Raw genomic sequence first — 44006 nt, 5'->3', positions numbered from 1 at the left:
CCATACCGGCGAGGCAGGGGCGGGCGTTTCAGATGACCTCGTGCATCCGAGCAATGTCTGCGCGGCAGCATGGCTTCCGCACTCCATATTCGGATGGGCGGGCGTTTCAAGTGACCGCGTGCCTCTGAGCGATGTCTGCGCAGCAGCATGGCTGCCGCACTCCATATTCGGATGGGCTGGCGTTTCAAGTGACCGCGTGCCTCTGAGCGATGTCTGCGCGGCAGCATGGCTGCCGCACTCCATGCCGGCGAGCCAGGCGCCGGCGCTACAGGTACCTTCACGGCAGCAGGCTAGCCGCACTTCACACCAGAGCATGTTTGTAGATTTACGAAACCAGCCCGCTGTAGCTCCTTTATCGGACACGTATGGCTTACAAATATCCCCTTGTCAGATGGCCCGGCATCTCGTACAATTACATCAATTCAGAATGATATAAATCAGGAGCATATCATGGCAGTGCGCGTAGGGATCAACGGGTTCGGGCGAATTGGACGGCTCGCGCTACGGGCGGCATGGGCATGGCCCGAACTTGATATCGTCCATATTAACGAGATTGGCGGTGATGCCGCTACCGCAGCGCATCTCCTCAGCTTTGATTCGACGCAGGGGCGGTGGTCGGTCGAGGTGCACGGTGAAGGCAGTCAGTTGCTGATCGATGGCAAAACGATTGGTTACAGTCAGATTCGCGATCCCGGTGCTGTGCCATGGGCAGATGCCGGCGTTGACATCGTGCTTGAAGCAACCGGTAAGTTCCGCACTGTGGAGCAATTGGCAGCCTATTTCGGCGCTGGGGTGAAGAAGGTGATTGTGGCGGCGCCGGTAAAGGGTGAGGCGCTGAATGTGGTCATGGGGGTGAACGATCACTGGTATGAGCCAGATCGCCATCACCTGCTGACGGCCGCCTCGTGTACGACCAACTGTCTGGCACCGATTGTGAAAGTAATCCACGAAGGGATTGGCATTCGTCATGGCATGATCACAACCATTCACAGCTCGACTAACACCCAAACCGTACACGACCGTCCACACAAAGATTTGCGGCGGGCACGAGCGGCTAGTCTGTCACTCATCCCCACTACAACCGGCTCGGCAACCGCTATCGGTCTGATCTTTCCTGAATTGCAGGGCAAACTCGACGGGCAGGCGGTACGGGTGCCGTTGCTGAACGCATCGCTCACCGATTGCGTCTTCGAGGTACGCCGTCCGACAACTGTTGCCGAGGTGAACGGATTGTTACAGGCAGCGGCAGAGGGTGCGCTAAAGGGGATTCTCGCGTATGAGACGCGCCCGCTGGTGTCGATTGACTTCCTCGGCAATCCACATTCGGCGATTGTCGACTCGCTGTGCACGATAGTTACTAACGAGACGCAGGTGAAGATTTACGCCTGGTACGACAATGAATGGGGATACGCCAATCGGCATGTGGAATTAGCGCGAAAGGTTGCCCTGCTCTTATGAAAACAACGCCTTCCACTGAGGCATCGGCGACCCTGACCCAACAGCGCGCCGACCGCCGTAACTATGTGCTGGTAACAATCGCCTACTGGGCCGATACGCTCACCGATGGCGCGATTCGGATGCTAGTCTTGTTTTACTTTGCTCAGCTCGGCTATTCGCCGTTTGCAGTGGCCTCGCTTTTTCTGTTCTACGAAATTTTTGGCGTGATCACCAATCTCTTTGGCGGCTACCTCGGTGCACGCTTTGGTCTCAAGCTGACGCTGTTTCTCGGCCTGGCAACCCAACTAGTTGCACTGAGTATGCTGGCTTTTGCCCCACCTTCACTGCTGGTTGTGCCATACGTGATGGCGGCACAGGCATTGTCGGGGATCGCCAAAGACCTGACCAAGATGTCGTCGAAGAGTGCGGTAAAGCTGGTGGCCGGCACCGGTGAAGGTCAGCTTTACCGCTGGGTCAGTGTGTTGACCGGCTCGAAGAATGCGATCAAGGGACTGGGCTTCTTCGTCGGTGCACTGTTGCTCAGTCTATTCGGCTTCCAGACTGCTCTGATCATGCTGGTAGTGCTGGTGCTGACGGCCCTGGTTGGTGCGGTGAGCACAATCAGTGGCGACCTGGGTATTGCCAACAAGAAAGCCAAATTCAAGCAGATCTTCTCGCCGAACCGGGCGGTCAATCTGCTGGCGGCAGCTCGCATTTTTCTCTTCGGGGCGCGCGATGTCTGGTTTGTGGTCGGATTGCCGGTCTTCTTCATCACCGTTTTAGGCTGGGATTTCTGGCTGGCGGGTGGCTTTATGGCTGCCTGGACTATCGGCTACGGCTTTGTGCAGGCTTCCACACCGACCCTCATTCGGCGGCGTATCGCCAATGCCCAGGCCCCGGACGGACGTACCGCTATGTGGCTGGCCTTCGTGCTGGCAGCCTTCCCGGCAGGGATTGCCATCGCACTGCATGCGGGTCTGGCCCCAACGCTGAGTGTAGTTGGTGGTTTGCTCGCCTTTGGAGTCATCTTTGCCCTGAATTCGGCTGTACACAGCTACCTGATCCTGGCTTACGCCGACGATGCCAAAGTAGCAATGAACGTTGGCTTCTACTATATGGCAAATGCCCTAGGGCGCCTCACCGGCACAGTTCTCTCTGGCGCACTCTATCAGTGGGGAATGCAGAGCAATCCATTTGGTGGCCTGATCGCATGCCTGTGGGCATCGGCTGGTTTCATTTTAATCGCCGGTTTGTTGTCGATCCGCTTACCAACGCCAACACGCACGGTCGTCGGCACGTGGAAGGTAGAGGAATAGACGCGGGATCGCTCATACCTGGCGATCCCGCACCAGCGCACAGATGCAATCGGTCCAGGGTGTCGCGGCCTGATTGCCGCACTGACGAAGAGCGATCAGCGCAGCACGCAGTTCCTGAAGATCGGCAATACGCTGATTGATAGCTGCAATTTGCCGATCCAGGGATGCAAGCATCTCACCGCACGGGGGTTCGCCGCGATCACTTAGCGCGAGAATAGCAGTGATCTCGCGTAATGAAAGGCCCAGGCTGCGCGCATGAATAATGAAGCGTAAGCGATCAACCGTATCTGGTGAATAGAGCCGATAATTGTTCTCCATCCGCGACGGGGGTGGCAATACCCCAACCTGCTCGTAAAAACGAATGGTTTTAACCGATACACCGGTTTGGCGGGCAAGTTCACCAATACGCATCATCACGCACCTCAAAAGAGCATTGACTTGTCAGGAGAGGTCATCGCTAAGCCGGATGATCGTGACGAGAACACACATGACACCGTCACACCTGCGCCTGGTATCAAGCACGTGGAGCGTGGAAGCATGACTTCCGCACTTCACATCACGCTATCCACGCTGTGCCGACCGGTGAGCATCTCTGTTCGCCACATGTGCGGTTCAGGAGACGGTGGCGTTAGCCTGTCATCTCGTTACCTGTGCGCAAGGGAGCAACGATACGCACACTATAGCACATCTTACTGGATCGGAATAGGAAACCGAATGACAGAAGTTATCTCATTAACCCAAGTTGCTACCTTTTTCACCACAGAGGCACGGAGAACACAGAGGATGGGTATGATCTGAGATGCTGCCGTGAGACGTAACGTAGCGCGTCGATGGGAACTGGATGCTCGCCACATCGTTTATGCAAGTACGCCCACGGCGTTACGCGCAATGTCGTGCTGTTCATCCCGGCAGTCAGTCTCCATGGCCTGCTCACAGCATTGGTGGCAACCTGGGTTATCTCATTAACGACTGACCGACTCCGTGATCGTGACGAACACACACCGCATCCTCATGACCAGCAGGGTCAACGGCATAACACTCGCCTGATCGTGAGTACGGCTGATGCGGCAGCATGGCTGCCGCACTCCAAACTCCGCGACACGCGCATGACGAGCGGGAAAGGTAACTAATCCCAATCCAGCGCGTGATGGCTCTGGAGATGGTCGTCAGCCATCTTCGCTGCCATACCGGCAGACTGAGAACAGGATATACTGTCTCTCGTGATAGGCAAGCATTTATAAGCCTGCGCGATGGTAGCACGACCGCAGCGCTTTTATGAAATAAGTTCAAAGACACCGAACACAGCCAACACCGAGGCACACTGACTGTTACGAAGCGTGTCTGAACGCACGTATGCTACTATAGTTGTTTGAAGCGTGGATAAGATGAAGGTTTTGCAACTCAAACATTCAAGAAATTGAGTATAATAAGAGCTATGAAAACAACAACGACCGTCAAACAGGCACACCTGTTCAAGGCTCTCATGCATCCGGTTCGTATTCAGATCCTCGACATTCTGCGCGAGGGCGAGGCATGTGTCTGCCACATTGAAGCCGTGCTTGGGCTACGGCAGGCGTATGTGTCGCAGCAACTGGCTGTGTTGCGTAAAGCGGGTCTGATCCGAGATCGGCGCGAAGGGCCGAACATCTACTACCGCATCGGGCATCGCGGTGTATTCACCATTCTCGATGTGGCCCGCACCCTGGTAGGTGAGACTGAATTGGTAACGCCGACGACGGTACGTTGTTCATGTCCGCGTTGCACGGCACCAACCGCATAGAACTGTTACAGGAGCACAATCTATGGTCAACGTTAAAGTTTTAGGACCGGGATGCGCCAATTGTCGTAAGCTGGAAGAGCGTGTACGGAATGTCATTCGCCAGCATCAACTGGAAGCCGAGATCGAAAAGGTCACCGATTACGCGCAGATTATGCGCTGGAACGTGATGCGCACGCCGGGACTGGTGGTAAACGATGTCCTGGTGGCCGCCGGACGCGTTCCCTCGGAAGAGGAGATTGCCGGCTGGTTGAGATAAACGTTCATCAAGCACGAGCGGGTGATGCCACGACCCGCCTTTTCTCAACCTGGGATATGCAAAAACTTGCATATCTTATGGAGAATAGCATCATGGCACAAACCATTTCACCAACCGCTGATCGTCGTCCGGCCTGGCGGATATGGCTACTGGTAATTGGCGGAGCCGCAGCCTGGCTGGTCGCGTATAATCTGATACAACCGCTGGCAAACTGGCTCACCTTCCAGGTCATTGGCTTGCAAGAGGGTTCCCATCTGGGTGAGGCAGTTGCCTTCTTCCTATACGATGTGCCGAAAATCCTTTTACTCTTGAGCGGTATGATCTTTCTGATCAGCACGATCCGCTCGTTCTTCAGCCCGGAACGCACCCGCGAGTTACTGGGAGGCAAACGGGAAGGGGTTGGTAATATCCTGGCAGCCGGTTTGGGTGTACTGACTCCATTTTGTTCATGCTCGGCGGTACCGCTCTTCATCGGTTTTGTTGAGGCCGGCATTCCGCTTGGGGTCACCTTTTCCTTTCTGATTGCCGCACCAATGGTTAACGAGGTGGCGCTGGTCATGCTCTTCGGCTTGTTTGGCTGGCAGGTCGCTCTCCTCTATCTGGTCGCCGGGATGAGTATCGCTATTCTGGCCGGGATTGTGATCGGACGCCTGCATCTCGAACGGTATGTCGAAGACTTTGTCTGGCAGATTAAAGGGGGCAACGGTACGGTTGCGCTGGCGACGCCAACGTGGTCAGACCGGTTTGCCATGGCCTGGGAGAACACACGTGAGATTGTCGGGAAGGTCTGGCTCTTCGTCGTACTTGGGATTGCGGTTGGAGCCGGCATTCACGGCTACGTTCCCGAAGATGCGCTGGCCGGCATCCTGGGTCGTGAAGCGTGGTGGTCGGTGCCGATGGGAGTTTTGCTTGGCGTTCCGCTATACTCGAACGCCGCCGGTGTCATTCCGGTCGTCCAGGCTCTGATGGCGAAAGGGGCCGCTCTCGGCACGGTGCTGGCCTTTATGATGGCCGTAGTAGCGCTAAGCCTGCCAGAGCTGATCATTTTGCGACGTGTGCTCAGGCTACCGCTGATCGCGACATTTGTCGGTGTCGTGGCCAGCGGGATCATCCTGGTCGGCTATCTGTTTAATCTACTAATGTAATCGCGATATAGCAGTAGAGAGGCGTGGCCATCACACCTCTCTGTTCAATCCTGAAGACCTCGCACAAACCAGAATATTCCTACCGACAGGGCAATACCGAGCAGTGAAATCGGCCAGAGATCGCCAAGCGAAATCATGCTCACGGCTATCGCAAGATGGATAACGGCCAACACCATCAGCAAAATCCGTGCCCAGGGTCGGTTGTTCCACAAGCCGATAGCCGCAACGATCAACACAACCGCAAACAGGATGATCGGCACGCTAAAGATGATCGCCAGAAATGCCGCCAATCCACCTAATCCAACTGCCGAATAGTTGACTAACCCAAAAAAGATGAGCAGTGCACCAAACGCGCAAAGCAGACCACCGTAACCACCGGCAATAATTGACAGTATCTGCCGTCGGCCAAACTGGCTACCCGACATACGCCCTCCTGGTATGGTTTGATTACGAGCATTTGGTTGTTATTATATTCACAGCATACCCTATATCAAGACCTATGCAGTGCGCATTCCCAGAGGTTTGCGACACGCCTCCACCCTTACCCGCCCCCGCTGGAGGCGGGAACCACTAATGCCAGACGGCTCGCTGTCGTGAGTTGGTTGAGGGGTGTATAATGCCGTTAGCAGCAGGTACGGTGGAATGTAACAGGTGATAAGCCAGCCGGCGGCTCGCGCTCCCAGCGCTTCCAGATCAGCCAGCCGGCGGTGCGCATTCCCAACGCTCCCAGATTTGATATTGCCGCTCGCGCCTACGAGCGCCAGATTCGATCACACAGCATCTGTGGCGTCAGCACTGCCGCACTCTCTGGCGGGCAGAACGGCGCGGATTGGGCATGTTTCAGCACCGCGCCCGCTATCATTTAGGCAGACCTTCCCGAAGGTTATCAACGATGCACGTGCCGAATATCAACCAACAGTTACGATCTCTTTCTGTATCAGGCAAGAGGCAAATGATATGATCGCTTTGTCACAAAGAATGACATAGTGACAAGTTATGAAATATTATCTGTTCATCATCTTCATCATACTGCTTGGGATCAGTAGTTGCCAGCGCACGACAACCTCTATCATCCAGCTTGACGATCTGCAACCACTGCCAATGCCCACGCCGGTAACGTCACCACCCCTGCGGGTATCGGTGGCATCGGTCATTTCAGCCCAGGGAACGGTGCAGAGCTACCAGCCGCTGCTCGATTACCTGAGCACCCGGCTTGGCCGTGAAGTAACCTTGATCCAGCGCCGTACCTACACCGAAACGAACGAGTTGATCGGGCGTAATGAAGTCGATGTTGCGTTTGTCTGTACCAGTGCCTACATTGATGGACGTGACCGCTACGGGATGAGTCTGCTGGTTGCCCCCCAGGTCAACGGTGAAACAACGTACCATTCGCTCCTGATTGTACCGACGGATAGCCCGGCCCGTTCTATAGCCGATCTGCGTGGTAAGGTCTTTGCCTTTACTGATCCAACGTCGTTTAGCGGGCGCGTCTACCCAACGGCCCTGGTGCAAGAGCTGGGTGATAGGCCAGAGAGCTTTTTCCAGGATACGTTCTTCACCTACAGTCACGATGCGGCTATCGAAGCAGTGGCTAACGGCCTCGCCGATGGTGCCGCCGTTGACAGTCTGGTGTTCCACTTTGCCCTATCCCGGCATCCCGAACTACGTGAGCAGGTAAAAGTGATCTACACCTCACCACCGTTCGGTATTCCACCAGTTGTGGTTGGACCGGGAGTCCGGCCTCAGTTGCGTGCTGAGCTGCAAAATATTCTGCTGGGCATGGCTGACGATCCTTCACCCCTGGCCCAAACTGCCCTGGAGTCGTTAGGCATTGATCGCTTCGTCATGATCGACGATGCAGCCTACGCCAGTGCCCGGCTACTACGCTCACGAGTAGGACTGGTATCGCCATGAACGCAGGGTTCTTGCCACATCAGGTTGTACGGTGGACGACAACGCTATGGCAGATTGTCGGCTCGGTAAATATTCGCGCCAAAATTCTGGGTATCGTGCTGGGACTGGTTGTCTTGATGGGAGTGGCTGCTACCATCGAGGTACGGATACTACTGGATCACACGCTCACGGTACAAACGCACGAACGGTCAATTGCCATTGCCCGCGACGTTGCCGCCCGCTCTACCGATTTGGTGCTGATGCGCGATTATTACGGGTTATTCCGTCTGTTGCGAGACACCCAGGAGAATAACCCTGATGTACGCTACGCTTTCATCATTGATTCAGAGGGCACGATTGCCGCGCACACCTTTGGCAGCGGCTTTCCGGTCGGTTTGCGCGATGCCAACACGGTAACAGCGCAAGAACATCATCGCAGTGTGCTGCTGGCAACGAATGAAGGTGACATTTGGGATACGGCAGTGCCCATGTTCGACGGTCGTGCCGGTATCGCCCGAGTCGGCCTCTCGCTGGCCGCCCGTGAACAAACGGTTGCTGCCGTCACCGGACAGTTGTTAATCACCACCATCATGGCGGCAGCTATCGGCATCACTGCCGCAGCGTTTCTGACCTGGCTTCTGACCAGACCCATCTTACAACTGGTAGCACTCACTAAGGCAGTTGCACTCGGTGATTTCAGTCAGCGTGCCCAACGTTGGGCCAACGATGAAATTGGACAGCTCACCGATGCGTTTAACGCGATGAGTGAGGCGCTGGCGCAGGCTGAGCGTGAACGGGCCGAACGTGAACATCTACGTGCTCAGTATGTCACGCAAATTATTACCGCTCAGGAAGAGGAACGTAAGCGGATCGCCCGTGAACTGCACGATAGCACCAGTCAGGCTCTGACTTCATTGCTGGTCGGCTTACGCTCGCTCACCGACCGCCACCGCTCGCCAGAAATTACGCAACAGGTAGATGATCTGCGGAGCATCGTCGGGCAAATTCTCAACGATCTCCATGCACTGGCCCGACAACTACGGCCAAGCGTGCTTGACGATCTGGGATTGGCGGCCGCCCTGCAACGGTATGTAGCCGAGTGTCGTGCTCGCAGTGGTTTGATCATTGATCTGGCACTACCGGGGTTAGATGATTTCCGCCTCGATCCGGTGGTAGAGACAGCACTATACCGGATTGTACAAGAGGGATTAACGAACGTCATCCGGCATGCCAATGCGACTACCGCCAGCGTCGTGATTGAACGTCGTGCCGATCGGGTGCGTGCGATCATTGAGGATGACGGATGTGGTTTTGATCCGAATGCCCTGCACGGTGACGGTCATCTGGGGTTGAACGGCATCCGTGAACGGGCAGCGCTTTTGAACGGCCAGCTGATCATCGAGTCGGCCCCCGGTGGTGGCACCACGTTGTACGTGGAAATTCCTTTAACGACTAGGCATGAGGAGTGCTATGAGCAGCATTCTCTTGGTTGATGATCACGCTGTGCTGCGTGCCGGTTTACGGCTTCTGTTCGACGGGCAAGCCGATCTGCGCGTTATCGGCGAGGCGGAAGATGTACGGACAGCCGTGGTGCAGGCCACTACTCTCCAGCCCGATCTGATCCTGCTCGATCTCAGCCTGACCGGGAGCAGTGGTCTGGCAGCCATTCCAGCCTTGCGCACAGTAGCTCCGCACAGTCGCATCCTGGTGCTGACCATGCACGATGACGAAGGGTACGTGCGACAGGCTCTGGCTGCTGGTGCCAACGGCTATGTTCTGAAGCGGGCTGCTGACGCCGAGCTGATTGCGGCGATTCGGGCAGTTCTGCGCGGGGAACTTTACATCCATCCAGCGCTAACCCGTCAGTTACTAGAGGATTTGCTCCCACAGACACCGGCTCTGAGTCCCTGGGAAAGTCTGAGCGAGCGCGAACGCGAAGTTCTCTTGCTGGTCGCCCGTGGTTACACTGCCACCGAGATTGCCGAACAATTGAGCCTCAGTCCCAAAACGGTCGAAACCTATCGCACCCGTGGTATGGAGAAACTTGGCCTGCGCTCGCGGGCGGCGCTAGTGCAGTACGCGCTCAACCATAACCTGTTAACACCGACCTGATCCGGTTGCAAGCGGACAATGGCTGTCGGGAAAATCCTGACACAAGCCGACCAATAACCTGACTTTTCCCGCTACCGGCGGTGTTAGCACAGATGTAGAGTGAGATTAGCAGGAATGCCGTAGATAAGCAATCCGCATTAGTACAAGGAGCCTGGACTATGACCCGGCAACCAACCATCCCCTTAACCCCGGTAAGCCGAAGAGGTTTGCTCGGTGCACTGGTAGCCGGCGCCGGTGCCCTCGCTGCAGCTTCGGTACAGGCAGGTCTCCCTGCCAGCACCGGGAAATCAGCCGACACTATCGATGTGCTGTCGCCCGAAGAAGCCCTGGCCGCTTACGAAGCCGAGATTGCACGCCTCCGTGCAGCCAAAGTGAGCGGTACACCCCTCGATCATCTGGAGCGGATGCGGGCCGAACTGCTACGGGCACTCACCAAACCGGTCGCCGAACGCCGTTGGGTGATGGTGATTGATCTCCGTGCCTGCGTCGGCTGTCACGGTTGCACCATCGCCTGCGTGGCCGAGAACAAACTGCCACCTGGCGTGGTCTACCGACCGGTAATCGACGAAGAGATCGGTCGCTACCCCAATGTCACGCGCCGCTTCATTCCCCGACCCTGTATGCAGTGCGACAATCCACCATGCACGGGGGTTTGCCCGGTCTCGGCAACCTTCACCAACGAGCACGGCGTCGTCGAAGTAGACTACGAGCAGTGCATTGGCTGCCGTGCCTGTATTGCTGCGTGTCCGTATGGTGCGCGCACCTTCGATTTCGGGTACACCTATGCCGCCGACACGACCAGTCCTGGCGTCATGTTTGGCGCCGATCAGGCAGCGACCTACGAGACGGTCACCACCTTCGAGTACGGCAAAGCCCACGCACGGCGCGATCTCCACGACTCGCCGGTTGGGAACGTGCGTAAATGCCACTTCTGCATGCACCGGGTACTCAACGGTCAACTCCCGGCCTGTGTCACGACCTGCATCGGGCGCGCCACGTTCTTTGGTGATGCCAATGATCCCGATAGCCTGGTTAGCGAACTGATTGCCAAACCCAATGTCATGCGGTTGAAAGAAGACCTCGGCACCGAGCCGCGTGTCTACTATTTGCAGTGAGGAGCAGACCTATGCTTAAGCGACTCCTCTATCTCGCCGGCACCCTTGGCCTGCTCGTCGGCCTGTGGGGATTGTACGACCGCCTTGTCTACGGTCATATGCATGCCAATTACGGCTCATACGTTGTCTGGGGACTATGGGTAGCGCTGTATATGTTCTTCGCCGGGGTAGCAACCGGAGCCTTTATGCTGGCAACCCTCGATCTGCTCTTCGAGCTGCCGATCTTCCGTGGGAGCGGACGCATGGCACTCTGGGGATCGCTGGTGGCAATGCCGGCAGGGCTGGTAGCAATCGGCCTTGACCTCGGTCACATGACGCGCATCTGGAAAGTCTATCTCCAGCCCAATTTCGGTTCGGTTATGGCGCAACTGGTTTGGGGCTACACCATCTTTTTGGGTATCGTTGTGATCAGCCTCTGGCTCAGTTTACGACCACAACCCTCACGCTGGTTAAAGCCGGTGATGGCGATTGGCCTTATTCTCGCCATCTTCCTCAGTGGTGGGATCGGCGCCCTGCTCGGTGTCAACCAAAACCGGATCAGTTGGCACGTCAGCAACTTACCGGCGCAGTTCCCCGTCTTCAACCTCACCTCTGGTGTGGCACTAATGCTGATCGCCATCGGCTGGTTCGGCCCACTCCGCGATCCACGCCGCTCGCAACAGTTACGCATTCTCAGCCTGGCGATGGTCGTGCTTTTGCTGGTAAAAGGCTACTACCTCTGGAGCGATGTCTCGCAAGCCCTCTACCAAAACAGTAGCCACGGCGCAGCAGCGATCCATCTCGTCCTGTTTGGCCCCTACGGCTGGGCATTCTGGCTGTTGCAACTCGGTCTCGGCATGCTGATCCCGCTTATCGTGCTGACTATGCCGGTTGGACAGAGCGGCTTTGCTGCCGGTTTGATGGGTGTATGTGTGCTGATCGGCCTGGCGGTAGCACGTGCCAACATCATCTTCCCGGCCCTCAGCCTGCCCGAACTGCAAGGTCTGGGTGAAGCGTTCCACGGCCCACATCTGAGCTTCACCTACAGCCCCAGTTTGATGGAATGGGCGGTTACGGCGGGTATCGTCGGTGCTGCAACCATCGGGTTCCTGATCGGTACAGATCGATTACCGCTCTTCAATCGTCTGCCAACGGAAGCAAGTAGCGCTGCCGATTAGATGACACGTATCATTGGTCGTTATCCCCTGCCCCAACGACAGGAGTGTTGATATGAAACGGCAACCTGAAACATCCACTCGCACCAACCAAAGCATGAGTCGACGCGACTTTCTCAAGACTTCGGCTCTGCTCGGTGGCGGCGCTGCGCTCCTCGGCTTTGGCCCGCTGGCCGGCCTGGCTCGCGGCGAAGCACCGGCACTCGAACTGCCGCTCGTCGATGCGGCCAACTCCATCCAGACGGTCTGTCTGCAATGCAATACCGGCTGTGGTCTCAAAGTCAAACTGATCGATGGCGTCGCAGCCAAGCTGGAAGGCAATCCGTACAGCCCGTGGACAATGGAACCACCATTACCTTTCAGCACCCCAATTAGTGCCAGCGGCCCCATCAATGGCGCCCTTTGCCCGAAAGGTCATGCCGGTATCCAGACCGCCTACGACCCGTACCGACTGATGCGGGTGCTCAAACGCAAACCGGGCACACCGCGCGGTGGCGGCCAATGGATCACCATTGACTTCGACCAGGCAATTACTGAGATTGTGGAAGGTGGCAATCTGTTCGGCGAAGGGCCGGTAGAAGGGCTGCGCGCGCTCTATGCCCTCAAGGACGCCAAACTGGCCAAAGAGATGGCAAACGCGATCAATGCAATTTTAGCCGCTAAGCCGGAAGAGAAACCGGCCCTCGTCGAGCAATTCAAACGCGACTTCGCCGACCATCTCGATGTGCTGATCGATCCTGACCATCCCGATCTGGGGCCAAAGAACAATCAATTCGCCTTCGTTTGGGGACGGTTGAAGAACGGTCGTGGCGACCTCGTGCAACGCTTCGTCAAGAAAGGCTTCGGTTCAGTAAATGCCAACGGCCACACCACCGTTTGTCAGGGATCGCTCTATTTCACCGGCAAAGCGATGAGCGAGCAGTTCGATCCCAAGACCGGCAAATTCAGTGGCGGCCAGAAATTCTACTGGCAGGCCGATTTGGGCAACGCCGAATTCGTCATCTTTGTCGGTACCAACCACTTTGAAGCCAACTACGGCCCCACTCCACAATCACCACGCATTACGCAAGGCGTGATCAACAGTCGGCTGCGGTATGTCGTACTCGATCCACGCTTGAGCAAACTGGCCAGCAAAGCCTGGAAATGGCTACCAATCAAACCGGGCACCGACGCCGCCTTCGCAATGGCAATGATCCGCTGGATCATCGAACAGCAGCGCTACAATACCCGTTTCCTCGCCGCTGCCAACAAAGCCGCCGCTGCCGCCAACGGCGAACCGAGCTGGACGAATGCCACCTGGCTGGTGAAGGTCAAAGACGGCGTACCGAGCAAGTTCCTCCGTGCCAGTGAGATTGGATTGACGACTGTCGTTGAAGAGACCGATGCCGAAGGGAAGAAGACGAAAGCGTATGTGACGGCTGATGGCACGCGCTTCAGCTTCGATCCTTTCGTCGCGCTGGTCAACGGCGTACCGACACCCATCGATCCGAACGATCCCGAAGCCGCACCGGTGATGGGTGATCTCCTCGTCGATACTGAACTGAATGACATCGCGGTGAAGAGTGGCTTGCAGGTGATCTACGAGGCAGCCAGCACACATACCATTGAGGAATGGGCGGCGATTGCCGATGTGAAAGCGGAAGACATCATCGAGATCGCTTACGAATTTACCAGCCACGGAACACGTGCGGTGGCCGACATTCACCGTGGCCCATCGCAACACACCAACGGCTTCTACACCAATTTCGTCTTCTACACCCTCAATGCCCTGATCGGCAACTTCGACCACCGTGGCGGGTTGATCAAGGCTTCAACCTACGACCGACTGGGTACGAAGGCAAAGGGGCCGTTTGAGGTTGATAAGATGACGAATGGCGCCAACGTCCCATTTGGCATCGACCTGCTGCGCACCAATACCGCCTACGAAAAATCAACGCTATTCAACGGCTATCCGGCGCGCCGACCATGGTTCCCGCTGGCGACCGATGTTTACCAGGAAGACATCCCCTCGATGGGTGATGCCTATCCGTACCAGATCAAAGTCGCCATGTTCTACATGTCGGCCATCAATTACGCCTTGCCGGCGGCGCAGACGACCATCGAGATACTGGCCGACCCGAAGAAAATCCCGCTGATCATCACCAGCGACATCATGGTTGGCGAAACCAGCACCTATGCCGACTACATCTTCCCTGACCTGAGCTTCCTTGAGCGCTGGGAATTCCACGGCTCACACCCCAACGTCCCGTGGAAGGTGGAAAACATTCGCCAGCCTGCGATCAGCTTACCAAACTGGCCAACCGTCAAGGTCTTCGGCGAAGAGATTCCGCTCAGCTTCGAGGCGCTGGTACTCGCGATTGCCGAGCGGCTCGAACTACCCGGCTTCGGTCCGAACGGTTTTGGCGAAGGCATCCCCTTCACCCGGCCCGAACACCTCTACCTGAAACTGACGGCCAACATCGCCTTCGGCGAGAAGGAAGACGGCAGCGATGGCGTACCTCCAGCCGACGATGCCGAATTAGAGGTCTTCCGCCGGGCACGGCGCTTCCTGCCGCCGAGCGTGTTTGATGAAGCCAAATGGCGTGCCGCCATCGGCAACGACGAACAGCTTTGGCGACAAACGGTCTACGTTCTCAACCGTGGTGGCCGCTACCAGGCTTACGAGAAGGGCTGGAAGGGTGATCTAGCCGGCAACCCATACGCCAAACAGATCAACCTGTATCAAGAGAAGACGGCAACCACCATCAACTCCATGACCGGCGATCACCTGATCGGCTACCCGACCTACATCCCGGCTGGTTTGGCTGCCGACGGCACGCCAATCGTTGATGAAGGTTACGATCTGCACCTGGTCACCTACAAAGAGGTAATGATGGCGAAGGCGCGTGGCATTGCCGACTACTGGCTCCTCGCCCTAATGCCCGAAAACGCCATCCTGATCAACCGCCTCGATGCCGAGCGTCTCGGTCTACGCAACGGTGATCGGGTACGCATCAGCTCGGCCAGCAACCCCGACGAAGTCTGGGATTTGCAGAACGGTACGCGCAAACCGATGATCGGCAAAGTGAAGGTGATCGAGGGTATCCGCCCTGGTGTCATCTCCTTCCCGCTCGGTTGGGGCCACTTCGCCAGCGGCGCCAGCGACATCGTTATTGACGGCGTCACCATCCCCGCCGACCCCCGCCGGGCTGCCGGCATTCACGCCAATGCTGCCATGCGCGTTGATCCGGTGCTGGGCAATGTAACCCTGAGTGATCTGGTTGGCGGCAGTGCTGTCTTCTACGACACCAGGGTGAAACTGGAGCGAGTTGGTTAACACACAGAGGTGGCACTCTTTAACCGTGACACGATACAGGAAGGCAGGGATAAGCGGGTGCGACACACCACGAACGTGTGTCGCATCTTCATTTCAGATAAATCTGGTATCATACATCTATTCTTGAAAACCCAAAACGGTTTGTGAATGCTACGTGCTATGGTACTGGTAAGAGCGCATTGTCCTGTGCCGGGTATGGAACGTAATCGCAGAGATCACTGCGCACGTAAACGAAACCGGCCAGCGCAATGAATCATCTATGCCCGTTCTGCATCATCAGTGTGTGCAACTGGCATAGGATCGCAACGTATACAGCACACCTGGGAGGTTATCATGAGTCAACTGCCCGAAGCGTACCGTACCTTTTTGCAAGACTACCCAACGGTAGCCGGCGTATACGAACAACTGGGTGCAGCAGCAGCCGAGGCCGGCCCACTCGACGCCAAAACCCGCGAACTGGTCAAACTGGCAATGGCAGCCGCACTCGGCTCAGAGGGTGCCGTCCATTCCCATGTGCATCGTGCGCTGGCAGCAGGCGCAACTGCGGCAGAGATTGAACACACCCTGATCATGGGTATAACCACACTTGGCTTCCCAACAATGATGATGGCACTGCATTGGGCACGTACTGCACTACACCAGGCAATATCACCGCAAAGCTAGAGGAGGAACGACCGTGTCGGTTGATGAACTGATCGATACCACATCGCTGGAACTGCTCGTTGCCCCTGCCCCATTAGCCGACTTTCTCCGCCAGTCATCGGCAATGCACCGTCATCTCTGCCCACGCCAGGTGCTTGGCGCCCGCATGGGCATGTACGCTGGTGAACTGCTGGGACTAAACCTCCCCCAAAAGAACAAACGCCTCTACACCTTTGTCGAAACCGACGGCTGCTTTGCCGACGGTGTAAGCGTAACGACTGGTTGCTGGTTGGGGCGCCGCACGATGCGCCTGATGGACGAAGGCAAAGTCGCGGCAACCTTCGTAGACACCCAAACCGGGCAGGCATTCCGCATTGCGTCGCGACCCAACGTGCGTAATCTGGCCCGACAGTACGCACCCAACGCCCGCAGCCGCTGGCATGCGTATCTAATCGCCTATCAATTGATGCCACTAACCGATCTCCTCATCGCCCAACCGGTAACCCTGACCGTTGACCTCAAGGCAATCATCAGCCGCAACGGTTTACGGACTACCTGCGACCACTGCGGCGAAGAGATCATCAATGCTCGAGAAGTGGTTCGTGACGGCCAAACCCTGTGTCGGACGTGTGGGGGGGAGGGGTATTACACGATTACCGGGTAAAGAGGTCAATCGTTGTAAACACAGGAAGGCCGACTTCGAGTAGAGATCAGATACAAGAGCACGAATGTGAACAAATAACGATTTTGTTCAGGGTAAAACTATTGCTGCTACGCATATTCGCGGTACAGCACAGAGGACTGCACTGTGGAACGGCATGCCATATATGTCGAGCACACTACACCATCCAAACATACGACATGCACGTTCCCGGTGAACAACAGCATGGTCAACTAATCGCAATACCCAGACAGATGAAAGGGGCGGCTGAAGAACCCGCCCCTTCATGTCCTGCCAGAGATTACCCGGTTTAATGAAACACAAAATCTCCTCATCTTTATGAAGATGAGGAGATTTAAGTAAAGAATTTAGACTGCCAGATGCTGCGCCTACGCCCCACACGCACTGCATCCACCGACCGGCGCATCCTCATCGTCTTCGCTGTAGTCGGTATCGCGGGCACGGAATGAGTGGCCACAACCGCAAGAGGAAACTGCATTCGGGTTGTCAATCTTGAAGCCGCCACCCATCAGCGTATCGACAAAATCAATTGATGCACCAAACAGATATTGTGCGCTGATTGGGTCAACCAAGACCCGCAGATTGCCAGCATAAAACTCGTTGTCGCCTTCGCGTACCTCGTCGTCGAAAGTCATACCGTACTGGAGACCCGAACAACCGCCACCAGCAACAAACACGCGCAAGGCATAGCCTTCCAGTTCTTTTTCCTGCATCATCTTGAGCAGACGGCTACTCGCCGCTTCGCTGATGGTCAGCAGCGGTTGTGGGATGGTCAGTTGGGATGTGATCTGATTGAGATCAACCGTTGTCATGGACTACTCCTTGACCGTAATATACAGGCGCTGAAGAGCTTGCATCCTTCAATATGTGCAGTATACACGATGTTGGCAGAAAATGCTAGTACTATCTTTCAAAAGTAGGCACCAGGTCAGGCTAGCCGATGATCAGGCGGTCGGCCACCATCACGGCAAACAAGAGTGCCAAGTAGAGCAACGAGTATTTGTACAGACCCCAGATCGCTGTCTGGTCACCCACACGCCACACGGCCCAGGCATCGCGCATAAAGCGTAGACCCAGCACAACTGCCCCGATGAGATAGATCCAGCTCATGGCCCCAATCGCTACCGGTAACAACGATACCGCCATCATGATTGCCGAGTAGACCAGAATTTGCCAGCGCGTTTCGGCTTCACCGGCCACAACCGGCAACATTGGTACTCCGGCTCGAGCATAATCCTTCTGCTTCACCAGGGCTAACGCCCAGAAATGGGGTGGAGTCCAGTAGAAGATGATCGCAAACAGCACGACTGCCATCAGGCTGACCGAACCGGTTACTGCCGTCCAGCCTACGAGTGGCGGAATGGCGCCGGCACCACCACCAATGATGATGTTTTGCCAGGTTGATCGTTTGAGCCAGCCCGTATAGAACCAGGCGTAGTAGATGATGCCCAGCAAGGCGAAGAAGGCTGCCAGCGGTGTGGTGAAGACCCAGAGCACAATGATCGATAGCACGCTCAACAGCAAACCGAAAACGAACGCCGCCCGCCGCGAGATGCGACCACTCGGTACCGGACGCCGGCTGGTGCGCCCCATGTTGATGTCAATATCGCTGTCGAAGGCACAATTGATCGCCCCCGCACCACCGGCAGCCAGATACCCACCGATCATTGTCCAGATCACTAGCCACCACGATGGAAGACCGGCTTCGGTGATGAACATGGTGGTCAGGGTGGTAACCAGGAGCAGCGAAATAACTTTGGGCTTGGTCAGGCTGATATAGTCGGCTACAACTGTTCTCCAGGCCGGCTGCGAACGCACACCTGCGGTAGCGGTTGCATATGAGAATGGTACCCGTTGCAGGATCACGGCAGCTATGATCGTACCGGCCCAAAGGAGCGCCATGGCCGTCAGACTGATCAGATGACCAGCCACTGGGATGAAGATACCAAAGAGGGCAAGCAAAGCCAGTACCGGCAGGAACAGGCTATAGCGCGGCAAGGCCAGCGCCGATGCCGGGGTCTCAGCGACGGGTCGTAGCCGACGTCGTGCTTCCAGTGCCATCCACACCGACAGCAAAGCGGCAAAGCCTACAGCACTAACGCTATTCGTCGGCACCGCCGTCATCATCCCGAAGCTGGGAACAACGCTACGTGCACCGATAGCCAGGGCCGCAACCCCGGCAGCGGCTGCTGACCACCACGCCAGACTGCGCAGACGACGCTGCATCTGTGCCGCTCGCCCGGCCAGTCGCTCTGGTGTGGCCGGCGTTGGCACGGCGATGAGGGCAATGGTGAGGCTTTGCGCCCCGAACGCCAGTAACGCGCCACTCAAGTGCCAGACATCGGCTACCATCGCCGGAACGCCCCAGACCAGCAACGCGCCTGCCAGAGCCTGTAAGAGAAAGAATGCGGCGGCGACACCTGCCGTTATGCGCGGTAACCCGGCAGTGTCCGATGACCGCCAGACAGCTACCAGACCGGCGAACACAGCCAGCAGTGCCAGTGCAACGAACAGTCGGTGGAAGAGGGCAATCCAGACCAATGGATTCTGGCTCTGTACCAGTTCTTCCAGACACAAAGGCCACGACGAACAGACGGTTGCACTGGCCGAGATAGTGACCAATGCACCTGAGATGATTGTGGCCAGCGTTAAGCTTACGCCAACAAGCAAGATTCGTATGAGAGAACGCGCTGCCATACACTCCTCACGCTCATCCCGTTCACGGCAAAGCCAGATACGCAGCACCAAACAGCGCCAGCGTCGCCAGCGCAGTGAGAATCGTCCACCCCAAATCTGCCCGGCCATCGCTGCGCGGTACGTTGGCCGGTGCCTGCTGGAATGGTTGCCGATACAGACGCCACGCGGCAAAAATCAACGGAATTTGACCACCGATAGCTACAATCGCTGCAAGCCAGAAAATAAACCAGGCAATCATTGCAGTAACCTAATATTCGTGGATTCTTTCACGATAATAACGCCGGTGGAATTATACCATGCCCTGATTTGCGACAACAATGAACATTTCAACAACGGATCGCCTTCTATCGCACCAGAAAGCGCTCAATCCGGTTGAGATCTGTTAACTATTGATGTGAGGATGCACTGTTCATAAACTCTGGTAGTGCAATAGTGGAGACGTCATTGCCGTGATAGCAGGATAATCCCGAACACGCAATACAGGAGACATCGACTTGTGACTTTCTGTCCACACATGGAGTCGGCACTGAAGATTGGCTGTGTGGATAGATTACCCGCCAAGTTACACAGCACAAGGAGCACAGGCTGATGCCCGTGCTGCCCCTGGAGAGACCATCAATTAGCGCAGGCGCACATGATCAATGATGACTGCACTGGTACCAAAGACCTTGGCCGCGTGTTTCATGGCTGCTGCTTCCCGTGACAATTCATCAACGGTCGCATCCAGGCGGCTCGAAACCCCACCAACTGCCATCGTAGCCAGTGGAATATGGCGCAAATTACCGGCTCGATCATACCCGACCAGGTAGCCGCGTTGGCGATCTTCCTCATCGTAGAGCGATAATGCTGCCTGTTCAAATTGATCAACCAGCCACCGCGCCAGGTCAGCAGCAACTGTACTCGGACAGAGCAATACAAAATCATCACCGCCTATGTGGCCGACAAAGATAGCATGAGGGGTAAAGAATTGTTGTGCCTGCTCGCAAAGTTGGGCTACCAGGCGAATTACCTGATCACCGCGGGCAAAGCCATACTTGTCGTTAAACGCCTTGAATTCGTTGATGTCTGTGTAAAGTAAGGTAAATGGTTCACCACGCTGAAGGCGGTAGCGAACTTCCTCACCAATGAGCACATTACCGGGCAAACCGGTCAATGGGTTACGAACTGGCCGCTTCGTTACACGCCGCAGTAACGAACGAATACGTGCCACAAGCTCTGCATCGTTGAACGGTTTGGTTATGTAATCATCGGCACCGGTATCAAAACCGATAACAACATCAGATGGATTGGTACGTGCAGTCACAATAATGATCGGCAGATGGGCAGTACGGGTATCATTACGCAGTTGCCGAATGGCCTCGTAACCATCGACGCCTGGGAGCATCAGATCAATGAGAATAATGTCGGGTAACTGCTCTTGGGCAATTTGAATCAACGACAACCCATCTTCAGCAGCCAGTACAGCGAAACCGGCTTGCGTCAATGTATCACTGAGCAAGGTACGAATATGGGGGTCGTCGTCGGCGAAAAGAACTATTGGCAGATGAACTTCTTCAGACACTGAGCAAAACCTTGAGTTGGCCGGAAGCTGCGGCAAACGCTTGTAAACCTCGAGCAAGTGGATAACGGGCACTGATCAAGGGAGTTGTGATAATCAATCCCCGTTCTAGTAAGCGTAGTGCGGGCGCAAATGGCCCACAGCGCGAGCCAATCAATTGTATCTCATCAACTACCACCATACTAAGGTTAAGCTGAGTCTCGGCAGCAAAGGTGCTCTTCAAGATTAATCGCCCACGTGGACGAATGATTTGTCGTGCGATATTCAATCCGGATGGATTACCAGTACAATCGACGACAACATCAAATGGGGTGCTGGGAAGTTCTGTACTGCGCATACAGGTTATTCCCTGCTGACGGTAAACATTCCACCGTTCGGGATGCCGACCGATCAGTGTGAGTTCACAACCGGTGAGACGGAGAACCTGAACAATCATCGCACCGAGTTTGCCGTCACCTATGACAGCAACCCGCTCGGTTGGACGGATATGGCTCTGTTCGACGATTTCGAGGGCGGCTGCCAGCGGTTCGGTGAAGACCGCAGCTTCATCATTCACCGAGGCCGGCACTTCGTGCAAGCAGGACTCGGGTAGCGTAAACAGGTCGGCCATCGCTCCATCACGCCGGTAGATACCAAGTGTTGTGCGTTGTGGACAATGGCTGACATCGCCGCGCAAACAGGTGGGGCAGCGGCGACAGGCCGCATTAATCTCACCTACAACACGCTTCCCTTGCCAGGACGGATCGTCACAAGCAACAACGGTACCGACAAACTCATGACCGAGTACGCCGTGAAAATTCATGTAGCCACGAGTGATCTCCAAATCGGTGTTGCAGATACCGACCAGGTGCGGGCGAATTAAGGCCTCGCCAGGCTGACGAACGGGGTCAGGATAATCGGTAGTATATTGCAGGTCACCATTGAAAAAAATTGCTTGCATAACAATGTTGTCTTTACATTTAATGACATCGTGCGCTATTATACCATATGCTACTCCTCGCGATGTTATGAAATCAAGGCGAGGAGAATGACCCTATCCATACCACGATGCAGATCGCTCGGCGATACCTGCGTTGTGTTATCAGACGTTTGAAAGCAAGGATTGCAAGCTAGCCGTTCAACAATTGTTGCGAAGTCAACAGGCAGAGCTACTGTCTGATACATTGAAAGGTCAGAGATGACTGCCCGAACAGCAGTACGCTAGAGACCACCCTACAGGTAAGACAGTACATTCAGACTTAGCAATAGCAGATATAAAGCTGCTTAATTTATTGTGTTCACCTCTGTTATTCTGTAGCGATTTCTAGCTGAAAAGGATTGACATGCGTGTTTTATTTTTGGGAAGTCCATCATTCGCCGTCCACGCCCTAGAGGCAGTGGTTATCGCCGGATATGAGGTTGTCGGCGTTGTGACGCAACCAGACCGACCGGCCGGTCGTGAACGCCGGCTAACACCGCCACCGGTGAAGATTGCGGCACTGGCCCATAATCTGCCGGTGCTCCAACCAGAGACACTGCGCGATCCGACAGTGGTTGAGACGTTAAGCGCTCTGCAACCAGACGTTGGGATCGTCGCTGCATACGGTGAAATTCTGCGCCGGGCTGTGTTGAGTATTCCGCCATTGGGGTATCTCAATATCCATCCATCTCTGCTGCCGCTGTACCGTGGCCCTACCCCGGTAGCCGGTGCTATCCTGGCCGGAGAGACAGTAACCGGTGTGACGATTATGTTGCTCGATCCCGGTATGGATAGCGGACCGATCCTGGCCCAGGCAGTCGTCGATCTGCCACCAACCGCACGCACCGGTCAATTGACCGATGAACTCTTTCGGATTGGCGCCGATTTGCTGGTGCAGGTATTACCACGCTATGCTCGTGGCGAGATTGAGCCTCGTCCACAAGATCACAGTCGGGCGACCGTTACTAAAATGCTAAAAAAAGCAGACGGTCGTATCGATTGGTCGTTACCGGCGATTGTGATTGAACGGATGACGAGGGCTTACGATCCGTGGCCCGGTGCTTATACCTTTTGGCGTGGTCAACCACTGCGTATCATCAGAGCAGCGGTAGTTGCTGCTGAAGGTGTCACGGCACCGGGTACCATTAGCGGGCGTAGTAGCGGCGGCCATCCACTGGTGCAAACCGGCAATGATGCACTTGAGCTGATCGAAGTCCAGCCGGCCAGTCGTCGCCCCATGAGTGGCTCGGCTTGGCTGGCCGGCGTGCACGCTGACGACATCCGGCTAGGGGAGTAGCACTAGCCTGTTCGCCTTAGAACTTATCCCGTAATCCATTTAGCTGATGGGTAGAAGCTATTTCATCCATACCATGGAGACATTACGCACCGGATGAGACATCTTTTACGCTCCGTGATGCCCGTGTCGCGCGGCGTGCGGAAGGCATGCTGCTACCCTCTCTGTATCCTCCGTGTCTCTGTGGTGTGATATGCAACCACCAAGGCACCGGCCTACACAGCGTTCGGAGAGGTCATCCGCACTCAACCGGCGATGCATCAGGTTCAGGACAGGCAGTGCATAACAGACTCAGTAACTATTCCCCATTCGAATATTTTAACGCAATGCGTTATACCCTCTTGCGTTCTCCTGCTGAACCTCGTATAATCGTTTGCACAGGATTTTCCTACAGTACAGCACCGTCATTTACGGACGGCAAAGGGAGATGAACAATGCCATTTTTCAAAGACGAGGTAGAACTGCGTCAAATCTTAGGTGAACTGTATGACCGGGTGAAATGTGATCCCCAGATTGCACCCCGCATCTGTGAAGGACGCATCGTCATTCAGTTCCGCTACGAAGAACCACATGGTGTTGCCACCATCGATGCTGCTCACCCGCCAACTCAGCCTGGCGCGTTTTGCGATGTGTTTTGGGGTGAAGTAGACCTGAAGCCAGATGTAGAAATGAGTATGAAGGCGGATATTGCTCATCAATTCTGGCATGGTAAAATTAATTTGATGACCGCTCTGGCTCGACGCCAGATTATTGCAAAAGGACCGATTCCTAAGATTCTCAAATTGCTACCTGCTGTTGAACCAATGTACACCCTATACCCGCGGATGCTGCGCGAGATGGGACGCGAAGACCTGGTATTAACCCGGTAGTACTCAACATGGATTTATGCCAACCACGAGTGAGATGTATGAACGTGGTGCTGCTGATGCTGAGCGTGGTGAATTTAATCCGTTCTATTATCAGCACTACTACTACTACCGACAAGGGTACGACTCGGTACGGCGCCGCAATCGGCCAAGTATAAACCGGGTCGGCATATTACTCATAAGTAGCATTGGTGTGGTCGTACTGGTTGCACTGGTGTGGCTGATTGGACGTATTGGTCCGGCTGTAGTGGCGCAGCCAGTAGCATCACCAACAACAGTGGCTACAATCTTGCACCCTTCACCAATCCCTCCGACGCTGACACCACTCCCTTCTCCCACACCAATTCCAACCGCTCGTCCACCAACCCTACAAGTTGGTGAACGAGCGGTTGTTGTGAATGTCGGTGAAGCTGCACTGCGTTTACGTGCCTCACCAGGACTAACAGCCCGGGTGATTGCACGCATCCCTGCCGGACGTGAAGTGGTACTGCTTGAAGGGCCGGTTGAAGTTGATAAATACACGTGGTGGCGTGTTGAGGTAGGATCACAAAGCGGCTGGTGCGCTGTCGCAACACCTGACGGGCTGACCTTTCTGGAACCGGTTGCCCCCTGATACGCCAACGCACCCGTTGTGGATCAAACCGGGTGTTGTGGCGCACGCAGGAGAGGCGGGTGATCAATCTGCTTCTCGTGGTCGGTGTGGATGCTGCTTTGGCCGACGTTCAACACTCTCTGTGATGGACGGGCCGGGGTGAAGAGGCGCCGGCCCGTAGAGCGACGGGTTGCCGGAACCTGATTAAATCTGTTCTTTCACAAGCATATCAGTTCCCTCCACGATGATCCGTGAGTTTAGTAGGGGCGGGTTTGGAACCTACCGGGGCGGGTTTAGAACCCGCCCCTACAGATGGTGCATGCGCACGTTCACTTTATCACACAAGGGACACGGCGAACAGAGGGGTATGTCCTGAATCGTCTGATTTGATGTCACCTGTGGACGGGCCAGGGTAAGGGGGCTGGCCCATAGTGTGACAGGCTACCGAAACCTGAACAAAAACACCTTGCGCCAGCGGTTCAGCACTCTCACCTGTGGACGGGCCGGGGTGAAGAGGTGCCGGACCGTAGAGCGACGGCTTGCCGGAACCTGATCACATCTGTTCCTTCACAAAAGCGGCTTCCAGCAATGCTGCATACGGCCCACGCTGAGCCGGGGGGAGCATGGCGGCAATTTTGAGCATCATCTCGTTAGTCAACTGCTCCATCACATCGGCAGGAATCTTGTTGTCGGGAAGCGGTTCAACACGATACGGCTCGCCGATGGTAATATGCACCGGTTTACGGAGCAGCGTACCACGAAAACCGTGCTCGGTACCGGTAATGGCCATCGGCACAATCGGCACACCGGCTTGCATCGCCAGTCGCACTGCACCGCCACGTCCGGGTTGCAGGATGCCATTCCGACTGCGGTGGCCTTCGGGAAAGATGAGCAACACGGCACCATTGCGCAGTGCTTCCACTGCCGCATCGAGCGCAGCCAGATCACGTTTGCCGCGCCGGATTGGAATAACGTTCATGTTGCGGAAAAACCAGCCGGCCAGCGGGTGGGAGAAAATCTCGATCTTAGCCAGCCACGAGAGGCGATAGCGAAACGGGAGCATGGCGCCAACGGCAGGGATATCCACCCAGTTGATATGGTTCATAACCAGGATCATGCCCCCCTGATCGCGTGACGGCAGGCGCTCGACACCGGTGATTGACCAGCGCCACCAGCCGATGAGGCGAAAGAAGTTAATGATGAGGTAGAGAAAACCGTACACCACATAGGTAAACATAAGACCCTCACAAGCGGCCAAGGTTAAACTCGAAGACGAGACGACCACCCAGCCAGCCCCCAAGTACCAACAGGATGACTCCGGCTACATGCCAGCCAAGATAGGCATTGCGTTGAGTCGAATCGGCCAGCAAACCTGGTCGGCGACGGCGCATGAGCCAGATGCGACCGTAACACAGGGTTGCCGCTAAACTGGCCGCAGCATGACCGTTGATCCACATAATGACCGGATCATCAGGTGCGATTTGCGGGCCGGTCACCTGGCGGGCTGCATCAATGAGTCCGCTGACCATCGCGATCGCAGCCCCAAGTAAGCCGAAGATCAGGCAGTGGAACGAACTCTGTTCCCACTGCATACGACCAGTACGCAGGGCGATGAACGTAAAGAAACTGCTGGCCAGCAGCAGCCCAATCGGAATATGCACAGTAGCCGGATGCAGTGCGTACATCGTTATTATTATACCATAGTCGCTGTCTCAAGCCACACGCGACCAGCACCGATCTCACCGATCTGGTGTTTGACAGCGGTCACGTGATCGGTTGGCAGATCGACCGTAATGACAACATCGACAGCAAATGCTTCTGCCACAATGACAGCCGCGTGAGCTTCAAGTAAGCGGCGAATAGCCGTGTAATCGGAATACTGCAAGTGTACGATGATTCGCTGATAGATAACCCGTTGTGTGCGCGGTACGATTTCTAACACGGCCCGAGTCGCATCACTGTACGCTCGCACCAGGCCACCAATGCCCAGCAAGGTTCCGCCAAAATAGCGGGTTACCACAACCGTAACATCACCCAGATCAGCCCCTCGCAAGACTGCCATCATCGGGCGACCGGCACTCCCGGCTGGCTCGCCATCATCACTCATACCAGCGATGATGCTCGGCCCATAGCCAACCAGATACGCATAGCAGTGATGTGTTGCGTCAGACATTGCTGCGCGCACCATCGCAATTGCTTCCCGTGCCGCAGCGACGGTTGGCGTAGGGAAGACCTGAGCAATAAAGCGCGAACCACGCACAATCAGTTCGGTACGAGCCGAGCCGGCGGGAACAGGATAGTGGGGTGAAGTCATCGCAATTATTCCTGCCACAATGGATGAACGATCTCATCAATGGCCGCTTCAAGCGCAGCAATTTCAGCCGTCAGTGTGTAGTAGTGGGCACGACCCTCGGTATGGCGGGCCAGCCAGAAGGGTTGGAACGGTTCCGGGATTGGGTTACGGAGCGCACGGGCAACTTCAGCCAGCAGATCACGAAATTCCAGTTCCCACCAGCGTTCAAGCAGCGGGCTAAGCGTGCTGCCCGGCGGCCCGAAATCGGCCAGTAGCCGGCGGGCAAATTCACGGCTTAGTGCATGTCGTTCGTGGGCCATCGTTACGGCCTGAGCTGCCAGCTCTGCCAGTCGTCCGCCAATGGCAGTGGGTACTGACGGTAGGGTAAATGTATCGTGAGTATGGCGGAGCATCTGCTTTCCTTTAGTCGAAGCAAGCAGAGCCAGGGTAAGGTGATCGGCAGGTGCCACCATCCGAACCGGCGCCAAAACGACTACCTGACCAGCATCCCAACTCAGACACACTTGATCACCATCGCCGATACATATCCGCGAGATTGGTGCTGTCAGCACTGCAGTCGCCGCAGCCGGCAATTCCCACCAGTACGGTTCCGGATCATCGGCATACTCACGCAGATGCCGTTGCAAGCCAGGGTGGTACCTGACCAGATCGGCAAACGAATTGATACCCAGACGCTGCGAATATCCGTGTGGTAGCGTCAACAGCCAGCGTTCACCGGTTGGTGTATACCAGGGCTGCAATGATTCGCGATCAACAACCGGACGCAGAAGGGGAGCGCAGGCCGGATCGAAAATGACAGCCTGATCGCGTGCTGTGCGCGAGAAGAAGAGTGCCGGTTTAGGCGTTGGAATACCAGAAATAAATGTGCGCATTCTTAGTGGGTCATGCTACAATAAAGATCATGATATAGTATACAACTGTATCATACATGAAAATACAATCAACCGTTTAATGTGTAGTGGCAGCTAGACAGTTATTGTCACGTGTTGTTTATCGTTCACGGCGCTCTCTGATAGTCGCAAGGAGCCATCCATGACCGAACTGGCCGAACAGGTGCCATCGGTTGCGGTAAGCGCCTCCCTATTACCTCTGAAAATCACGCCGCCACCGGTGCGGTCTGATGAGATGCTGCGTCCCGATTTGCAGGCGCTGTTGGCTGAAGTTCGTCTGCTGCCGGCAACAGTGGTTGTCGCGCCGGCCGGCTATGGCAAGACAACACTCCTCGCCCAATGGGCCGATCAACTAATCCAGACCGGGGCACAGGTCGCCTGGCTCGGTTTAGAGACTACCGATCAAGAACCGGCGTTGCTGCTGGCATATCTCATTGGAGCAATACGGCGGGTCATACCTTCACTAGGCGATCAGGCATCACGAATCTTGCAGAGTATCTCAAGCCTGGATCGGAACTGGCCGCTGGTAGCAGGTGCATTGCTCAGCGATATTCAACGCGAATTACAATCACTGACCGTCCTGATCCTCGATGATGTACATCTGGTGGCTGATGGGCCGATCACTGCCGATTTGCTGGGCTATCTGCTCAGAGCTGCACCACCACATCTTCACATTGTGATGGCTTCACGCCGCCCCCTCACCTTTGCTCCCCTACCTCGCCTTCGCGCTGAGGGGACATTGCTTGAAGTTGGGGCAAATGATCTCTTGCTGCGGCGTCACGAAGTTGTTGAATTATTACAGCGAGCCGGGGTAACGCTTCCTGATGAAGATATTGATCTCCTGCTCGAACGGACTGGTGGGTGGATGCTTAGTGTGCAGCTCGCCGTCCGCACACTTACCCGCCACGCACCATCCCAGCGCCGCAGCTATTTACAGGGATTGGTGACGAATCAGCACGATCTGTTCGAGTATCTGGCATCCGAGGTCTTGTCCGAGTTACCTGAACCATTAGTTGATCGTCTGATTTGTGCAGCACTGCTGAGGCAGGTCAATCCGGCATTGCTCGATGAGGCCCTGAATGTCAGAGATAGCGCCCAATTAATCGAGCAGGCGATTGCTTTCGGGTTACCGATTACTGTTGACTCCGGCAGCACCAATGGCGAGCGTGTTTTCCGTTTTCATCCGCTCTGGCAGCGGTTGCTCGCCAACCGGGCATTGACCCGTTTCAATCGTGTCTTTGTGCGCGAACTTCACGAACGATTCGGTGAAGTGCTGGCCCGCCATGATCAGATCGAAGCCGCATTGCGTCATCTGGCAATGGCCGAGAATCCGACCGCGATTGCCCGTGCATTGCGTGAACATGCTTGGCCGTTGATCGATACACTGCAGCGCGAGAGTCTGCGGAACTGGATCGAACGTTTGCCGCCAGAAGTACGTGATCGAGACCCCGAACTACTCCATATGTACGGCTGGAGTCTCTTTAACACCGATCGGGAGCGGGCGTTGCAATTGATCGGTGAAGCGGCTGAAACTTACCGCCGCAGCGGCCTACCGGCTCAGGAGTTGCGAGCGCTGCGCGACATGACGGTGCTCCTCTTCTGGGCTAATACACCAGATCGCTTTAATCTGGTGTGTCGGCAGGTCATCGATGCAGCGGGGCGTGCCAATGACACCTGGTCACGAGGTGCAGCCCTGATCGGCCTGATGGCGCTGCTTTACAGTCGTGGTCGCTTCCGGGCAGCGCTGCGCGTGGCACGTTGGGCTGATCGCCGACCGTTGAGTGTGTTGTGGCAATGGCTACTGGCCATCTTACGTGCATCCATCTACATCCAGCAAGGGTACCCTACTGAAGCACTCTCAGCGATTCGTGCAGCGCTGGAATTACCACGTATTGACCGTAACGATCTGCTACGCCAGTCACTACTGCTCTTGCAGACGATGGCATTGTATCAACAGGGAAAGCGTGATGATGCGCTTAGTCTCGCGCAAGAGAGTTATACCCGCTTGAATGATTATGCACCCGGCAGTGTGCTGGTCGGTAATGCAGCCTTGATACTCACCCTGCTGTTGATTGAACACGAACAGTTTGAGGTAGCCGCGACCTATCTCCAGCGAGTACGCCAGATAGCCGGGCATCTCGATGATCATTCTCTAACGACGTGCGCCCGTATTGTTGAAATCTATGCCCAGTTCCGCAGTACCCGCTTAGTATCTGCCACAGCCCAGGCGCTGACATTACTACGCCAGCTCCAGGCGAAGGGAGAGCATGGTGAACGAGCAGTAGCCGGCAATAACACCGTTCTCGGCTTGCAAGAGCTTTGGATGCAGAGTCTGCTGCTGATCGTGCTAGGGGAAGGTGGTGAGCCACAACGTGCGCTCGAACTAGCCAATGAGCTTGTTAAGCAGATGGCGCAACGCAATGATGGTCTGTTCCGAGCGCTTGTTCATATATATCGCGCCTACCTCATTGTCCAGCAGCGACCTGATGATCCTGCAATTGCCACCGATCTGGCGACGGCATGTGCCATTTGTGATCGCACCGGGGTTGAGTTACTGCCGTTCCTCCCTCAGACGGTAATGAACTGGGCCATCAATACAGCTCTTCGGCTCGGCTTGTCGAGTCGGGCAATGATCGCTGCTCTTCGTCAATTCGACACAGCCACGCTGAGTGTCATCTTGATGCCACTGCTGGAAGAGACATTTCCATTAGCGGTTCGCCTGCGGAGTATCAACCTGATCGGGGAACTGGGCCTGGTCAATACGTATGGTACCCTTCGTGGTTTACTGAAAGAACGTTCACCACAGATACGCGCAGCCGCGAGTGAGGCCCTGGAACGTCTGGTCTATCGTCCCCCTTATCGCCTGGTTATCCGGGCATTAGGCTATTTTCAAGTATTGCGCGGTGACCAGGAGATTCGTGATCGTGACTGGCGCAGTGTGAAAGCTCGCCATCTGCTACAATTGTTGCTCATCGAACGGGGGCGAATGCTACCCCGTGAGCAGATTATGGATATGCTCTGGCCGGGCCTCGACGGCGAGTCGGCGTCGAACAATCTGCGGGTAACAGTGAGTCGGCTGATTAAGGCCTTGGAACCGGATCGACCAGAAGGTGCGCCAACGTACTACCTGCTCCAACAAGGCGATACGTATGGATTCAACGTTGAGAGCGATCATTTATACGATGTGGCCAGATTTGTGCAAGTTGTCGAACAGGGCCGACGTGACCTGCAACTCAAACGCATTAATGAGGCACGCGAGGCATTTCAAGAGGCGGTCAACCTGTACAATGGCCCATTCTTACCGGATAGTTTGTACGAAGACTGGTCAGTTGTGGAACGTGAACGGCTGGAATTGCTGTTTATCGAAGCGGCACTCGGCCTGGGTCACATTTTCTTTGATGAAGGTCAGTTTCACGAGGCGATTAAGCTGGGCTGGCGGGTGCTGGAATACGACAAGGCGCAAGAAGAGGCGTATCAGTTACTGATCAAAGCGTACCATACCATCGGAGAGCGCAGTACGGCGATTCGCCTTTATCAACGCTGCATCACCGCACTGCGCGAAGAATTGGGGGTTGAGCCATTACCAGAAACAGTTGCTCTGTTTGAGTTGGTGCGAGGCAAGCGTGCTTCATAATCCATCAGCACATTTCCGTTGCACACTGACCGCAAACAGAAGATGGGAATCATCTGGGCTGACATCATGGCAATGTAGCGGCTGCTGGCGTTGCAGGCTACTCGGAAGAATTGGTTGACTGACCGGTTACAGATGCAGGTTCGGCAGGACTGAGATACATCGTGATAAATGCCAGCAGTTCATCGAGCTGATCAATCCGGCTCTCCAAGCCGGTACCAATGTGTTGAATGCGCCCATGACACCGTGGCGACGTAGAATCGCCATTGTCAGCCACTACAATCCGCACCAGAAATGATTCGACTCGCCGAGTCGCCATACATTTTTCCTCGTGTTACCATCTATGACAGGCGTTCGCACACTTAGTAGTATCATACAGGCGTGTCCTTACCGTTTTATAACCATTTTTGAATGGGTTGCGAGGTTTACTGTGCAAGCTGTGATTGCTGTCCTTCCCGGCGATGGAATCGGGCCAGAGGTTGTGGCTGAGGGCGTGAAGGTACTACAGGCAATTGCCAGGCGGTTCGGTCATCAATTCACCTTTCACGAGGGGCTAATCGGCGGGTGCGCGATTGATGCGACAGGAGAGCCATTACCGGCAGCCACGATTGCATTATGTCAATCCGCCAATGCGGTGCTGCTCGGTGCAGTAGGCGGGCCGAAATGGGACGATCCGCAAGCCCGTGTGCGACCAGAACAGGGATTGTTGGGTATTCGGAAAGCACTCGGTCTGTTTGCCAACCTTCGTCCGGTACGCATCTATCCGCAGTTGATCAACGCCTCGCCAATCCGACCTGAACGGTTGCAGGGAGTTGATCTGCTTGTCGTCCGTGAACTGACCGGTGGTATCTACTTCGGCGAGAAACGTCGCGAACGTACTGCCGATGGCGAATGGGCCAGCGACCTCTGCATCTACACCGAGGAAGAGATTGTGCGCGTTGTGCGCGTTGCAGCACGACTGGCCCGTCAACGACGCGGTAAAGTTACTCTGGTTGATAAGGCCAACGTTCTGGAGACGAGCCGGCTATGGCGGAGTATCACCACACGCCTGATGCAAACCGAGTTCCCCGATCTGCAACTTGAGACCATGCTGGTTGATGCGTGTGCTATGCACCTCATCCGTCGTCCGGCTGATTTCGATGTGATCGTCACCGAGAATATGTTTGGCGACATTCTGACCGACGAAGCCTCGATGCTAGCCGGTTCGATGGGTATGCTCCCATCAGCGTCACTGGCCGATGGTCGGCTGGGGTTGTACGAACCGATCCACGGCTCGGCACCGGACATCGCCGGTCAGAGCAAGGCGAATCCCCTGGCAACGATCCTGAGTGTGGCGATGCTCTTGCGCTACTCGCTCGATCTACCCGCCGAAGCCGATTGTGTCGAAGCGGCAGTTGCCTCGGTGATCGAACGGGGAATTATGACCGCCGATATTGCTGTGCCAGGACAGACTGCGTACAGTACCGCAGCCGTCGGTGATGCGGTAGTTGCTGCGATTGCCGCTTGACTGGCCGGCTATGCTATACTGAAGGCCACGCTACCGAACCAGAATCGTGAACAGCGGAAGGAGCGCTCGATGGAGCGAAAGATTCGTGTGTTGGTCGCCAAACCTGGTCTCGACGGTCATGATCGTGGCGCGAAGGTGATAGCCCGGGCCTTACGTGATGCCGGAATGGAAGTGATCTACACTGGTCTTCAGCAAACGCCGCAGATGATCGTTGAAGCGGCATTGCAAGAAGACGTTGACGTAATCGGTCTCTCGATCCTTTCCGGTGCCCACATGACTCTGCTACCCAAAGTGATGCAGTTGCTGCACGAACAAGGGATGACCGACGTGCTGGTCGTTGCCGGTGGCATCATCTCTGATGAAGACGCCGAGATTCTCAAGCGTGAGCACGGCATTGCCGAGGTGTTCGGCCCCGGTTCGTCAACACAAGCGATCATCGATTTCATTCGTTCTCACGTCGAGTTAACGCGGGGTTGAACCATGAATGAACATGAATTGGTTACGCGCCTGCGCAATGGTGAGCGTCGGGCACTGGCGCGTGCCATTTCCCTGGTCGAGCATGGGGGGCCAACAGCGCGCGCGTTACTGGCCGCCGCGTACCCTTACGGCTCCGCCCATCGCGTCGGTATTACCGGCCCGCCAGGCGCTGGCAAATCGACCCTGGTCACCGCACTGGCCCAGGAATGGCGCAAACGTGGGGTGCCGGTCGGGATTGTCGCCGTTGATCCCTCTTCACCATTCAGTGGTGGCGCCGTGCTGGGCGACCGCATCCGAATGCAGGCCCTCGGTGGCGATCCGGGCGTCTTCATCCGCAGTATGGCCAGTCGTGGTCGGATGGGGGGACTGGCACGGGCCACGGCTGATGCAGTCACGCTGATTGCCGCAGCCGGGTTCCCGGTGATATTGATTGAAACCGTCGGCGCCGGTCAGGATGAAGTCGATATTGCGCAAGCCGCTGATACTACCATTGTTGTTGAAGTGCCCGGCATGGGTGATGATGTACAGAGCATCAAGGCCGGGATGCTCGAAATCGCCGATGTCTTCGTGGTTAACAAGGCAGATCGCCCCGGCGTTGACCAGATAGTGCGTCAGCTCCGCACGATGTTGAACCTCGGTGCACCACCAGCCGATGGCTGGATGCCGCCGGTGCTGACGGCAATTGCTACCACCGGTGAAGGGTGTGCTCAGATCGTTGATGCAGTAGAACAGCACCGTCAACACCTCATCGCGTCGAACAGCCAGTCGCAACGAGCACTGAGTGCGGCTGAACGAGAACTGACTGCCGCTGTGCAAGAACTCGTTCTCGAACGATTACACGGTTCACGCTGGAGTGAGCTGGTGCAGCAGATTGCTGCCCGTCAGCGCGATCCATACGCTGCGGCGAGCGAGTTGCTCATGGCCGATGTGATCATGCGTGATGGGAAGGAGTAGACGACATGTTCCCGTGTCCTGGAGAGATGCACCACAACGGCGCAGAAGGGCATAGCGGGATGAAGGGAAGATGCACCACAGAGGCACGGAGGGCACAGAGGAGTTGGTAGTATTTGGGGGTGAGGCCAATTCATCATTCACCATCGCTGTGTACTCGGTGTCTCGGTGGTGACACAACCTTCTCAGTAAGGAGGAATATTGTGCAGGTTAATCCAACCATTTTCAAAGCCTACGACATTCGTGGCATTTATCCGACCGAACTTAACGAAGAGGTCGCTTATTTGATTGGTCGTGCGTTCGTCACCTTTCTCAGTGCCGAAACGGTGATAGTTGGGCGGGATATGCGCACATCGGGGCTGGCCCTGTTCGACGCCGTTACGCGCGGGATCATGGATCAGGGTGCCGATGTTGCCGATATTGGCATGGTCAGCACCGATCAGTACTACTTTGCCTGTACGCAACTTGGCTTCCCCGGTATGATGGTGACGGCATCACACAACCCCAAACAGTACAATGGCTTCAAGATGGTGCGCCGGATGCCATACCTCTTGTCGGGTGATGAGGGTATTCAGGATTTGCGCCGGTTAGTCGAGAGTGAAGCCTTTCCGACTCCAACCCGCCGTGGTCAGCGCCGGGAATACGACTTCAAAGAGCAATTCGTGCAGAAGGTGCTCTCGTTGATCGATGTAGACGCTATCAAGCCGCTGAAAGTCATTGTTGACACCGGTAACGGGATGGTAGGGCCGATTTTGCAGGAGGTGTATGCCCGCTTACCGATCCAATTGACCGGGATGTACCTCGATCCCGATGGTACGCTGCCCAATCACGGGCTTGATCCGCTGATGCCGGAAAACCGCGCCGAATTGCAACAGCGTGTGAAAGATGAGGGGGCCGACATCGGCTTCGCATTCGACGGCGACGGTGATCGTTTCTTCGCGATTGATGATCGCGGTGAGTTTATTTCCGGTGATTTTCTCACGGCAATTCTGGGGCGTTACCTGCTTGAGAAAGAACCAGGCGCAAAGATTCTCTACGACGTGCGGGCATCGTGGGCGGTACCTGATGAGGTGCGTGCTGCCGGTGGTGTTCCGCTGGTCGAACGGGTCGGTCACGCCTTCATCAAGCGCCGTATGGCCAATGAAGACGCAATCTTTGCCGGTGAAGTCTCTGGACACTACTACTTTAAAGCCTTCGCATTCGCCGATTCAGGCATCATTCCATCACTCTACCTGCTCGAAATGCTCTCGAAGCGCGGGGTCAAGATGAGCGAACTGCTCGGTCGGCTGGAGTCGCGCTACTTCATTTCGGGTGAAATCAACTCACGTGTCAGCGATGTGGCCGCCAAGCTCAACGAGATTGCCGAACGCTACAGTGATGGCAAAATCGAACGAATTGACGGTGTTTCGGTAAGTTACGATACCTGGCACTTTAATGTGCGCGGGTCGAATACCGAACCACTGATCCGGCTTAACCTCGAATCGATTGCCTCACGCGAAGAGATGGAAATGCGACGTGATGAAGTGCTGGCTGTGATTCGTTCGTGATGTCCGATTTACCTTTACCGTATCGAATATCACGGTCTGCCAACGAGATTTGCACCTCGTGATCACACGTTGGCACTGACTCGATCAGGCAGGGTCTATCTGAAACGTTCGTCCCTGTATGTACCGTCCAGGCAATATTCTATCTGAAGGGCACATCGGGCACCTCAGGGGGGCAATGTGCTGTCATCGCCCTCCCCCATCTTCATTTTGCACCTGCACAACCTTATGCTACAATCAGCCCCGTCAGATCGATAATTCCATACTCTTTGCCATATCAGGAGGTTCATTGTGAGTGTAAAAAAGATCGGCATTCTCGTCGGTCGTGAGTGGTCGTGGCCACCGGCTTACATCGAAGAGGTCAATCGACGTAACGCCGGGGTATGGGCTGAGTTCATAAAGTTGGGTGGAACTCGCATGGCTGAACTCTGCGATTACGACGTGATCATCGACCGCATCAGCCATGAAATTCCCTACTATCGCACCTTTCTCAAGACAGCAGCACTTAGCGGTACCCGGATTGTCAATAATCCGTTCTGGTGGAGTGCCGACGACAAGTTTTTCGGCGCCTCACTTGCTACTGCCCTCGGCATTCCCCATCCACGGACAGTGGCCTTACCGTCGCACTCCTACATCGAAGGCGTCGTCGAAGAATCGCTGCGCAATCTGCAATACCCCATTCCGTGGAAAGAGCATGTCGACTATGTTGGCGGCTTTCCGGTGATTCTCAAACCAGCCTGGGGTGGTGGGTTCAAAAAGGTATACAAAGTTCATTCGTATGAAGAGCTGTGGCGGGCGTACAATGAGACCGGCATCGAGTGCATGATGCTGCAAGAGTACATCGCCTGGGAGAAGTATGTGCGCTGCATTGTGATCGGTCGCCGCCATATCATGACCATCAAGTTCGACGCCAACGCACCCTGGCCACACCGCTATTTCCGTGACGACAACTACCTCACGCCTGAGGAAGGTCGGCAGGTAGTCGAAGGTGCTCTCAAGTTGAACCAGGCTCTCGGCTACGACATGAACACGGTTGAGTTCGCCATCCGTAATGGTGTAGCTTATGCTATCGACTTCACAAATCCAGCGCCCGATTTTGATGTCAACTCATTAACGCCCCACTACTTCGACTGGGTAGTGCGCACGATGGCCGATTTCACTATCGAGCTGGCCTTACAGGGACGGACCAGGCCAGAAGAGTTTGCCTGGCATCGCCTGCTCAACGGCCCGATGGCACCGGCCATTAGCCCATCGATATCGGCAACAACCGACTCGGTCAACAACGACCCACTGGCTGCTGAAGCACCAGCTACGCCCAAACGACGGCGCACGACGCGGAAGAAGGCAGCCGAAGAGACCTCATAATCGCAGCGTGCATGAATGTGTTATGCCAGAACGATCATCGTAAAGGTGTGAAATTATGACCCTCGCCCAGGCAATTGCCGACTATCACGCTTTACTTGAACCGGCGCTGGCAGTTGAGTCGTGGCAGCGACTAACCGCAGAGATGCGTGCTCGCCGGCTGTATTTTGGTGAACGGCCATTGGCAACCGTCCTCCGGCCACGCCTGATCACCGCCTCGCAATACGAACTTCTCCGTCGGGGAACGCAGCAGGTTGCCGAAGCGGCACGTACTCTTGTGGCGGCTGCCCTTGACGCTTCTGAAGCTGGCCGGGCCGTGCGTGAGGTATTGATGTTGACCCCTCTTGAAGAACGTCTGATCGAGATGCATCCGGGCTATCTCGAACCGAGCGCCCATTCGCGGATGGACACCTTCTTGACCGTGGATGGGTCATCGTTGCAATTTGTCGAGTACAACGCCGAGAGCCCGGCGGCAATTGCCTATGAAGATCTGCTGGCGCAGGCATTTCTGGCGATGCCGGTGATGCAAGAATTTACCAAACGCTATCCAATTCTGCCCTTACCAGCTCGCCAGCATCTATTGCGCACATTGCTCGATTGCTGGCGAGCGGCGGGAAGTCCTGGTCACGAGCCACACGTGGCTATTGTTGACTGGCACGGTGTGCCAACAGCGACTGAGTTCGAGATGCTTCGCCAGTATTTTGTTGAGCACGGCCTGCCAACCGTCATATGCGCACCCCAAGACCTCAGATTCCGTGATGGTCAATTGCTGGCCTCCACCCCTGATGAGGGGGAAATACCGGTCACCATTGTTTTCAAGCGGGTGCTTACCAGTGAGTTCCTTACCCACTACGGTGATGAAGCGCTATCCCATCCGCTGGTACAGGCGTATGCTGCCGGTACCTGTGTGATTGTCAACTCGTTCCGGGCCAAACTGCTACACAAAAAATCGCTCTTTGCGCTCCTGTCCGACGAACGCTTCCACGATCCGTTGAGCACAGATCAGCGGGCAGCAGTGGCTGCCCACGTGCCCTGGACGCGCATTGTGCAACCGGGAACAACCACGTACCAGGGCGAACAGATCGATCTCCTATCTTTCGTGCGTGCCAATCGCGAACGGTTATTGTTGAAGCCGAACGATGAATATGGTGGCAAAGGGATTACGATTGGCTGGGAGGTAAGTTCCGACGAATGGGACGCCGCCCTGCAAGCGGCCCTCAGCTCACCGTTTGTGGTACAAGAGCGGGTGACAATCGCTTACGAGCCGTACCCCGCCTTGATCGACGGTCAGGTGGTGATCGGCGATCGTCTGGTAGATAGTGATCCCTTCCTGTTTGGAACGGAGGTGAATGGCTGTTTGTGCCGCCTCTCAACCGTGACATTGCTGAATGTGACTGCCGGCGGCGGCAGTACCGTTCCAGTCTTCATCATTGACAAGTAAACGCAACGCAGGAGTCGGCGATGCTGGTGTACGACGCACTTGGGCGGGAGATCGAGCTGGCGGGAACACCACAACGGATCGTGTCACTCGTGCCGAGTGTAACTGAGTGGTTATTCAGCGTTGGTGCCGGCGAGCGCGTTGTCGGTATCACCGACTACTGTATCGAACCGGCAGCAGCACTCCAGCAGCTACCCCGGCTCCGCGGCACCAAAAATCCCGATCGAGCGGCAATTATTGCGCTTAAGCCCGATCTGATCATCGCCGAACAGGAAGAAAACCGGGAACGGGATGTACGCGCACTAACGGCAGCCGGCCTGGCAGTGTATGTCACAGCAATTCGGAGCGTCGCCGACGCAATGACGCAACTGGCGACTCTGGCCCAGGTGTTGGCCGTAACCGATGGTGCTGCGCCGATCACTCAGGCTATCGAACAAGCAGCGACTGCTCCACCACACCCCACCCGACGAGTCCTGGCCCTGATCTGGCGCGATCCGTGGATGGCTATCGGGCGCGACACCTACGCCGGTGACCTGCTACGCCTGAGCGGTGGGGTCAATGTCGCGGCCACGTTACCCGGACGCTATCCACGGGCAGCGCTGGCCGACTTTCTGGCCCTCGATCCTGACATTGTCTTGTTGCCCAATGAACCATACCCGTTCAGCGAACGCGACCTGTCGACATTCAATACCGTAGAAGATCGTTGCCGGATTGTCCTGTGTGATGGGATGGCGTTGACCTGGCCCGGCCCGCGCACGGCATCTGCCATCGCGATGTTTCGGCGGATCTTGGAGCAGACCACATGAACCTATTCATCCGTTTACGCGAGGCGGTGATCGATACTGTGTTGAGCATAAACGAGCAGCAGGTACTCAATACCGGTACAGAAACCGCACCTGCACCTACCGACGACGGTGTAGCCTTGGCAGTCGCTCTCAAGCAGGCGATGCAGCAATTCAAAGCCCAGGCTATGGATGAACAAGGGAAGCTAGTGGCATATCAGGGCCTGCGCAACGATCCGGCGTACCTTGCCTACCGCTCGGAACTAACCCCACAACTGCAACGGTTTGATCCGGCGTCACTTCCCGACCACGCCACTCGTCTCGCCTTCTGGATCAACCTGTACAACGCCCTGGTGATTGATGCAGTGATCGCCTTTGGTATCACGACCAGCGTCGCCGATCAATGGTCGGGCTTACGCTTCTTTCGAGCGGCTGCCTACCAGATCGGTGGTCTACGCTGTTCGCTCGACGACATCGAACACGGTATTCTGCGCACCAATCGCGGCCATCCCTTCATTCCCGGCCCACAATTTGCCGCCGGCGATCCACGGCTACGCTGGATCATCGATCCGCCAGATCCGCGCATTCATTTTGCCCTCAATTGTGCCAGCCTCTCATGTCCGCCGATTGGAGTATATCGCGCCGAACAGATTGATCAGCAACTTGACCTGGCACTCCGCGCTTTCGTAGCCACCGATGTAGCGATTGACCCGACACGCGCCGAGATTCATCTGTCACGCATATTTGACTGGTACCGGGAAGACTTTGGTGGAACGGATGGAATTATTCAACTCTTACGACAGGCACTCCCCGCCGATGAACGACGCGCCTGGCTCTTGCAGGCACGACAGGTCCGCCTCATCTATCGCCCTTACGACTGGCGATTGAACCTGGCCTGAAGGAGCGACTACGACCGGCGACTGGCGCAAGCATGCGCACAAAGAATTAATTGTACCGCCTAACCGAACAAATCTTCTCGCAGATACCGACACTGGCCCGCCTATGGGGCAGCGCGTACCGAGCACTCAACTTCGACGAAATCCTGTTCACGCCATTCCACAAACCCCTACATACGTCGCGGCTGGCCCTGATCACGACCGGCGGGGTACATCTGCGGGATTAGCCACCGTTCGACATGGTTGATACCTGTGCCGACCCAACCTACCGCCGTATTCCGGCTACAACCCCGCTAAGCGAGCTAACCATCACCCACGACTATTACGATCACAGCGACGCCGAGTGCGATCTCACCATCCTCTTCCCGCTCGACCTGGTGCGCACACTGGTACAGCGCGGCATCATCGGCAGCCTCGTCGATTGCTACGGCTTCATGGGGCATATCGAATCACCCCACCTGACGACACTGCTGCAACAGACGGCGCCGGAAGGAGCAACGTTCCTCAAACAAGAACAGGTTGACATCGTGCTCCTCACCCTGGCTTGAGGGTTATGCAATCAGTCCGTGGGACTGATCGCACGCATTATCGAAGCAGTCGGCATCAGCACGGTCTGCATCGTCAGCCTGAAACCAATTGCCGAACAGGTACGACCGCCGCGCACCCTACACCTGGCTTGGTCATTCGGGCATCCGCTGGAAGAACCGGGCAACCGCACACAGCAGCTCTCTGTCCTCCATGCCGCACTCCAAGCCCTGACAACCGCCGAACCGGGCTGACGTTGGCGACGAGAAACCTACACGCCACCACTTGACTGGCTGGGTGAGGGGGAAGAGAGTCTATAAATCATTGCACCCACATTGTGTCAAACAATAACGTAGGCTATCCTGAAATCACACAATAATCCTGTAGTAAGTATCGGCGATCCCGGCCAAGTCGGGGAGTGCTCCCTGTCGTACCTCTATCCCGGCGTAGGCGGCATGGGCTTCGGCGATCATCCGCGCAGACGGCTCCAGTCCAATTGCCTGGTAGCCGTGTTGGTTCAGCCAGGCCACGTCGCGCCCACTGCCACTGCCAATGTCGATCGTGGGCCGACCAGGGTGAAAGAAGGTCTCCACCAGCCGATAAATGGCCGTTGGCTGGAGATGCCGTTGAAACGCTGCCTGTTCACGGGCCAGTTGATCGTAGCTGCGAATGGTTTCTGCATCGGCCATAGCAACCTGAATTTGTGATTACGACCTGTGATGCTTTTCGCCAAAAAGACGGTAATTCAGCACTGAAAAGATGGAGTCGTGGCTCTCGATCTGCTCCAATGCAAAGAGGTCCGTCGCACTGAGCGATTCCTGGCGGGCAAGGAGCAGGATGTGATCAAAGCGATCAAGGTACCGCTGCCAGCCGGGATCGCAGTCTATCAGCCAATCACTCATTTCGGCCAGCAACAGTTCACGCGCCGCCTGGGTTAGGGCACGTTCGCGCAAGCCTTCAGCAGCCGGGTAGTAGGTCACCAGTTCGGCAAAACGACGTTCGGCCTCATGCAATGCCCGCCGGTAATGGTCAGTGAATGGCGATTGCCAGGCGGTCGCGGATGCGTCTGCCTGCGCTGTAGCCTGTAGGACAACCGTATCATTGCTGGAGAGATGGTGCAGTAGACTACCCGGCTGGGTCAGACGCAGGCGGAGATCGGTGGCACAGCGGGTAAGTACCGCCTGTAACCAGGTAGGCCCCTCAAACCAGTTCCTGCTCCAGAGCCGTGCATCTATCGGTACTACCAGCGTTGTCTCTGATGGAAGCTGGCTCAATCGGAAAAGCAATTGATCGACGAAGTGATTGGCATGTTCCTGGGCACGTCGTAGCGCATCATACGGATCGTATGGTTGCGGGGCACCAGCACCGTTGGCGGTATAACCGGTTGGATCAGCAGGATTGCGGTAGAGCGGATCGCCAGGGTAACCCAGTTCCACCGACCAAATGTGGCGAGCGAGATCAGCCTCTACCCCAATCGCAGCCAGACGGCGTGGTACGAGCCAGCCGGGTAGGTGACCGTGTTGGAGCTGGACATTGGAAGGATCGACGATCACATATCGTAGATCGAGTTCTAGAATGATGCGCTCTAACCCATCACGCCAAGCACTACCAGGCAGCCAGAGGCCTTCCGGTCGCTTGAGGTAGCGCGAGATGTAGAGCAGGCCGTGCTCAAGTTGGGCACGAACCATACTCTCGTGCCCAAGGAAAGGCAGGATGGCATAGCTGGCCGGTACGCAGAGCGGGGTAATCAGTCCGGCTGCTACCAGCTCCTGGAGCCGACCAAGCGGATTGCGCTGATAGCGGATGGTAAAACTGCGTAGCAGTTGGCGATCCCAATCAAGGTAAAAACGAGCCAGATATGCCCCATGCTGGTTGCCTTCGTGCTCGAAACGAGTGAGTTCGTCTTGGTGGTGGATTATCCTTCCTTCCAGCCACTGCACAAAATGCTTGTGTACCACCGGATCACGCCATTGTTCCAGCGCAATCGGTGAGCACGCCAGCGCAATGGACAGAGGGAGCGAGTGACGCTGCAATTCTCCAATGAGATCGAGCAGTGGAATAAGTGTGTGAGCCGTGAATGCGTGCAGTCGCTCCTCACCAATCGGTTGCCGTCCAGGATGACGGAGATATGGAACGTGCACTTCTATCACAAATGCGATTGGCATTGCTTTCTCGCTTGTTGGTGAATGCCGATCTGTAACTAATTCCTACGGATATACCGGTGTCACGATAATTGGTGTCGGGAAGGGTGTCTCGGTTGGCGTCGGCGAGACGGTCGGTGTCGCTGTCTATGTTGGCGTCGGTGTCGCCGTTTCCGTCGGCGTCGCCGTTTCCGTCGGCTTCTCCGTTTCCGTCGGTGTCGCCGTTTCCGTCGGCCTCTCCGTTTCCGTCGGTGTCGCCGTTTCCGTCGGTGTCGCCGTTTCCGTTGGCGTCGCCGTTTCCGTTGGCGTCGCCGTCGCTGTCGCTGTAACGGTTGGAGTCGGTGACGGCGGGGGCGGCGGTGGTGGAGATGGCGGTGGTGAAGTTGGCGGTACGGGTGTTGGTGGTACCGGTGTCGGCGTTGGCTCGACCGATGGTGTCAGGGTCGGCGTTAGTGTTGGTACGACAGTTGCAGTAGCTGTCGGTAATGGCAGGGCGAGCGTCGGTGATGGCCCAGCTGGAACGATGGGGGTCGGTAGAGGATCTGCACCGCTAACAAAGCCGCGCATGACCAGAACCGCTAACGTACCAACCATGATTAAGAGTAAGCCACCGATGATGAAAAAAGACAACTGTTCCGAGTGATCATTATTGCGTAATTTTGGTTCGGCGACCCCAGGTTCCGGCTCATGGCGTCGTGGTACCGCTGATGCCGGTGGCTCCGGTGTTGCCGGATG

Annotated in this window: 43 protein-coding genes and 1 pseudogene; 29 read left to right on the top strand and 15 right to left on the bottom strand. The window is 56.0% G+C overall.

The window, feature by feature from the left end; genetic code table 11:
- Positions 1 to 450 precede the first annotated feature (450 nt).
- Positions 451 to 1458 carry an ArsJ-associated glyceraldehyde-3-phosphate dehydrogenase gene (locus VAE55_RS08115; RefSeq protein ID WP_322815286.1) on the top strand — a complete coding sequence of 336 codons (1008 nt, stop codon included), beginning with the start codon at positions 451 to 453 and terminating at the stop codon, positions 1456 to 1458.
- The gene (gene arsJ / locus VAE55_RS08110) at positions 1455 to 2753 is read left to right on the top strand and encodes an organoarsenical effux MFS transporter ArsJ (protein WP_322815285.1); all 1299 of its coding nucleotides are present in this window, start codon (positions 1455 to 1457) and stop codon (positions 2751 to 2753) included. The genes VAE55_RS08115 and arsJ overlap by 4 nt, the downstream gene beginning before the upstream one ends.
- 12 nt (positions 2754 to 2765) lie before the next feature.
- Here the strand turns inward: arsJ and VAE55_RS08105 are convergent, their stop codons facing one another.
- On the bottom strand, positions 2766 to 3167 hold the full coding sequence (locus VAE55_RS08105) for a heavy metal-responsive transcriptional regulator (RefSeq protein ID WP_322815284.1): 402 nt from the start codon (positions 3165 to 3167) through the stop codon (positions 2766 to 2768).
- A gap of 416 nt (positions 3168 to 3583) precedes the next feature.
- Here VAE55_RS08105 and VAE55_RS08100 point away from each other — a divergent pair, with 416 nt between their 5' ends.
- The 4 genes from VAE55_RS08100 to VAE55_RS08085 all read left to right on the top strand — a co-directional run bounded on the left by VAE55_RS08100 (position 3584) and on the right by VAE55_RS08085 (position 5934).
- Positions 3584 to 3883, top strand: coding sequence for a hypothetical protein (locus VAE55_RS08100; RefSeq protein ID WP_322815283.1), 300 nt, complete (start codon positions 3584 to 3586; stop codon positions 3881 to 3883).
- Positions 3884 to 4188: 305 nt separating this feature from the next.
- The gene (locus VAE55_RS08095) at positions 4189 to 4533 is read left to right on the top strand and encodes a metalloregulator ArsR/SmtB family transcription factor (RefSeq protein ID WP_322815282.1); all 345 of its coding nucleotides are present in this window, start codon (positions 4189 to 4191) and stop codon (positions 4531 to 4533) included.
- A gap of 22 nt (positions 4534 to 4555) precedes the next feature.
- Entirely contained in the window at positions 4556 to 4789 is a 234-nt protein-coding gene (locus tag VAE55_RS08090; RefSeq protein WP_322815281.1) for a thioredoxin family protein, read from the top strand.
- Positions 4790 to 4881: 92 nt separating this feature from the next.
- Complete coding sequence (locus VAE55_RS08085) at positions 4882 to 5934, top strand: permease (RefSeq protein WP_322815280.1); 1053 nt, start codon at positions 4882 to 4884, stop codon at positions 5932 to 5934.
- 44 nt (positions 5935 to 5978) lie between these two features.
- Here the strand turns inward: VAE55_RS08085 and VAE55_RS08080 are convergent, their stop codons facing one another.
- Positions 5979 to 6359, bottom strand: coding sequence for a hypothetical protein (locus VAE55_RS08080; RefSeq protein ID WP_322815279.1), 381 nt, complete (start codon positions 6357 to 6359; stop codon positions 5979 to 5981).
- A gap of 571 nt (positions 6360 to 6930) precedes the next feature.
- Here VAE55_RS08080 and phnD point away from each other — a divergent pair.
- The 8 genes from phnD to VAE55_RS08040 all read left to right on the top strand — a co-directional run bounded on the left by phnD (position 6931) and on the right by VAE55_RS08040 (position 16830).
- Positions 6931 to 7848 (top strand): phosphate/phosphite/phosphonate ABC transporter substrate-binding protein, encoded by a 918-nt coding sequence (phnD, locus tag VAE55_RS08075; RefSeq protein ID WP_322815278.1) that lies wholly within the window; start codon positions 6931 to 6933, stop codon positions 7846 to 7848.
- Positions 7845 to 9320, top strand: coding sequence for an ATP-binding protein (locus VAE55_RS08070; RefSeq protein WP_322815277.1), 1476 nt, complete (start codon positions 7845 to 7847; stop codon positions 9318 to 9320). Before phnD ends, VAE55_RS08070 begins: the two co-directional genes overlap by 4 nt.
- Positions 9298 to 9939: a response regulator transcription factor gene (locus tag VAE55_RS08065; RefSeq protein ID WP_322815276.1), complete on the top strand. Its 642-nt coding sequence runs from the start codon at positions 9298 to 9300 to the stop codon at positions 9937 to 9939. Before VAE55_RS08070 ends, VAE55_RS08065 begins: the two co-directional genes overlap by 23 nt.
- Before the next feature lie 158 nt (positions 9940 to 10097).
- Positions 10098 to 11054: a 4Fe-4S dicluster domain-containing protein gene (locus VAE55_RS08060; RefSeq protein WP_322815275.1), complete on the top strand. Its 957-nt coding sequence runs from the start codon at positions 10098 to 10100 to the stop codon at positions 11052 to 11054.
- 11 nt (positions 11055 to 11065) lie between these two features.
- Positions 11066 to 12211: an NrfD/PsrC family molybdoenzyme membrane anchor subunit gene (gene nrfD, locus VAE55_RS08055; protein ID WP_322815274.1), complete on the top strand. Its 1146-nt coding sequence runs from the start codon at positions 11066 to 11068 to the stop codon at positions 12209 to 12211.
- 52 nt (positions 12212 to 12263) lie between these two features.
- A complete protein-coding gene (locus VAE55_RS08050; protein ID WP_322815273.1) occupies positions 12264 to 15524 on the top strand; it encodes a molybdopterin-dependent oxidoreductase in 3261 nt (1086 codons plus the stop codon).
- Positions 15525 to 15857: 333 nt separating this feature from the next.
- Positions 15858 to 16187 carry a carboxymuconolactone decarboxylase family protein gene (locus VAE55_RS08045; RefSeq protein WP_322815272.1) on the top strand — a complete coding sequence of 110 codons (330 nt, stop codon included), beginning with the start codon at positions 15858 to 15860 and terminating at the stop codon, positions 16185 to 16187.
- A 13-nt stretch (positions 16188 to 16200) separates the two neighbouring features.
- Complete coding sequence (locus tag VAE55_RS08040; protein ID WP_322815271.1) at positions 16201 to 16830, top strand: FmdE family protein; 630 nt, start codon at positions 16201 to 16203, stop codon at positions 16828 to 16830.
- A gap of 386 nt (positions 16831 to 17216) precedes the next feature.
- Here VAE55_RS08040 and erpA read toward each other — a convergent pair whose 3' ends face one another.
- From erpA to VAE55_RS08015, 5 genes are all read right to left on the bottom strand, one after another.
- Positions 17217 to 17660 carry an iron-sulfur cluster insertion protein ErpA gene (gene erpA, locus VAE55_RS08035; RefSeq protein WP_322815270.1) on the bottom strand — a complete coding sequence of 148 codons (444 nt, stop codon included), beginning with the start codon at positions 17658 to 17660 and terminating at the stop codon, positions 17217 to 17219.
- A gap of 121 nt (positions 17661 to 17781) precedes the next feature.
- The gene (locus tag VAE55_RS08030; RefSeq protein ID WP_322815269.1) at positions 17782 to 19545 is read right to left on the bottom strand and encodes a heme o synthase; all 1764 of its coding nucleotides are present in this window, start codon (positions 19543 to 19545) and stop codon (positions 17782 to 17784) included.
- Between the two features lie 22 nt (positions 19546 to 19567).
- Positions 19568 to 19783: a hypothetical protein gene (locus VAE55_RS08025; RefSeq protein WP_322815268.1), complete on the bottom strand. Its 216-nt coding sequence runs from the start codon at positions 19781 to 19783 to the stop codon at positions 19568 to 19570.
- Positions 19784 to 20164: 381 nt separating this feature from the next.
- Positions 20165 to 21106, bottom strand: coding sequence for a response regulator (locus tag VAE55_RS08020; protein WP_322815267.1), 942 nt, complete (start codon positions 21104 to 21106; stop codon positions 20165 to 20167).
- The gene (locus tag VAE55_RS08015; protein WP_322815266.1) at positions 21099 to 22043 is read right to left on the bottom strand and encodes an MDR/zinc-dependent alcohol dehydrogenase-like family protein; all 945 of its coding nucleotides are present in this window, start codon (positions 22041 to 22043) and stop codon (positions 21099 to 21101) included. The genes VAE55_RS08020 and VAE55_RS08015 overlap by 8 nt, the downstream gene beginning before the upstream one ends.
- Positions 22044 to 22425: 382 nt before the next feature.
- Here VAE55_RS08015 and fmt point away from each other — a divergent pair, with 382 nt between their 5' ends.
- The 3 genes from fmt to VAE55_RS08000 all read left to right on the top strand — a co-directional run bounded on the left by fmt (position 22426) and on the right by VAE55_RS08000 (position 24834).
- Complete coding sequence (gene fmt, locus VAE55_RS08010; protein ID WP_322815265.1) at positions 22426 to 23358, top strand: methionyl-tRNA formyltransferase; 933 nt, start codon at positions 22426 to 22428, stop codon at positions 23356 to 23358.
- Between the two features lie 431 nt (positions 23359 to 23789).
- Positions 23790 to 24224 carry a hypothetical protein gene (locus VAE55_RS08005; protein WP_322815264.1) on the top strand — a complete coding sequence of 145 codons (435 nt, stop codon included), beginning with the start codon at positions 23790 to 23792 and terminating at the stop codon, positions 24222 to 24224.
- 16 nt (positions 24225 to 24240) lie between these two features.
- Positions 24241 to 24834 carry an SH3 domain-containing protein gene (locus VAE55_RS08000; RefSeq protein ID WP_322815263.1) on the top strand — a complete coding sequence of 198 codons (594 nt, stop codon included), beginning with the start codon at positions 24241 to 24243 and terminating at the stop codon, positions 24832 to 24834.
- Between the two features lie 532 nt (positions 24835 to 25366).
- On the opposite strand, the gene VAE55_RS07995 is transcribed toward VAE55_RS08000, so the two are convergent.
- From VAE55_RS07995 to VAE55_RS07980, 4 genes are read right to left on the bottom strand one after another with little or no spacing between them, the layout of a single operon-like run.
- Positions 25367 to 26050: a lysophospholipid acyltransferase family protein gene (locus tag VAE55_RS07995; RefSeq protein WP_322815262.1), complete on the bottom strand. Its 684-nt coding sequence runs from the start codon at positions 26048 to 26050 to the stop codon at positions 25367 to 25369.
- 7 nt (positions 26051 to 26057) lie between these two features.
- Positions 26058 to 26498 (bottom strand): DUF2231 domain-containing protein, encoded by a 441-nt coding sequence (locus VAE55_RS07990; protein ID WP_322815261.1) that lies wholly within the window; start codon positions 26496 to 26498, stop codon positions 26058 to 26060.
- An 8-nt stretch (positions 26499 to 26506) separates the two neighbouring features.
- The gene (locus VAE55_RS07985) at positions 26507 to 27127 is read right to left on the bottom strand and encodes a YigZ family protein (protein WP_322815260.1); all 621 of its coding nucleotides are present in this window, start codon (positions 27125 to 27127) and stop codon (positions 26507 to 26509) included.
- Between the two features lie 5 nt (positions 27128 to 27132).
- Positions 27133 to 27999, bottom strand: coding sequence for a hypothetical protein (locus VAE55_RS07980; protein ID WP_322815259.1), 867 nt, complete (start codon positions 27997 to 27999; stop codon positions 27133 to 27135).
- Positions 28000 to 28159: 160 nt separating this feature from the next.
- Between VAE55_RS07980 and VAE55_RS07975 the strand changes: the two genes are divergently transcribed.
- Positions 28160 to 31651, top strand: a complete 3492-nt coding sequence (locus VAE55_RS07975; protein WP_322815258.1) for a BTAD domain-containing putative transcriptional regulator — start codon at positions 28160 to 28162, stop codon at positions 31649 to 31651.
- Positions 31652 to 31748: 97 nt separating this feature from the next.
- Here the strand turns inward: VAE55_RS07975 and VAE55_RS07970 are convergent, their stop codons facing one another.
- Entirely contained in the window at positions 31749 to 31967 is a 219-nt protein-coding gene (locus tag VAE55_RS07970) for a hypothetical protein (protein WP_322815257.1), read from the bottom strand.
- A 111-nt stretch (positions 31968 to 32078) separates the two neighbouring features.
- Between VAE55_RS07970 and leuB the strand changes: the two genes are divergently transcribed.
- From leuB to VAE55_RS07915, 11 genes are all read left to right on the top strand, one after another.
- Positions 32079 to 33155, top strand: a complete 1077-nt coding sequence (gene leuB, locus VAE55_RS07965) for a 3-isopropylmalate dehydrogenase (protein WP_322815256.1) — start codon at positions 32079 to 32081, stop codon at positions 33153 to 33155.
- A gap of 69 nt (positions 33156 to 33224) precedes the next feature.
- Positions 33225 to 33632, top strand: a complete 408-nt coding sequence (locus VAE55_RS07960; RefSeq protein WP_322815255.1) for a cobalamin B12-binding domain-containing protein — start codon at positions 33225 to 33227, stop codon at positions 33630 to 33632.
- A 3-nt stretch (positions 33633 to 33635) separates the two neighbouring features.
- Positions 33636 to 34586, top strand: coding sequence for a methylmalonyl Co-A mutase-associated GTPase MeaB (gene meaB / locus VAE55_RS07955; RefSeq protein ID WP_322815254.1), 951 nt, complete (start codon positions 33636 to 33638; stop codon positions 34584 to 34586).
- Positions 34587 to 34786: 200 nt separating this feature from the next.
- Positions 34787 to 36130, top strand: a complete 1344-nt coding sequence (manB, locus tag VAE55_RS07950) for a phosphomannomutase/phosphoglucomutase (protein ID WP_322815253.1) — start codon at positions 34787 to 34789, stop codon at positions 36128 to 36130.
- A gap of 288 nt (positions 36131 to 36418) precedes the next feature.
- Positions 36419 to 37492: a hypothetical protein gene (locus VAE55_RS07945; RefSeq protein WP_322815252.1), complete on the top strand. Its 1074-nt coding sequence runs from the start codon at positions 36419 to 36421 to the stop codon at positions 37490 to 37492.
- 55 nt (positions 37493 to 37547) lie between these two features.
- Positions 37548 to 38930 (top strand): circularly permuted type 2 ATP-grasp protein, encoded by a 1383-nt coding sequence (locus VAE55_RS07940; RefSeq protein WP_322815251.1) that lies wholly within the window; start codon positions 37548 to 37550, stop codon positions 38928 to 38930.
- Between the two features lie 20 nt (positions 38931 to 38950).
- Positions 38951 to 39733: a helical backbone metal receptor gene (locus tag VAE55_RS07935; RefSeq protein ID WP_322815250.1), complete on the top strand. Its 783-nt coding sequence runs from the start codon at positions 38951 to 38953 to the stop codon at positions 39731 to 39733.
- Positions 39730 to 40608, top strand: coding sequence for a DUF547 domain-containing protein (locus VAE55_RS07930; RefSeq protein WP_322815249.1), 879 nt, complete (start codon positions 39730 to 39732; stop codon positions 40606 to 40608). Before VAE55_RS07935 ends, VAE55_RS07930 begins: the two co-directional genes overlap by 4 nt.
- 50 nt (positions 40609 to 40658) lie before the next feature.
- Positions 40659 to 40832: a hypothetical protein gene (locus tag VAE55_RS07925; protein ID WP_322815248.1), complete on the top strand. Its 174-nt coding sequence runs from the start codon at positions 40659 to 40661 to the stop codon at positions 40830 to 40832.
- Positions 40833 to 40844: 12 nt separating this feature from the next.
- Complete coding sequence (locus tag VAE55_RS07920; RefSeq protein WP_322815247.1) at positions 40845 to 41153, top strand: hypothetical protein; 309 nt, start codon at positions 40845 to 40847, stop codon at positions 41151 to 41153.
- Positions 41154 to 41171: 18 nt separating this feature from the next.
- The gene (locus VAE55_RS07915) at positions 41172 to 41384 is read left to right on the top strand and encodes a hypothetical protein (RefSeq protein ID WP_322815246.1); all 213 of its coding nucleotides are present in this window, start codon (positions 41172 to 41174) and stop codon (positions 41382 to 41384) included.
- 114 nt (positions 41385 to 41498) lie between these two features.
- On the opposite strand, the gene VAE55_RS07910 is transcribed toward VAE55_RS07915, so the two are convergent.
- The 3 genes and pseudogenes from VAE55_RS07910 to VAE55_RS07900 form a co-directional block, all read right to left on the bottom strand.
- Entirely contained in the window at positions 41499 to 41819 is a 321-nt protein-coding gene (locus VAE55_RS07910; RefSeq protein ID WP_322815245.1) for a class I SAM-dependent methyltransferase, read from the bottom strand.
- 18 nt (positions 41820 to 41837) lie between these two features.
- Positions 41838 to 43295 (bottom strand): 1,4-alpha-glucan branching protein domain-containing protein, encoded by a 1458-nt coding sequence (locus VAE55_RS07905; RefSeq protein ID WP_322815244.1) that lies wholly within the window; start codon positions 43293 to 43295, stop codon positions 41838 to 41840.
- A gap of 123 nt (positions 43296 to 43418) precedes the next feature.
- Positions 43419 to 44006 (bottom strand): annotated as a pseudogene (locus VAE55_RS07900) (serine/threonine protein kinase); the annotation flags it as partial.

Source organism: Chloroflexus sp. (genome assembly GCF_034432675.1).
Classification (GTDB): Bacteria; Chloroflexota; Chloroflexia; order Chloroflexales; family Chloroflexaceae; genus Chloroflexus.
Note: the sequence above shows the minus strand (reverse complement) of the source record. Positions and strands in the feature narration are given on the sequence as shown.

What these genes read in the sequence shown, in the direction of transcription:
- VAE55_RS07985 (WP_322815260.1), bottom strand. Translation starts at nt 27,127, where the DNA reads ATGACTTCACCCCACTATCCTGTTCCCGCCGGCTCGGCTCGTACCGAA.
- VAE55_RS07930 (WP_322815249.1), top strand. Translation starts at nt 39,730, where the DNA reads ATGAACCTATTCATCCGTTTACGCGAGGCGGTGATCGATACTGTGTTG.
- VAE55_RS08060 (WP_322815275.1), top strand. Translation starts at nt 10,098, where the DNA reads ATGACCCGGCAACCAACCATCCCCTTAACCCCGGTAAGCCGAAGAGGT.
- arsJ (WP_322815285.1), top strand. Translation starts at nt 1,455, where the DNA reads ATGAAAACAACGCCTTCCACTGAGGCATCGGCGACCCTGACCCAACAG.
- fmt (WP_322815265.1), top strand. Translation starts at nt 22,426, where the DNA reads ATGCGTGTTTTATTTTTGGGAAGTCCATCATTCGCCGTCCACGCCCTA.
- VAE55_RS07935 (WP_322815250.1), top strand. Translation starts at nt 38,951, where the DNA reads ATGCTGGTGTACGACGCACTTGGGCGGGAGATCGAGCTGGCGGGAACA.
- VAE55_RS07940 (WP_322815251.1), top strand. Translation starts at nt 37,548, where the DNA reads ATGACCCTCGCCCAGGCAATTGCCGACTATCACGCTTTACTTGAACCG.
- VAE55_RS08065 (WP_322815276.1), top strand. Translation starts at nt 9,298, where the DNA reads ATGAGCAGCATTCTCTTGGTTGATGATCACGCTGTGCTGCGTGCCGGT.
- VAE55_RS08085 (WP_322815280.1), top strand. Translation starts at nt 4,882, where the DNA reads ATGGCACAAACCATTTCACCAACCGCTGATCGTCGTCCGGCCTGGCGG.
- VAE55_RS08030 (WP_322815269.1), bottom strand. Translation starts at nt 19,545, where the DNA reads ATGGCAGCGCGTTCTCTCATACGAATCTTGCTTGTTGGCGTAAGCTTA.
- VAE55_RS08025 (WP_322815268.1), bottom strand. Translation starts at nt 19,783, where the DNA reads ATGATTGCCTGGTTTATTTTCTGGCTTGCAGCGATTGTAGCTATCGGT.
- VAE55_RS08095 (WP_322815282.1), top strand. Translation starts at nt 4,189, where the DNA reads ATGAAAACAACAACGACCGTCAAACAGGCACACCTGTTCAAGGCTCTC.
- VAE55_RS08100 (WP_322815283.1), top strand. Translation starts at nt 3,584, where the DNA reads ATGGGAACTGGATGCTCGCCACATCGTTTATGCAAGTACGCCCACGGC.
- VAE55_RS08105 (WP_322815284.1), bottom strand. Translation starts at nt 3,167, where the DNA reads ATGATGCGTATTGGTGAACTTGCCCGCCAAACCGGTGTATCGGTTAAA.
- VAE55_RS07970 (WP_322815257.1), bottom strand. Translation starts at nt 31,967, where the DNA reads ATGGCGACTCGGCGAGTCGAATCATTTCTGGTGCGGATTGTAGTGGCT.
- phnD (WP_322815278.1), top strand. Translation starts at nt 6,931, where the DNA reads ATGAAATATTATCTGTTCATCATCTTCATCATACTGCTTGGGATCAGT.
- nrfD (WP_322815274.1), top strand. Translation starts at nt 11,066, where the DNA reads ATGCTTAAGCGACTCCTCTATCTCGCCGGCACCCTTGGCCTGCTCGTC.
- VAE55_RS07980 (WP_322815259.1), bottom strand. Translation starts at nt 27,999, where the DNA reads ATGCGCACATTTATTTCTGGTATTCCAACGCCTAAACCGGCACTCTTC.
- VAE55_RS08005 (WP_322815264.1), top strand. Translation starts at nt 23,790, where the DNA reads ATGCCATTTTTCAAAGACGAGGTAGAACTGCGTCAAATCTTAGGTGAA.
- VAE55_RS07960 (WP_322815255.1), top strand. Translation starts at nt 33,225, where the DNA reads ATGGAGCGAAAGATTCGTGTGTTGGTCGCCAAACCTGGTCTCGACGGT.
- VAE55_RS07995 (WP_322815262.1), bottom strand. Translation starts at nt 26,050, where the DNA reads ATGTTTACCTATGTGGTGTACGGTTTTCTCTACCTCATCATTAACTTC.
- VAE55_RS08090 (WP_322815281.1), top strand. Translation starts at nt 4,556, where the DNA reads ATGGTCAACGTTAAAGTTTTAGGACCGGGATGCGCCAATTGTCGTAAG.
- VAE55_RS08045 (WP_322815272.1), top strand. Translation starts at nt 15,858, where the DNA reads ATGAGTCAACTGCCCGAAGCGTACCGTACCTTTTTGCAAGACTACCCA.
- VAE55_RS08000 (WP_322815263.1), top strand. Translation starts at nt 24,241, where the DNA reads ATGCCAACCACGAGTGAGATGTATGAACGTGGTGCTGCTGATGCTGAG.
- VAE55_RS08115 (WP_322815286.1), top strand. Translation starts at nt 451, where the DNA reads ATGGCAGTGCGCGTAGGGATCAACGGGTTCGGGCGAATTGGACGGCTC.
- erpA (WP_322815270.1), bottom strand. Translation starts at nt 17,660, where the DNA reads ATGACAACGGTTGATCTCAATCAGATCACATCCCAACTGACCATCCCA.
- VAE55_RS08015 (WP_322815266.1), bottom strand. Translation starts at nt 22,043, where the DNA reads ATGCAAGCAATTTTTTTCAATGGTGACCTGCAATATACTACCGATTAT.
- VAE55_RS07975 (WP_322815258.1), top strand. Translation starts at nt 28,160, where the DNA reads ATGACCGAACTGGCCGAACAGGTGCCATCGGTTGCGGTAAGCGCCTCC.
- VAE55_RS07990 (WP_322815261.1), bottom strand. Translation starts at nt 26,498, where the DNA reads ATGTACGCACTGCATCCGGCTACTGTGCATATTCCGATTGGGCTGCTG.
- VAE55_RS07905 (WP_322815244.1), bottom strand. Translation starts at nt 43,295, where the DNA reads ATGCCAATCGCATTTGTGATAGAAGTGCACGTTCCATATCTCCGTCAT.
- VAE55_RS08080 (WP_322815279.1), bottom strand. Translation starts at nt 6,359, where the DNA reads ATGTCGGGTAGCCAGTTTGGCCGACGGCAGATACTGTCAATTATTGCC.
- VAE55_RS08070 (WP_322815277.1), top strand. Translation starts at nt 7,845, where the DNA reads ATGAACGCAGGGTTCTTGCCACATCAGGTTGTACGGTGGACGACAACG.
- VAE55_RS07910 (WP_322815245.1), bottom strand. Translation starts at nt 41,819, where the DNA reads ATGGCCGATGCAGAAACCATTCGCAGCTACGATCAACTGGCCCGTGAA.
- VAE55_RS08050 (WP_322815273.1), top strand. Translation starts at nt 12,264, where the DNA reads ATGAAACGGCAACCTGAAACATCCACTCGCACCAACCAAAGCATGAGT.
- meaB (WP_322815254.1), top strand. Translation starts at nt 33,636, where the DNA reads ATGAATGAACATGAATTGGTTACGCGCCTGCGCAATGGTGAGCGTCGG.
- VAE55_RS07920 (WP_322815247.1), top strand. Translation starts at nt 40,845, where the DNA reads ATGGTTGATACCTGTGCCGACCCAACCTACCGCCGTATTCCGGCTACA.